This window comes from Paraburkholderia sp. SEWSISQ10-3 4, assembly GCF_030464785.1.
GTDB classification, from domain to species: Bacteria; Pseudomonadota; Gammaproteobacteria; order Burkholderiales; family Burkholderiaceae; genus Paraburkholderia; species Paraburkholderia aspalathi.
The window spans coordinates 1-57671 of record NZ_JALPRI010000033.1 but is presented as its reverse complement, the minus strand read 5'-3'; the positions used below and the strand labels follow the sequence as shown (position 1 = coordinate 57671).

50 protein-coding genes and 1 tRNA gene (1 of these 51 running past the window's edge) are annotated in these 57671 nt (G+C 62.0%); 17 read left to right on the top strand and 34 right to left on the bottom strand.

All coding sequences use genetic code 11. The features are described from left to right. Positions 1 to 106 carry the 3' portion of a hypothetical protein gene (locus M0D68_RS34670; RefSeq protein ID WP_143131828.1) on the top strand. Its footprint begins 98 nt before the window's first position, so only the last 106 of its 204 coding nucleotides appear in the window; its start codon lies off the left edge, out of view; its stop codon occupies positions 104 to 106. Between the two features lie 88 nt (positions 107 to 194). On the opposite strand, the gene M0D68_RS34665 is transcribed toward M0D68_RS34670, so the two are convergent. From M0D68_RS34665 to M0D68_RS34650, 4 genes are all read right to left on the bottom strand, one after another. Further along, positions 195 to 3200, bottom strand: coding sequence for a ribonucleoside-diphosphate reductase subunit alpha (locus tag M0D68_RS34665; protein WP_200620040.1), 3006 nt, complete (start codon positions 3198 to 3200; stop codon positions 195 to 197). Between the two features lie 529 nt (positions 3201 to 3729). Next, entirely contained in the window at positions 3730 to 4326 is a 597-nt protein-coding gene (ampD, locus tag M0D68_RS34660; protein ID WP_200620039.1) for a 1,6-anhydro-N-acetylmuramyl-L-alanine amidase AmpD, read from the bottom strand. Beyond that, a complete protein-coding gene (locus M0D68_RS34655; protein WP_200620038.1) occupies positions 4323 to 4664 on the bottom strand; it encodes a PP0621 family protein in 342 nt (113 codons plus the stop codon). The genes ampD and M0D68_RS34655 overlap by 4 nt, the downstream gene beginning before the upstream one ends. A gap of 10 nt (positions 4665 to 4674) precedes the next feature. Continuing rightward, on the bottom strand, positions 4675 to 5601 hold the full coding sequence (locus M0D68_RS34650; protein ID WP_200620037.1) for an inner membrane protein YpjD: 927 nt from the start codon (positions 5599 to 5601) through the stop codon (positions 4675 to 4677). 81 nt (positions 5602 to 5682) lie between these two features. Between M0D68_RS34650 and ffh the strand changes: the two genes are divergently transcribed. Then, positions 5683 to 7050 (top strand): signal recognition particle protein, encoded by a 1368-nt coding sequence (ffh, locus tag M0D68_RS34645; protein WP_200620036.1) that lies wholly within the window; start codon positions 5683 to 5685, stop codon positions 7048 to 7050. Between the two features lie 143 nt (positions 7051 to 7193). Beyond that, positions 7194 to 7745 (top strand): hypoxanthine-guanine phosphoribosyltransferase, encoded by a 552-nt coding sequence (locus tag M0D68_RS34640; protein WP_200620035.1) that lies wholly within the window; start codon positions 7194 to 7196, stop codon positions 7743 to 7745. Between the two features lie 138 nt (positions 7746 to 7883). Here the strand turns inward: M0D68_RS34640 and M0D68_RS34635 are convergent, their stop codons facing one another. Both M0D68_RS34635 and M0D68_RS34630 read right to left on the bottom strand, forming a co-directional pair. Beyond that, positions 7884 to 8483 (bottom strand): MarC family protein, encoded by a 600-nt coding sequence (locus tag M0D68_RS34635; protein WP_054040747.1) that lies wholly within the window; start codon positions 8481 to 8483, stop codon positions 7884 to 7886. 12 nt (positions 8484 to 8495) lie between these two features. Beyond that, on the bottom strand, positions 8496 to 10232 hold the full coding sequence (locus M0D68_RS34630; protein ID WP_200620034.1) for a proline--tRNA ligase: 1737 nt from the start codon (positions 10230 to 10232) through the stop codon (positions 8496 to 8498). Positions 10233 to 10604: 372 nt separating this feature from the next. On the opposite strand from M0D68_RS34630, the gene M0D68_RS34625 reads away from it, so the two are divergent. Both M0D68_RS34625 and M0D68_RS34620 read left to right on the top strand, forming a co-directional pair. Continuing rightward, positions 10605 to 11348 (top strand): RNA pyrophosphohydrolase, encoded by a 744-nt coding sequence (locus M0D68_RS34625; RefSeq protein WP_093645229.1) that lies wholly within the window; start codon positions 10605 to 10607, stop codon positions 11346 to 11348. A 76-nt stretch (positions 11349 to 11424) separates the two neighbouring features. After that, positions 11425 to 11976 (top strand): CNP1-like family protein, encoded by a 552-nt coding sequence (locus M0D68_RS34620; RefSeq protein WP_093645231.1) that lies wholly within the window; start codon positions 11425 to 11427, stop codon positions 11974 to 11976. 114 nt (positions 11977 to 12090) lie between these two features. Here the strand turns inward: M0D68_RS34620 and proB are convergent, their stop codons facing one another. The 4 genes from proB to rplU all read right to left on the bottom strand — a co-directional run bounded on the left by proB (position 12091) and on the right by rplU (position 15235). Then, entirely contained in the window at positions 12091 to 13209 is a 1119-nt protein-coding gene (gene proB / locus M0D68_RS34615) for a glutamate 5-kinase (RefSeq protein ID WP_093645233.1), read from the bottom strand. A 73-nt stretch (positions 13210 to 13282) separates the two neighbouring features. After that, a complete protein-coding gene (cgtA, locus tag M0D68_RS34610) occupies positions 13283 to 14404 on the bottom strand; it encodes an Obg family GTPase CgtA (protein WP_054040755.1) in 1122 nt (373 codons plus the stop codon). A 230-nt stretch (positions 14405 to 14634) separates the two neighbouring features. Continuing rightward, complete coding sequence (rpmA, locus tag M0D68_RS34605; RefSeq protein WP_007180330.1) at positions 14635 to 14898, bottom strand: 50S ribosomal protein L27; 264 nt, start codon at positions 14896 to 14898, stop codon at positions 14635 to 14637. A 25-nt stretch (positions 14899 to 14923) separates the two neighbouring features. Continuing rightward, positions 14924 to 15235, bottom strand: coding sequence for a 50S ribosomal protein L21 (rplU, locus tag M0D68_RS34600; RefSeq protein WP_007180329.1), 312 nt, complete (start codon positions 15233 to 15235; stop codon positions 14924 to 14926). Positions 15236 to 15474: 239 nt separating this feature from the next. On the opposite strand from rplU, the gene M0D68_RS34595 reads away from it, so the two are divergent. From M0D68_RS34595 to M0D68_RS34555, 9 genes are all read left to right on the top strand, one after another. Then, positions 15475 to 16467, top strand: coding sequence for a polyprenyl synthetase family protein (locus M0D68_RS34595; protein WP_200620033.1), 993 nt, complete (start codon positions 15475 to 15477; stop codon positions 16465 to 16467). Positions 16468 to 16505: 38 nt separating this feature from the next. After that, a tRNA-Pro gene (locus M0D68_RS34590) sits at positions 16506 to 16582 on the top strand. Between the two features lie 202 nt (positions 16583 to 16784). Further along, complete coding sequence (locus M0D68_RS34585; RefSeq protein ID WP_200620032.1) at positions 16785 to 18089, top strand: HlyC/CorC family transporter; 1305 nt, start codon at positions 16785 to 16787, stop codon at positions 18087 to 18089. A 132-nt stretch (positions 18090 to 18221) separates the two neighbouring features. Continuing rightward, entirely contained in the window at positions 18222 to 19535 is a 1314-nt protein-coding gene (locus M0D68_RS34580; RefSeq protein WP_200620031.1) for a GspE/PulE family protein, read from the top strand. After that, positions 19532 to 20761: a type II secretion system F family protein gene (locus tag M0D68_RS34575; protein WP_200620030.1), complete on the top strand. Its 1230-nt coding sequence runs from the start codon at positions 19532 to 19534 to the stop codon at positions 20759 to 20761. Before M0D68_RS34580 ends, M0D68_RS34575 begins: the two co-directional genes overlap by 4 nt. A gap of 26 nt (positions 20762 to 20787) precedes the next feature. Beyond that, entirely contained in the window at positions 20788 to 21729 is a 942-nt protein-coding gene (locus M0D68_RS34570) for an A24 family peptidase (protein WP_200620029.1), read from the top strand. Positions 21730 to 21732: 3 nt separating this feature from the next. Beyond that, a complete protein-coding gene (coaE, locus tag M0D68_RS34565; protein WP_200620028.1) occupies positions 21733 to 22335 on the top strand; it encodes a dephospho-CoA kinase in 603 nt (200 codons plus the stop codon). Positions 22336 to 22536: 201 nt separating this feature from the next. Then, complete coding sequence (zapD, locus tag M0D68_RS34560; protein WP_054040764.1) at positions 22537 to 23292, top strand: cell division protein ZapD; 756 nt, start codon at positions 22537 to 22539, stop codon at positions 23290 to 23292. Between the two features lie 102 nt (positions 23293 to 23394). Then, positions 23395 to 23592, top strand: a complete 198-nt coding sequence (locus M0D68_RS34555) for a DNA gyrase inhibitor YacG (protein WP_093645243.1) — start codon at positions 23395 to 23397, stop codon at positions 23590 to 23592. A gap of 98 nt (positions 23593 to 23690) precedes the next feature. On the opposite strand, the gene M0D68_RS34550 is transcribed toward M0D68_RS34555, so the two are convergent. From M0D68_RS34550 to secA, 4 genes are all read right to left on the bottom strand, one after another. Beyond that, the gene (locus tag M0D68_RS34550; protein ID WP_054040765.1) at positions 23691 to 24113 is read right to left on the bottom strand and encodes an NUDIX domain-containing protein; all 423 of its coding nucleotides are present in this window, start codon (positions 24111 to 24113) and stop codon (positions 23691 to 23693) included. Beyond that, complete coding sequence (locus M0D68_RS34545; RefSeq protein ID WP_093645245.1) at positions 24110 to 24979, bottom strand: ATP-binding protein; 870 nt, start codon at positions 24977 to 24979, stop codon at positions 24110 to 24112. The genes M0D68_RS34550 and M0D68_RS34545 overlap by 4 nt, the downstream gene beginning before the upstream one ends. A 43-nt stretch (positions 24980 to 25022) precedes the next feature. Continuing rightward, entirely contained in the window at positions 25023 to 26264 is a 1242-nt protein-coding gene (gene argJ, locus M0D68_RS34540) for a bifunctional glutamate N-acetyltransferase/amino-acid acetyltransferase ArgJ (RefSeq protein ID WP_266226721.1), read from the bottom strand. Between the two features lie 151 nt (positions 26265 to 26415). Next, a complete protein-coding gene (secA, locus tag M0D68_RS34535; protein WP_093645249.1) occupies positions 26416 to 29226 on the bottom strand; it encodes a preprotein translocase subunit SecA in 2811 nt (936 codons plus the stop codon). A gap of 291 nt (positions 29227 to 29517) precedes the next feature. Here secA and M0D68_RS34530 point away from each other — a divergent pair, with 291 nt between their 5' ends. Then, positions 29518 to 30003: a DciA family protein gene (locus M0D68_RS34530; RefSeq protein WP_054040773.1), complete on the top strand. Its 486-nt coding sequence runs from the start codon at positions 29518 to 29520 to the stop codon at positions 30001 to 30003. Positions 30004 to 30083: 80 nt separating this feature from the next. Here the strand turns inward: M0D68_RS34530 and lpxC are convergent, their stop codons facing one another. The 18 genes from lpxC to coq7 form a co-directional block, all read right to left on the bottom strand. After that, a complete protein-coding gene (gene lpxC / locus M0D68_RS34525; protein WP_093645251.1) occupies positions 30084 to 31001 on the bottom strand; it encodes a UDP-3-O-acyl-N-acetylglucosamine deacetylase in 918 nt (305 codons plus the stop codon). 289 nt (positions 31002 to 31290) lie between these two features. After that, a complete protein-coding gene (locus tag M0D68_RS34520) occupies positions 31291 to 31794 on the bottom strand; it encodes a peroxiredoxin (protein WP_093645253.1) in 504 nt (167 codons plus the stop codon). A gap of 261 nt (positions 31795 to 32055) precedes the next feature. Next, complete coding sequence (gene ftsZ, locus M0D68_RS34515; RefSeq protein ID WP_093645255.1) at positions 32056 to 33252, bottom strand: cell division protein FtsZ; 1197 nt, start codon at positions 33250 to 33252, stop codon at positions 32056 to 32058. A gap of 132 nt (positions 33253 to 33384) precedes the next feature. Beyond that, positions 33385 to 34617: a cell division protein FtsA gene (gene ftsA / locus M0D68_RS34510; protein WP_007180311.1), complete on the bottom strand. Its 1233-nt coding sequence runs from the start codon at positions 34615 to 34617 to the stop codon at positions 33385 to 33387. 27 nt (positions 34618 to 34644) lie between these two features. Next, positions 34645 to 35397, bottom strand: coding sequence for a cell division protein FtsQ/DivIB (locus M0D68_RS34505; protein ID WP_200620025.1), 753 nt, complete (start codon positions 35395 to 35397; stop codon positions 34645 to 34647). 35 nt (positions 35398 to 35432) lie between these two features. Continuing rightward, the gene (locus M0D68_RS34500) at positions 35433 to 36374 is read right to left on the bottom strand and encodes a D-alanine--D-alanine ligase (RefSeq protein ID WP_200620024.1); all 942 of its coding nucleotides are present in this window, start codon (positions 36372 to 36374) and stop codon (positions 35433 to 35435) included. Between the two features lie 5 nt (positions 36375 to 36379). Further along, positions 36380 to 37783 carry a UDP-N-acetylmuramate--L-alanine ligase gene (murC, locus tag M0D68_RS34495; protein ID WP_200620023.1) on the bottom strand — a complete coding sequence of 468 codons (1404 nt, stop codon included), beginning with the start codon at positions 37781 to 37783 and terminating at the stop codon, positions 36380 to 36382. Then, positions 37780 to 38898, bottom strand: a complete 1119-nt coding sequence (gene murG, locus M0D68_RS34490) for an undecaprenyldiphospho-muramoylpentapeptide beta-N-acetylglucosaminyltransferase (protein ID WP_054040787.1) — start codon at positions 38896 to 38898, stop codon at positions 37780 to 37782. Before murG ends, murC begins: the two co-directional genes overlap by 4 nt. Further along, positions 38895 to 40175, bottom strand: coding sequence for a putative lipid II flippase FtsW (gene ftsW / locus M0D68_RS34485; RefSeq protein ID WP_200620022.1), 1281 nt, complete (start codon positions 40173 to 40175; stop codon positions 38895 to 38897). The genes murG and ftsW overlap by 4 nt, the downstream gene beginning before the upstream one ends. Then, positions 40172 to 41686 carry a UDP-N-acetylmuramoyl-L-alanine--D-glutamate ligase gene (gene murD, locus M0D68_RS34480; protein ID WP_200620021.1) on the bottom strand — a complete coding sequence of 505 codons (1515 nt, stop codon included), beginning with the start codon at positions 41684 to 41686 and terminating at the stop codon, positions 40172 to 40174. Before murD ends, ftsW begins: the two co-directional genes overlap by 4 nt. Before the next feature lie 23 nt (positions 41687 to 41709). Then, positions 41710 to 42879: a phospho-N-acetylmuramoyl-pentapeptide-transferase gene (gene mraY, locus M0D68_RS34475; RefSeq protein ID WP_093645262.1), complete on the bottom strand. Its 1170-nt coding sequence runs from the start codon at positions 42877 to 42879 to the stop codon at positions 41710 to 41712. 17 nt (positions 42880 to 42896) lie between these two features. Beyond that, positions 42897 to 44309 carry a UDP-N-acetylmuramoyl-tripeptide--D-alanyl-D-alanine ligase gene (gene murF / locus M0D68_RS34470; RefSeq protein WP_266226720.1) on the bottom strand — a complete coding sequence of 471 codons (1413 nt, stop codon included), beginning with the start codon at positions 44307 to 44309 and terminating at the stop codon, positions 42897 to 42899. Beyond that, positions 44306 to 45853 (bottom strand): UDP-N-acetylmuramoyl-L-alanyl-D-glutamate--2,6-diaminopimelate ligase, encoded by a 1548-nt coding sequence (locus M0D68_RS34465; RefSeq protein WP_200620019.1) that lies wholly within the window; start codon positions 45851 to 45853, stop codon positions 44306 to 44308. The genes murF and M0D68_RS34465 overlap by 4 nt, the downstream gene beginning before the upstream one ends. Next, the gene (locus M0D68_RS34460) at positions 45850 to 47715 is read right to left on the bottom strand and encodes a penicillin-binding protein 2 (protein ID WP_200620018.1); all 1866 of its coding nucleotides are present in this window, start codon (positions 47713 to 47715) and stop codon (positions 45850 to 45852) included. The genes M0D68_RS34465 and M0D68_RS34460 overlap by 4 nt, the downstream gene beginning before the upstream one ends. Then, entirely contained in the window at positions 47712 to 48062 is a 351-nt protein-coding gene (gene ftsL, locus M0D68_RS34455; RefSeq protein ID WP_200620017.1) for a cell division protein FtsL, read from the bottom strand. The genes M0D68_RS34460 and ftsL overlap by 4 nt, the downstream gene beginning before the upstream one ends. Beyond that, a complete protein-coding gene (gene rsmH, locus M0D68_RS34450) occupies positions 48059 to 49012 on the bottom strand; it encodes a 16S rRNA (cytosine(1402)-N(4))-methyltransferase RsmH (protein ID WP_200620016.1) in 954 nt (317 codons plus the stop codon). The genes ftsL and rsmH overlap by 4 nt, the downstream gene beginning before the upstream one ends. A gap of 15 nt (positions 49013 to 49027) precedes the next feature. Continuing rightward, positions 49028 to 49456, bottom strand: coding sequence for a division/cell wall cluster transcriptional repressor MraZ (mraZ, locus tag M0D68_RS34445; RefSeq protein WP_025647927.1), 429 nt, complete (start codon positions 49454 to 49456; stop codon positions 49028 to 49030). A gap of 409 nt (positions 49457 to 49865) precedes the next feature. Next, entirely contained in the window at positions 49866 to 50498 is a 633-nt protein-coding gene (gene coq7, locus M0D68_RS34440) for a 2-polyprenyl-3-methyl-6-methoxy-1,4-benzoquinone monooxygenase (RefSeq protein ID WP_093645274.1), read from the bottom strand. 302 nt (positions 50499 to 50800) lie between these two features. Between coq7 and M0D68_RS34435 the strand changes: the two genes are divergently transcribed. Then, positions 50801 to 51970 (top strand): porin, encoded by a 1170-nt coding sequence (locus tag M0D68_RS34435; protein ID WP_093645276.1) that lies wholly within the window; start codon positions 50801 to 50803, stop codon positions 51968 to 51970. 223 nt (positions 51971 to 52193) lie between these two features. Here the strand turns inward: M0D68_RS34435 and M0D68_RS34430 are convergent, their stop codons facing one another. Then, positions 52194 to 53867 carry a long-chain fatty acid--CoA ligase gene (locus M0D68_RS34430; protein ID WP_093645278.1) on the bottom strand — a complete coding sequence of 558 codons (1674 nt, stop codon included), beginning with the start codon at positions 53865 to 53867 and terminating at the stop codon, positions 52194 to 52196. Positions 53868 to 54014: 147 nt separating this feature from the next. Then, positions 54015 to 56093, bottom strand: coding sequence for a molybdopterin-dependent oxidoreductase (locus M0D68_RS34425; RefSeq protein WP_200622849.1), 2079 nt, complete (start codon positions 56091 to 56093; stop codon positions 54015 to 54017). A 178-nt stretch (positions 56094 to 56271) separates the two neighbouring features. On the opposite strand from M0D68_RS34425, the gene M0D68_RS34420 reads away from it, so the two are divergent. After that, positions 56272 to 57468 (top strand): M20 aminoacylase family protein, encoded by a 1197-nt coding sequence (locus tag M0D68_RS34420; protein WP_200622850.1) that lies wholly within the window; start codon positions 56272 to 56274, stop codon positions 57466 to 57468. Positions 57469 to 57671 lie beyond the last annotated feature (203 nt).

Below are 57671 nucleotides of genomic sequence, written 5' to 3'. Positions count from 1 at the left end.
TGCTTGCCGTGCTTCGCTGCTTTTCGACGAGCGGCGCAACGTCGATTTCGTTTCGCTGCGCCGCTCGTCTACTTCGCTTATGCATCACTTCTATCAAGCTTGCTGATCGCTGCATTCGGGTCTTTACCTACAACCCGCTTAGCAAGCGGCGATCCTGCCGCCTGCTTCGTGCTTAGTCGCGATCGCCAGACTTCTTACTGGCAAGCTTCGCACTCGTCGAAACCAGGATCGCCCGGACGCATCATGCACACCGGACCATCTGCTTCCGGGGCTGCTTCGACTGCAACTGCCGGCGCTGCCGCCGCGACCTGGATGCCGCCCGAAGCTGCACCACCGCTCACGCCGAAGCCGCCTGCCGCGCCGCCGCCGACACCACCCGAACCGCCCGATCCTTCGCCGCCACCCGAGCTCACCGCGTTCAGTGCGCCGTGCGCCACCGTCGACTTCTCGACGTGCGTCGCCGCCATCGTGCGGAGGTAGTAGGTCGTCTTCAGACCGCGCACCCAAGCAAGCTTGTAGATCTCGTCGAGCTTCTTACCCGACGCGCCGCCCATGTAAATGTTCAGCGACTGCGCCTGGTCAATCCACTTCTGACGACGCGAAGCCGCCTCGACCAGCCACACCGGATCGAGTTCGAACGCGGTCGCGTAGATCGCGCGCAGGTCGGCCGGGATGCGGTCGATGCGCGAGAGCGTGCCGTCGAAGTACTTCAGGTCGGCGACCATGACTTCGTCCCACAGACCGCGTTCCTTCAGGTCGCGCACCAGGTAGTCGTTGACCACCGTGAATTCGCCCGACAGATTCGACTTCACATACAGGTTCTGGTACGTCGGTTCGATACAGGCCGACACGCCGATGATGTTCGAGATGGTCGCCGTCGGTGCGATAGCGACGCAGTTCGAGTTGCGCATGCCGTAGGTGGCGATACGCGAACGCAGTTCGGTCCAGTCCATCGATTCGCTCGAATCGACTTCAACGTAACCGCCACGCGCTTCGGCCAGCAGCTTCACCGAGTCTTGCGGGAGAATGCCGCGATCCCACAGCGAGCCGCGGTAGCTGGAGTAACGGCCGCGCTCCTGCGCCAGCTCCGTCGACGCGTAGTAGGCGTAGTAGCAGACCGCTTCCATCGACGTATCGGCGAACGCAACCGCCTCTTGCGACGCATACGGCGTGCGCAGCAGGTGCAGGCAGTCCTGGAAGCCCATGATGCCCATGCCGACCGGACGGTGCTTCAGGTTCGAGTTACGTGCCTTGGCGACTGCGTAGTAATTAATGTCGATCACGTTGTCGAGCATGCGCATCGCGACGCTGACGGTGCGCTTGAGCTTGTCGTGGTCGAGCGCCAGAGTGCCGTCCGCCTGTTCCTTCAAGTGAGCGACGAGGTTCACGGAGCCCAGGTTACAGACGGCGATTTCGGCGTCACTGGTGTTCAGCGTGATTTCCGTGCACAGGTTCGACGAGTGGACGACACCGACGTGCTGTTGCGGCGAACGCACATTGCACGGATCCTTGAACGTGATCCACGGGTGGCCGGTTTCGAACAGCATGCCCAGCATCTTGCGCCACAGTTGCGCCGCCGGAATCTTCTTGAACAGCTTGATCTCGCCGCGCGCGACCTTGTCTTCGTAAGCCGTGTAAGCCGTTTCGAATTCCGCGCCGAACTTGTCGTGCAGATCCGGGCAGGTGGACGGCGAGAACAGCGTCCAGTCGCCGCCTTCGTGCACGCGCTTCATGAACAGGTCGGGAATCCAGTTCGCCGTGTTCATGTCGTGGGTGCGGCGACGGTCGTCGCCGGTGTTCTTACGCAGCTCGAGGAATTCTTCGATGTCCAGGTGCCACGTTTCCAGGTACGCGCAGACCGCGCCCTTGCGCTTGCCGCCCTGGTTCACGGCGACAGCCGTGTCGTTGACGACCTTCAGGAACGGCACGACGCCTTGCGACTTGCCATTGGTGCCCTTGATGTGCGAACCCAGAGCACGCACACGCGTCCAGTCGTTGCCCAAACCGCCGGCGAATTTCGACAGCAGCGCGTTTTCCTTCAGCGCTTCGTAGATACCGTCGAGGTCGTCGTCGACCGTGGTCAGGTAGCACGACGACAGTTGCGAGCGGCGGGTACCCGAGTTGAACAGCGTCGGCGTGGACGACATGAAGTCGAAGCTCGACAGCACGTTGTAAAACTCGATCGCGCGCGCTTCGCGGTCGATCTCGTTCAGCGACAGACCCATCGCGACACGCATAAAGAATGCCTGGGGCATTTCGATGCGCACGCCGTCGTGATGCAGGAAGTAGCGGTCGTACAGCGTTTGCAGGCCGAGGTAGCCGAACTGCAGGTCGCGGTTGTTGTCGAGTGCGGCGCCGAGGCGCTTCAGGTCGAACTGCAGGAGTTTGTCGTCGAGCAGTTCGGCTTGCACGCCGCGCTTGATGAATTGCGGGAAGTACTCGGCGTAGCGCTCGCCCATTTCCGTTTGCGTGACTTCCTCTTCGAGGATTTCGCGGCGGATCGTGTGCAGCAGGATGCGGGCCGTGACCTGGCTATAAGCCGGGTCTTTTTCGATCATCGTGCGGGCAGCCAGGATCGCCGAATCATAGACCTGGCTCATCGGCACGCCGTCGTACAGATTCTTGACCGTTTCCGCGATGATCGGATCGGCGCTCACGGCGTCGCCCAGGTTCGAGCACGCCAGTTCGATGATGCCGCGCAGCGCAGCCATGTCGAGCGGACGCGTCACGCCGTTGTCGGTGACGTTCAGACCCGGCGTGCTGGCGACGATCTGGTCGTCATGACCGCGCGCCTGGGTGCGCTTCTCGCGATACAGCACGTATGCACGCGCGACGTTATGTTCGCCGCCGCGCATCAGCGCGAGCTCGACCTGATCCTGGATGTCTTCAATATGGAACGTGCCGCCGTTCGGACGGCTGCGCACAAGTGCGCGCACCACGTTCTGCGTAAGTTGCTCGACCAGTTCGCGCACGCGAGCCGACGCCGCGCCTTGACCACCGTTGACGGCCAGAAATGCCTTCGTCACGGCGATGGCGATTTTCGACGGCTCGAACGACACCACGCTGCCGTTACGACGGATCACCTTGTAGTCGGCGTAGGTCACTTGCGGCGCGAGCGCCTGGGCGCCTTGTGTCTGGCCAAAGGCCTGGCCAGCCGGTGAACCCTCGTACCGGGTCGTCGCGTTGTCGGTGGTTTGCATGTGCAAAGCTCCTGGTCTTGGAAATGTTGCGGAGATAACCGCGGATTAAAACGAACGCTGCGCCGCCGCGTGCGCAAGCGATGGGGTGCAGAAAAAAGGCCGGCTGAGCCGGGTGGCGGGATGCGACAGCGATGAAGCCTGGTTCGAATTGAAAACGGTCTTCATCATGTGTGTCGCGATCACTTGCTATGCCCTTTTCCTGAATGTTTCTGGACGCTGCCGCTTCTCTCGACCGGCCACGCCGCAGGAATATTTATCGCTGCCCGGAATGCTTGCGGCGCCGTGCTCGGGAAGCGGGGCGCCGCAAACTTATGCACTCAGTTATGCACAGAGTTATACACACCGGACACAAGATATAGTGCGAAACTGAATTTCTGGCACCAAGTATAGTGTAGTTTCAAGACAGGTCAAATCGTTTTATTTGCTTTCAAAGGCTTGACTTTTGCATAGCGCGACGCGAAGCCGACTCCCCGGAGAACAAGGCTGTGCCTTGCTCTCCTCGCATCACGCGAGGTTGCGCGAAGGGTCGTTACAGCGTTTTGGAAAACTTGAGATAGGGGAAGTACCGATCCGCCAACGCGGTATCGCGCTGCAGACGCTGCCACTCGAAATGCGGCCCTGGATCGGTCTTGCGATCGGGGGCGATGTCCGAGTGACCGGCGAGGCCCTCGACCGGATAGCGGGCCTTGAGCGCCGTCACAAGTGCGCCGAGCGTGCGGTATTGCGCCGCTTCGAAAGCAGTCGTATCACTGCCCTCCAGCTCGATGCCGATCGAGAAATCGTTGCAGCGCTCGCGGCCGAAAAAATTCGACGGCCCGGCGTGCCATGCCCGCTCGTTGCAGGACACGAATTGCTCGAGCGCGCCGTCGCGATGAATCACGAAATGCGCCGACACCCGCACGCCGCGCAGATGCGTGTCGTAGTACGGGTGCGCGTCGCAGTCGAGGGTATTCAGGAACAGTTCGGCGATCGCGGTGCCGCCGAACTCATTGGGCGGCAAGCTGATGTTGTGGACGACGATCAGCGTCGGCACGGCCCCTTCGGGTCGCGCTTCAAAATTCGGCGATGGCAGCTTGCGTGCGGCGGCGACCCAACCGTCGGCGTCGACGGTGAACTCGACACTCATCGAGCGTCGCGGCCCGAGGGACGCGCGCCATGACGCTGCGCGTGCGCGGCGCTGCAGAAAGGCTGCCCCGCCACCACCACGGAGTCGCTCTTCGGCGCGTGCACGCCGCACTCGGCGCAACGGATCATCGGCTCGGCGAGCTGGGGTCGCGCTTGCGGCGCATTAGGCCCACGCGCGCCGCCATTCGGAGCGCTCTGGCCTCGTGCACCGCCGGCGCCCGCGGCGCCATTCGCATCGGCGCCGGTGCGTTGCGACGCTTGCGCGTCGTGACGACGCAGCGCCTTGACCAGCCACTGGCCAACGATGAACAACAGGATCAGCAGAAAAATTTGTCGCATAGCAGGACACTCACACTACAGCACGGTGCAACAGCACCTCGAATACGAAACGGCTGCCGACGTACGCCAGCAACAGCGCGACGAACGACGCCAGCACCCAGCGCAATGCCGCACGGCCGCGCCAGCCGGAAACCTTGCGCGCAGTCAGCAGCGCGCCGAACATCACCCAGGAAAGAATCGCGAACACGGTCTTGTGATCGAGCCGCAAGGCGCGGTCCACCAGTTGCTCGCTAAACAGGATGCCCGAGACCAGGGTCAGCGTGAGCAGCACGAAGCCGGCGCCGATCAAACGGAACAGCAGCTTTTCAAGTGTCAGCAGCGGCGGCAAGGTGTCGAGCCAGCTCGACAGCCAGCCGTTGCCCGCCGCAGCCGCATTGCGTTGCGACATGCCCCCGCGCATGGCATGCAGACGCCGCTCGACCAGCAGCATCAGAACCGCGTGCAGCGCCGCGATCGCGAACAGACCGTACGCGATATTGGCGATCAGGAAATGCAGCTTGAACATCGGCGCGGCTGAATACGGCAGCACGCGCACGCCATTGAACGCCAGCGGCAACAAAGAAGCGACGCAGGCGAGCGGCAACACCAGCAGGCGCAAGCCGTCGAGCGGAAAGAAAAAGCTCTCGATCCAGTAGATGCCGGCGCCGAGCCAGAACATCGCCGACAGCGCGAACGCGAAACCGAACACCATCGCGTTCTGGGGAAAGATGGTGGTGTGCAGCAGCACGCCGTGGGCCAGCAGCGCGACAAACAGCAGCGCGCGGCCCGAGCTGCTCATGCCCGAAGCGGCCGATGAGGCCGGGATGCCCGCGGAACCGGGCACCGGCGGCACGCTCTCGAGCATGGGGCGCAAGGCGGCGTGCCGGTGCGAGCGCCAGCCGGCCACGGCGAGACCGCCGTAGAGGAGCGCAGTGAGGGCATACAGTACAATATCCATATTCGAAGTTTACACTAGGCCCCTGCTCCGCGACGTCTCCCGCTTCGCGCCCCGCTCCGGCCGCACAGTTCATCGCTCCCCATGCTCGACAATCTGACTCAACGGATGGCGCGCGTCGTCAAGACGCTGCGCGGCGAAGCCCGGCTCACCGAGGCGAACACCCAGGAAATGCTGCGCGAAGTGCGCCTCGCGCTTCTCGAGGCGGACGTGGCGCTGCCCGTCGTGCGCGAGTTCATCGCCAAGGTGAAGGAAAAAGCGCTAGGCGAGGAAGTGCTCAGCAGCCTGTCGCCGGGTCAGGCGCTGGTCGGCGTGGTGCAGCGCGAGCTGACCGCGATCATCGGCGGCGACTATGAAGGCAAGGCCGTCGAGCTGAATCTCGCCGTCACACCGCCGGCTGTCATCCTGATGGCGGGTCTGCAAGGCGCCGGTAAGACGACCACGGTCGGCAAGCTCGCCAAGCTCCTGCGCGAGAAGTACAAGAAGAAGGTCCTCACGGTTTCGTGCGACGTCTACCGCCCGGCTGCTATTGCGCAGTTGAAGACGGTGACCGAGCAGGTCGGCGCGGATTTCTTCCCGTCGGAACCGGATCAGAAGCCGGTGGATATCGCGATCGCCGCCGTGGATTGGGCCAAGCGCCACTACCACGACGTGCTGCTGGTCGACACGGCCGGCCGTCTGGGTATCGACGATGCGATGATGGCCGAAATCGCCGCGCTGCACAGCACGCTGAAACCGGCGGAAACGCTGTTCGTCGTGGACGCGATGCTCGGCCAGGATGCGGTCAACACCGCGAAGGCCTTTAGCGACGCATTGCCGCTCACCGGCGTGGTCCTCACCAAGCTCGACGGCGATTCACGTGGTGGCGCGGCGCTCTCCGTGCGTCACGTGACGGGCAAGCCGATCAAGTTCGTCGGCGTCGCCGAAAAGCTCGATGGCCTCGAAATTTTCTACCCGGATCGCATGGCGAACCGGATTCTCGGCATGGGCGACATTCTCGCCCTCGTCGAAGAAGCGCAGCGCGGCGTAGACGTTCAGGCCGCGCAGAAGCTCGCCGACAAGGTCAAGAAAGGCGGCGACTTCGACCTCAACGATTTCCGCGCGCAATTGACCCAGATGAAGGGCATGGGCGGCCTATCGTCGCTGATGGACAAACTGCCGGCCCAGTTCCAGCAAGCCGCCGCCGGCGCCGACATGGGCCAGGCCGAAAAGCAGATGCGCCGCATGGAAGGCATCATCAACTCGATGACACCGCTCGAGCGCGCCAAGCCCGATCTGATCAAGGCCACCCGCAAGCGCCGCATTGCCGCCGGCGCAGGCGTGCAGGTGCAGGAAGTCAATCGCATGCTGAATCAGTACGACCAGATGCGCACGATGATGAAAAAGCTGAAGGGCGGCAATCTGCAAAAGATGATGCGCGGCATGAAGGGCATGATGCCCGGCATGCGCTAAGCTTTAGCAAGACGGCGGCGCGCGTGCTTCCGTGCATAAACAACGGCACGCGCGGCTGACTCGGAATTTGTGCGGGTTTATTCTGTACCGCACGCCGTCGTTCTCACCCACACTATGTATACAGTTACCGCCCGTCAGACGTCATGAACCGCGAAGAAGCTCTCCATATTTTTAGCCACTCCGAAGAAATCGTTTCGGCCAACGACGTCAACGCGTCGATCAGCGGCATGGCTGCCGCCATCCGCAACGAGATGAGCGAGGACTTTCCGCTCGTGCTGTCGGTGATGGGCGGCGCGGCGGTGTTCACCGGCATGCTGCTGCCGCACCTCGATTTCCCGCTCGAATTCGACTACATCCACCTGACCCGTTATCGCAACACCACCAAAGGTGGTAATGAGATGCAGTGGCGCGTGGCGCCGGCTGAGTCGGTGAAGGATCGCGTCGTGCTGGTGCTCGACGACATCCTCGACGAAGGCGAGACGATGGCGGCGATCCGCGACCGCATCCTCGCGATGGGCGCGAAGCGCTTCCTGAGCGCGGTACTGTGCGAGAAGATCATTCCGAAGGCCAAGCCGCTGCGCCCGGATTACTGTGGTTTCGAAGTGCCGGACCGCTACGTGTTCGGTTGCGGGATGGACGCCAAAGGCTACTGGCGCAACCTGCCGACTATTCGGGCGTTGACCGAAGGGGCTTAATTTAAAGCCTGGTTGTTCCGGCGGCCCCGCGTACGGCGCGCACCGGCGTAAAAAAAGCGGCCCGCGGGCCGCTTTTTGTTTGTCAGGCTGGCGATAGCACTGCTGCGCTACCGTGCGGAACCCCGCACCGGATCTCGCTCAAAGTTGATGCACAAAAGAGCGAATACCGCCGAGCATCATTTCGACTGAGATCGCCACCAGCACCAATCCCATCAACCGTTCAAAGGCCATCATGGCGCGCTCACCGAGCCACGCCTGAATGCGCTCCGCCAGCATCAGCACGATCGCGCAGACGATCATCGTGACGGTCAGCGCGCCGATCCACTCGAACATCTTGCCGGGCGCCTGCGACGTCAGCAGCATCACCGTCGCGAGAGCCGACGGACCCGCCAGCGCCGGAATGGCGAGCGGCACAATGAGTGGCTCGCCGCCGCGCGTATCGCCGCCGAACGGGCCGTCAGGATGCGGAAACACCATCCTGAGCGCAATCAGAAACAGCACAATCCCGCCACCGATGCGCAATGACTGGTCGGTCAGACTCATCATGCGCAGGAAGCGGTCGCCGACCACCATGAACACCAGCAGGATCGCGAAGGCGATCGCCACCTCACGGAGGATGACGATCGTGCGCCGCTTCGGCGAAACGCTGCGCAGGCAACTGATAAAGAGCGGAATATTGCCTAACGGATCAGTGATCAGAATCAGCAGGACGGTCGCAGATACGAAGGTGTACTCCACCGTCCGCTCCGCTTATTGCGCCAATGCTGCGCGAACCTTGCCGATCACCGTTTGAGCGGCGTCTTCGACCGGCAGCAGCGTCGCTTCAGCGTCGCGGCGGCCTTGATACTCGAGCTTGCCGTCCTTGAGACCACGATCGCCGATCACCAGGCGATGCGGCACGCCGATCAGTTCCCAGTCGGCGAACATCACGCCCGGACGTTCGCCGCGATCGTCGAGGATCACGTCGACACCGGCTTCGACCAGTTCCGCGTACAGCTTGTCGGCCTGCTCACGCACGGCTTCGCTGCGGTCGTAACCCATCGGGCACAGCACGACCTCGAACGGTGCGATCGACTCCGGCCAGATGATGCCCTTGTCGTCGAAATTCTGTTCGATCGCCGCGCCCAGAATACGCGTGATGCCGATGCCGTAGCAGCCCATTTCCATCGGCTGCGGCTTGCCGTTCTCGTCGAGACAGGTGGCGTTCATCGCTTCCGAGTATTTCTTGCCGAGCTGGAACACGTGACCGACTTCGATGCCACGGCAGATGTCGATCACGCCCTTGCCGTCCGGCGACGGATCGCCCTTCTTCACATTGCGGATATCAGCGACGACCGGCTCCGGCAGATCGCGGCCCCAGTTGACACCGGTGGTGTGGTAATCCACTTCGTTCGTACCCACCACGAAGTCGCTCATGTTGGCGACCGTGCGATCCGCGATAACCTTGATCGGCTTCTTCGTGTTGATCGGGCCGAGGTAACCCGGCGGCGTGCCGAAGGTCTCGATGATCTCGGCCTCGGTCGCCATGCGGAAGTCCGCCAGACCCGGAAGCTTGCTTGCCTTGATCTCGTTCAGTTCGTGATCGCCGCGCAGCATCAGCAACCAGATGGTCGGTTCGGCGCCTTCGTTTTCCGTGGCGAGGATGATCGACTTGATGGTGCGCTCGAGCGGGATGTTCAGCAGCTCGGCCACGGCCTCGCACTTTGCTTTGCCCGGCGTTGCCGTCTTCTTCATCTCTTCGGTCGGCGCTGCGCGTTCAGCGTACAACGGCAACGCTTCGGCCGCCTCAACGTTCGCAGCGAACTCCGAGGTCGGGCAATACGCGATCGCGTCTTCACCGGTGTCGGCGATCACGTGGAATTCATGCGAACCACTGCCGCCGATCGAACCGTTGTCCGCTGCCACTGCGCGGAAATCCAGACCGAGGCGCGTAAAGATGCGCACGTACGCGTCGTACATCTTGCGATACGACTCGCGCAGGCCTTCCGCGTCTTTGTCGAACGAGTACGCGTCTTTCATGATGAACTCGCGACCACGCATCACGCCGAAACGCGGACGGATCTCGTCGCGAAACTTCGTCTGGACCTGATAGAAGTTCACCGGCAACTGGCGGTAGCTCTTGATCTGGCCGCGCGCGATATCCGTGACCACTTCTTCGTGGGTCGGTCCGAGCACGAAATCGGATTGCTTGCGATCCTTGAAGCGCAGCAGCTCGGGGCCGTATTTTTCCCAACGGCCCGATTCCTGCCACAGCTCAGCCGGCTGCACCGAAGGCATCAACAGTTCGATCGCGCCTGCCCGGTTCATTTCTTCGCGCACGATGGCTTCCACCTTGCGGATCGAGCGCAGGCCGACCGGCAGGTAGTTATAGATGCCACCGGCAACGCGGCGGATCATGCCGGCGCGCACCATGAGCTTGTGGCTGACGATCTCGGCGTCGGCGGGCGCTTCTTTCAGTGTGCCGATAAAGAAACGGGAAGCTTTCATTCAGATTTTCCAAAAGCGGCGGCTCCGGAGGGACCGCCCGAAAGGTGAAAACGGTGGGGAAACCGACACAGACCCGGCCTTGCGCCGGCACGGACGCGCCGCATATCCGGCCAAACTCTGACCAGGAATTCGGCTCAGACCCGGCAAACGGCCTGCGCATACCAGGCAAAACCCCGGCAAAACCGGCCCGATCGCGGCGCCGAAGCCGCCGCGCAAAGCCTTTGCAGCAAGGGATAAGGCACGGAAAGACTGACAGGCTACCGCAAACGCGGGCCTTTTGCGGCGAATCGTTCCAATCTGGTGCGAATCGGTGCGTCGGGTCCGTTATCTGTTTATAATCAAAGCAATTTTAAAGGATTCGAAGGTGGTTGTATGCTGGATCGTGAAGGCTTTCGCCCGAACGTCGGCATCATCCTCTTGAACGCGCACAACGAGGTGTTTTGGGGCAAACGGCTCCGTGAACATTCCTGGCAGTTTCCGCAAGGGGGCATCAAGTACGGAGAGACCCCCGTGCAAGCGATGTATCGGGAGTTACACGAAGAAACCGGGCTGCTTCCTGAGCACGTCAAGGTGATCGGTCGCACGCGCGACTGGTTGCGTTACGAGGTGCCTGACAAGTTCATCAAGCGCGAAGTACGCGGTCATTACCGCGGCCAGAAACAAATCTGGTTTTTGCTCCGGATGGTTGGACGCGATTGCGACATTTGCTTGCGCGCCACCGACCACCCTGAGTTCGATGCGTGGCGTTGGAACGAGTACTGGGTGCCGCTCGACTGTGTGATCGAGTTCAAGCGGGATGTGTATCAGTTGGCGCTGACGGAGCTATCCCGTTTCATGCGCCGGGCTGCGCCGCGTGCGGAAAAACCTGGCGGGCACCATGGGCCGCGTTATCCCCGGATAGCGTCGTCAATGGAAAGTCCGCCGGATTCGACGATGATGACGGTCACCGCCTCGGTGACCACACTCACCATCGAAACGTCGATTCACACGACGATCGCGTCTGATTGCGGTCCGGGCTCCGGGTCGGTTGCCGAAGTTGGCTCCGCGCCGGAACACGAAGACGAATCGGAGCGCGAAACCGCTGGCTCGCTGTTCCGCCCTGGCGTGCGCAATTAACAATTCTGTGCGGCTGTCCACGCCGCCTCTACTGGTGCGGCTCGATGAGCCGCACCAGTGTTTCGAGGAAACCATATTGAAAGCACTTGCTCTCGTCGTGGCGTGCGTCGCCACTGGCGCCCTGCTGGCTGGTTGCGCCAGCAAACCCTCAAATAAAGACGACAGCGCGTTTGCCTATCTGCTGGACCGGCCGAGCAACTGGGTTGAAAACAAGGTGGACGCCTTGCCGCCGCTGCCGCAAGACTCGAATCTGCTGCCCTTCGAGGTTTCGGGCAATACGCCGCTGCAATTCGCGATCGATAGAAATTCGCTTACCGTCGGCACCGACGGCGTAGTGCGCTACACCGTCGTCGTAACGAGCCAGAGCGGCGCACGCAATGTGAACTACGAAGGGATCCGCTGCGATACGTATGAATGGCGCCAATACGCGGGGCTGAACGCCGATCACGACGGCTGGGACCAGACCGTCGCCAACGACTTCAGGCGCATTGAGAATGGCGCGCTGAACGCCTATCAGGCGGTGCTGTATCAGGATTATTTCTGCGCGAACAAGATGCCCACGGGCAACGCCAAGCAGATTGTCGAGAACATCCGCTACAAGCGCACGCAGACCTCACTGGTTCACTAAAGCAGTTTTCGCGAGCGGACTTCTTCGAAAGTGGAAGCCGCCGCGAACGTGAAAAAGCCGTTCCAGCTCACGCTGGAACGGCTTTTTTTCTGTCGTGCGAACCGTGCTCGGGAGTCAGACCAGCACAAGATTGTCGCGGTGAATCACCTCAGGCTCCAGCATATAGCCGAGCACCGATTCAATGTCGCCGCTCGGACGCCGCTGGATCAGCTTGGTTTCCGCGCTGCTGTAGTTCGTCAGGCCACGCGCGACTTCGCGCCCTGCCGCGCTCAGGCAAGCGATCACTTCGCCGCGCGCAAACGCGCCCTGCACGCCAACGATGCCGATCGGCAGCAAGCTCTTGCCGCCTTCAGTCAGCTTTTCGACTGCACCGTCGTCGATCACCACGTGGCCTCGCACCTGCAGGTGATCGGCCATCCATTGCTTGCGCGCTGCCATGCGTGCCGTGCGCGCGATCAACTGCGTGCCGATCGCCTCACCCGAGGCCAGCCGTGACAACACGTCTGCTTCACGCCCGCTCGCGATCACCGTATTGGCGCCGCTATGCGCCGCGCGTTTAGCGGCAAGAATCTTGGTCAGCATGCCGCCGCGGCCCAGGCTCGAACCCGCGCCGCCCGCCATTGCCTCGAGCTCCGGCGCACCGGCATCGGCCTGCTGAACGAGCGTTGCGTTTGGATCCTTGCGCGGGTCGGCGGTAAAAAGCCCCTGCTGATCGGTGAGGATGATGAGCGCATCGCCTTCGATCAGATTGGCGACCAGGGCGCCTAGCGTGTCGTTGTCGCCGAACTTGATTTCGTCGGTGACGACCGTGTCGTTCTCGTTAATGATCGGCACGACGCCCAGACGCAGCAGCGTCAGCAACGTGGAACGCGCGTTCAGATAGCGTTCGCGATCGGCCAGATCGGCGTGGGTCAGCAGAATCTGCGCGGTCTGGATCGAATGCTCGGCAAAGCGGCTTTCGTAGACTTGCGCGAGCCCCATCTGACCGACAGCCGCGGCCGCCTGCAATTCGTCGATTTCTCGTGGCCGCTTGGTCCAGCCGAGCCGCTGCATCCCTTCGGCAATGGCGCCCGAACTGACCAGCACCACTTCCTTGCCCTGCGCGCGCAGTGCGGCAATCTGCGCGGCCCAGCGGCCGATCGCAGCATGATCGAGGCCGCGCCCGTCATTCGTAACGAGGCTCGAGCCGACTTTCACTACCAATCGCCGTGAATCTGCGATGACGGAACGCATTGTGCGCGGTCTCCCAAGATGACGCGTGATGCATGCCGGCGGCCCGTGCAGGCGCCGGCGCTCAGGCTTGTTATTACTGAGGGTCGACGCTCGAGTCGTCCGACGCAGCGGCCGGTGCTTCCGGCTTTGCGCGGAAACGCACGTCGGCAGCGAGATCTTCGGCTTCCGCCGCGCGCTGCGCGTCCGAATGCGCGGCGATGTGGTCATACACCGCGTAGCAAAGACTTTCGCAGCCCTGGCCGGTCAGCGCCGAGATTTCGAACACCGGGCCTTCCCAACCGTAGCCTTCAAGGAAGGCCGATACGCGCGCTTCGCGCTCGTCTTCGGGCACCATGTCGAGCTTGTTGAGCACCAGCCAGCGGGGCTTCTCATAGAGTAGCTCGTCGTACTTGCGCAGCTCGTTGACGATCGCCTTGGCTTCCGCGACGGGATCGACGGCTTCGTCGAACGGTGCGAGGTCGACGATATGCAACAGCAAGCCGGTGCGCTGCAGGTGGCGCAAGAACTGGTGACCGAGGCCTGCGCCTTCCGCCGCGCCTTCGATCAGGCCAGGAATGTCTGCAATCACGAAGCTGCGACTCGGCCCGACACGCACCACGCCGAGATTCGGCGCGAGCGTCGTGAACGGGTAATCGGCAATCTTCGGCCGCGCGTTTGACACCGATGAGATGAAGGTCGACTTGCCGGCGTTCGGCATGCCGAGCAGACCGACGTCGGCCAGCACCTTCAACTCGAGGCGCACCATGCGACGCTCGCCGGGCTTGCCGTCGGTTTTCTGACGCGGCGCGCGGTTCGTACTGGATTTGAAATGCAGGTTACCGAGACCGCCCGCACCGCCCTGCGCGATCTGCACGCTCTGGTTGTGCTCGGTCAAGTCGGCGATCAGCTCGCCGGTTTCCATATCGGTAATAGTCGTGCCGACCGGCATGCGCAGCGTGATGTCGTCGCCGCCCTTGCCGTAGCAGTCCGCGCCGCGGCCGTTTTCGCCGTTGCGCGCCAAATGTTTTTTCGCGTAGCGGTAGTCGATCAGCGTGTTGATGTTGCGGTCCGCGACCGCAATCACGCTGCCGCCCCGGCCGCCGTCGCCGCCATCCGGGCCGCCGAACGGAACGAATTTCTCGCGGCGCATCGACGCGCTGCCATCCCCTCCGTCGCCGGCGATGACTTCAATCCTCGCTTCGTCAATGAACTTCATGCGTAACTCCGTCCCGTGGTGTGCTGCTAGATGGTGCTGCTGGGTTGATGCTTTCAGATGCTGCTATTTTGCCGCGCTCGCCGTACGGTGGGCAATCAGCCGATCGGCTAACCGCGCCGATTTGGCGATGCAATCCGCCAATTCTTCGGACAAAAAGCGCTGCAATAAAAAAAAGCCCCGCGAACTTCGCGGGGCCTTTTTCCGGTCCTGAAGCCCGTGCCTGATTAAACTCAGACTGCTGCCGGGACGACGTTGACCATGTGCTTCTTCGCTGCGCCCTTCGTCGAGAAATTGACGTGGCCGTCCGTCAGCGCGAACAAGGTGTGATCCTTGCCGATACCGACGTTTTCGCCCGGGTGCATACGCGTGCCACGTTGGCGAACGATGATGCCGCCAGCGTTGATGGCCTGACCGCCGTAGACCTTGACGCCGAGACGCTTCGATTCAGAGTCGCGGCCGTTGCGGGATGATCCGCCTGCCTTTTTGTGTGCCATTTGATTTGCTCCTTAACCGTTGCGCTTACGCGTTGATCGCGTCGATGCGCAGTTCGGTATAGTTCTGGCGGTGGCCGCCATGCTTCTGGTAGTGCTTCCGGCGACGCATCTTGAAGATGGTCACTTTTGCGTGACGACCTTGCGACACGACGGTAGCCTTGACGGAAGCCCCACTGACCAGCGGCGTACCGAACTTAATCGATTCGCCTTCGCCCACTGCGAGAACCTGGTCGAGCGTGATTTCAGCGTCAATGTCTGCCGGTATCTGTTCTACTTTAAGTTTTTCGCCGACGGCAACTTTATACTGCTTGCCACCGGTTTTTATGACCGCGTACATTGAGAACCTCACTCTGTGTTCATTTTTCCCACGCACCGCGCGCGGAAACCCGTGATTATACATAGAGTTAGCTGCTCGGTCAAAACTCATTGAGAGTCGCCGCGCGCACCGCCCGGCGCTTTGCCGTCCAGCCCCGGCACACGGCCTCGCCGTTGCCTCCGTCGCGCCGTGCCGCAGCCTGCGACCCGGAACTGTCGCGATTCGCCTTATAATTCGCGGCACTACCCAATTCAGCCATCATGTCGTCGACTGCCACCCCCTCCTCCAACGCCGCCAGCCTGCTCGCTCCGATCGCCGAAGACATGCAGCAGGTCAATCGCGTCATACGGCACCGTCTGGCGTCCGACGTGATGCTGATCAATCAGATCTCTGAGTACATCATCAGTGCCGGGGGCAAGCGGCTGCGGCCCGCGCTCCTGCTGCTGGTGGCGGGCGCGCTGGGTGAAACCACCGGTCATCGGCACGAGCTCGCCGCGGTGGTGGAATTCATCCACACGGCGACGCTGCTGCACGACGACGTGGTCGACGAATCCGACCTGCGGCGCGGCCGCCAGACCGCCAATGCGCTGTTCGGCAACGCTGCGAGCGTGCTGGTCGGCGATTTTCTCTACTCCCGCTCGTTCCAGATGATGGTCGGCGTGGGCAAGATGCGCGTGATGGAAATCCTGTCGGAGGCGACCAACATCATCTCCGAAGGCGAAGTGCTGCAGTTGCTGAACATGCACGACGCCGACGTGGACGAAGCGCGCTACATGCAGGTGATTCGTTACAAAACGGCCAAACTGTTCGAAGCCGCGGCCCAACTCGGCGCCGTGCTGGCCGGGTCGGACGCGAAGACGGAAGCCGCTGCCGCGGAATTCGGCCGCCGCATCGGCACCGCGTTCCAGATCATGGACGACTGGCTCGACTACACCGGCACGGCTGAATCGATGGGCAAGAACGCCGGCGACGATCTGCGCGAAGGCAAACCCACGCTTCCGCTGATTTATCTGATCGAACGCGGCACGCCCGAGCAGTCGGCACTCGCGCGGGAAGCCATCGAGCAAGGCGGCACCGATCGTTTCGACACCATTTTTGAGGCGATCACGCGTTCCGGCGCATTGGATCACACGCTCGAGTGCGCGAAGCAGGAAGCGATGGCCGCAGCTACAGCAATTTCTTCATTTCCGGATTCCATTTTCAAAGATAGCCTGCTAGAATTATGTTCTTACTCGACGGCAAGACAGTCTTGAACGAGACTGAAACACCGTAAGAGTCCAGCAGTACAGATCGGGGTGTAGCTTAGCCTGGTAGAGCGCTACGTTCGGGACGTAGAGGCCGGAGGTTCGAATCCTCTCACCCCGACCAGATTTGCCTTGTTAGTTCAAGGCTTGAAAAACCGCCCAGCTTGCTTGGCGGTTTTTTGTTTTGGGCCGCGATTTTCTGTGTCCCGCCGACGCCTCGCCACTACGTACGATTTGTCCAAAGCGTCATAGACCCTCCGCGGAGGCGGCTCGCCCAGCCCCCTCTGCTATATTCTCTCCATCCCGTCCCCTATCCTTCACTACGCGTGGAACAACTTCCCTTATGGGCGCAGATCGGCGCCGTCTTTCTGCTGCTTATCTGCTCCAGCTTCTTTTCGATTTCCGAAACGGCGATGATGGCGATCAACCGCCATCGCCTGAAACACCTTGCCAACCAGAATGCGCTCGGCGCAAAGACCACTCAAGGCCTGCTCGCGCACACCGATCAGCTGTTGAGCGTGGTCTTGATCGGCAACAATCTGTTCAACACGATCATCCCGGTGCTCACCACCTCGATCGCGCTGCACACCTTCGGCCGTAACAACGTAGTGCTGTCGATCGCGACCGGCATCGTCGCGTTTCTGATTATCGTGTTCGCGGAAATTACGCCGAAGATCGTCGGCGCAACCTTCCCCGAGAAGATCGCCCTGCCGGCCAGCCTGCTGATCGCACCGATGATGCGCATCGGCAGGCCGCTCGTCTGGTTCGTCAATCTGTTCGCGAACACGATCTTGCGCGTGCTGCATATCAATACCAAAGGCGCGCACGATCAGCGGCTTTCCACCGAAGAGCTGCGCACCATCGTGCTCGAATCAGGCAGCTTCATGCCGACCAAGCACCGCAGCATTCTGTTGAACCTGTTCGACCTCGAGAACATCTCCGTCGACGACGTGATGATCCCGCGCCGCCGCATCGAAGCGCTCGACTTCGACGCGCCGTTCGAACAGATCCTGCATCAGCTGGAAACCTGTTATCACAACAAGCTGATCGTCTATCAAGGCGACATCGACCGGGTGCTCGGCGTGCTCCACGTGCGCAAGACACTGGCTGCGCTGCACAACCAGGAACTCGAGCGCGAGACACTGCGCGAGTTGCTGGCCGAGCCGTATTTCGTGCCGAGCGGCACGCCGGTATTCCAGCAACTACAGTACTTCCAGGAAAGCCGTCACCGCACGGCGCTGGTCGTGAACGAATACGGCGAGTTGCAAGGGCTGGTCACGCCGGAAGACATCATCGAAGAGTTGATCGGCGAATTCACTACCTCGATTCCGCGTAGTGCCAATTCACGCGGCGGCTGGAACGAGAACGGCGAATGTATCGTGGCGGGCAGTATGCCGCTGCGCGAACTGAACCGCTGGCTGCATCTCACGCTGCCGACCGACGGACCGAAAACGCTCAACGGCCTGATCCTCGAGATCCTCGAAGAGATTCCGGACGGCGACGTCTGCGTGCAGATCGGCGAGGTGAAACTCGAAGTGATGCGCAGCGACGACCAGGCGATCCGCACCGTCAAGCTGTTCAAACCGCCCGTTCGCGCGGGCGCGAAAGCCATCAAGGCGGCGCGCGGCTAAGGCCTGCACACCGCACAGCGTCGCACATCGGCTCGAAACGCGCCATTAGCCGATCGGCTGAATGGTGGTGCCTGCGGCCTTACCGGATGATGAAGTCGTCGTGTTCTACAGGCGGCTCATCACCGGTCTCTCATGCAAGATTCTCTTCAACGCACGGCGTCGTTGCGGGCTGCCGTCTTAGATGGCGAAAGTCCAGCCCAACCCAGACATAACGCCTTTGCAGCAAACGCCAATGCCAGTGTCAATAGCAACCAAAGCGCGAATCTCGCCGACTCTGACAACGCGCCCGCCGTACGCCTGCTAACCGACACCTTGCAGGAGGCAACCCGCCGCAATGCGTCGGACCTGCACATCGAACCGGCGGAGCATGGCTGGCGCGTGCGCTTACGTATCGACGGCGTACTGCATGAAATCCCTCAGCCTCCCGCGCATCTGCGCGACGCGTTCATCACGCGCGTGAAAGTGCTAGCGCGCATGGATATCGCCGAACGGCGCGTACCGCAAGACGGACGGCTGCGGATTGCCACGTCGCCCGGCCGCGTCGAAGACTATCGTGTCAACTCGCTGCCTACGTTGTTCGGTGAAAAGCTGGTGTTGCGCAGGCTCGACGCACTACCCACCGATCTGTCGCTCGACTCGCTCGGCCTCGATCCACAGCAACGTGAAGCCGTCGATGCCGCGATTCGCGCTCCGCACGGCCTCGTGCTCGTCACTGGCCCCACCGGTAGCGGCAAGACGCTGTCGCTGTATTGCTTCTTGCACATGCTCAACGATGAGGCGCGCAATCTGTGCTCAGTAGAGGATCCGGCGGAGATTCAACTGGCGGGTATCAATCAGGTGAGCGTGCGCGAAAAGGCCGGCCTGACGTTCGCGGTGGCGCTACGTGCGTTTCTCCGTCAGGACCCCGATGTGATCATGGTCGGCGAAATTCGCGACGACGAAACCGCCGATGTTGCCGTGAAGGCAGCGCAAACCGGTCACCTGGTGCTGTCCACCTTGCATACGAACGACGCACCTGCGGCGGTCGCGCGCCTCATAGACATCGGCGTCGAACCGTACAATCTCGCCGCCGCGCTACGGATGGTGACGGCACAGCGGCTGGTGCGGCGGCTCTGCGTGGCATGCCGCGCACCGGCGCAGCAATCGGCAGCGGCGCTGCGAGCAGCAGGCTTCACTGACGATCACCTCGACAGCTGGCAACCATTCGCCGCCATCGGATGCGAAGCCTGCCACGGCATCGGCTACCGTGGCCGCGTTGGGGTTCACCAGGTGATGCCCGTCTCCGAGGCGATGCGCGAGTTGATCGTGGCACGCGCAGGTACCCATGAACTGGCCCGGCTCGCGCAAACCGAACAGGTGGTCACCTTGCGCGATGCCGCCCTGGCGCGTGTACGCGACGGCACGACGAGCCTAACCGAGGCGCTGGGCGCCACCGAGGTCGCATGAGCACAGCGACGACTCACCCACCGCCAGCGGCCGAGCTGCGCTTCAAATGGCGCGGCGTCGATGCCGACGGCGTACAGAAAACCGGCGCGCTCATTGCGCCGGACGTCAGCACAGCACGCGCCATACTCAAACGCGAAAAGCTGTTCATCGTCGAACTCGCGGCACGCGGGCCAGCGCCGCGCCCCCAAACCCGCACCAACGACGTCACGGTGTTCACCAGGCAGCTCGCCAGTCTGCTGCGTGCCGGCTTACCACTCGCGCCCTCGCTGGAACTGCTGGCGCAAGCGGATGGTTCGCGCCGGCAAGGCATGCCGCGGATCGTCGGCGCGCTGGCACGCGGCATCACCGGTGGCCTGCGCTTTTCGGCAGCGTTGCAGCGGCATCCGGCGCAGTTCAACGCGCTGTACTGTCAACTTGTCGAAGTCGGCGAAGCAGCCGGCGCGCTGCCTGCCGTCCTCGCCCGGATCGCCGACGACCGCGAACGCGCCGCCGCGCAGCGTGCCAAGGTGCGCGCGGCGCTCACCTATCCGGTCGCGATCCTGTTGCTTGCCATCGCAATTACCGCCGCGTTGCTGGTGTGGGTCGTGCCGACTTTCAAGCAGATCTTCGACGGCTTCGGCGCGAAACTGCCCGCGCCCACGCAGTTCGTGCTGGCCTTGTCTGCGGGTGCCGCGCGCTGGAGCATTCCTCTGCTCATCATGGTTTTCGCCGTGGGCTCGGCTATGACGTTTCTGCTACGACGTTCCGAAGCAGCGCGCATCCGTTTCGCGCGCATATCGCTGACAATGCCGGTCGCCGGTCCGTTGCTGCGCACCTTGTGCGCGGCGCGCTGGAGCCGAGCACTCGGCACCTTGCTGTCGGCGGGCACACCGCTCGCGGACGCATTCGATTCACTGACTCACGCTACCGGCAACGCTTTCTTCGATCGTGCCACCGTGGAGATTGCTGCGCGGCTGCGGCGCGGCGAACGGCTCGCCGCCGCAATGCGCGCGGCGCACTGCTTTCCACCGGAGGTCGTGCAGCCGGTTGCGGTTGCCGAGGAGTCAGGGGCGTTCGATACGATGCTGATCGATGTGGCGTCGCTCGCCGATCGTCAGGTAGACGAAAAGATCGGCACGCTCTCGAGCCTGTGCGAACCACTTGTCATCATCGTGCTGGGCACGCTGGTCGGCGGCCTGGTGATCGCGATGTATCTTCCCATTATTCAACTCGGCAACGTGGTGTAGCATCGCAGCCGAATCCCACCCTTTATATGCAGGCTACCCCTCCGCTCGTGTCAGATACTTCTTCCAGCCTGTTTTCGGGCCTGCTGTCCGGCCACGTCACAACCGGTCTCGGCCTCGCGTTCGGCAGCTTGCCCAGCGGCCTGCAGATTGCATTCGCGATCGTGTTCGGGCTGGTGATCGGCAGTTTCCTGAACGTGGTCGTGCATCGGGTGCCAATCATGCTGGAGCGTGCGTGGCGCGAGGAAGTCAGCGAGGCCACCGAACAAGTGCCCGAAGACGACGGCCTGCCCGCCCGCTACAACCTGTGGGTGCCGCGTAGCGCGTGCCCTCATTGCGGCCACGTGCTCAGCGCGTGGGAGAACCTGCCGGTGCTGAGCTATCTGCTGTTGCGCGGACGCTGCTCCGCATGCAAGACACACGTAAGCCTGCGCTACCCGCTGCTCGAAATCGCCAGCGCCGCCTTCGCGGCCGGGGCGCTCGCGCTGTATGGGCCGACGGGCATGGCACTCGCCGCCTTCGGACTATGCGCCGCCTTGCTCGCAATGAGCGCGATCGATATCGACACCCATCTGCTCCCTGACTCCATGACGCTGCCGCTCCTGTGGGCCGGCTTGATCGTCAACTTCAACGGCATGTTCGCGAGCCTGCACGATGCCGTGCTGGGCGCGATCTTCGGCTATCTGGTGCTGTGGGTCGTACATTGGCTGTTCCGGCTGGTACGCGGCGTCGAAGGGATGGGTTATGGCGATTTCAAACTGCTGGCTGCGCTTGGTGCGTGGCTCGGCTGGGCCGCGCTACCGCAAATCGTGCTGATCGCGGCGGTCGCCGGCGCGGTGGTCGGCCTCGCGGCGACGTGGCGCGGCCGTATGCGTTTCGAAGAACCGCTGCCGTTCGGGCCGTTTCTCGCAGCAGGCGGTGCTGTTACGCTATTTCTCGGCACACCGCTTTATCTGGCGTTGGGAGGCTGAAGCATGTTTGCTGTGGGACTGACCGGCGGCATCGGCAGCGGCAAATCGACCGTGGCTGACCTGTTCGCCGCGCACGGCGTGCCGCTTGTCGACACAGACCTGATTGCGCACCGCATCACGGCGCCGCACGGCATCGCAATGCCGCAGATCGCCGCGAAGTTCGGCGATTCGTTCGTCGCGGCAGACGGCTCGCTCGACCGCGCCCGCATGCGCAAGCTGGTATTCAGCGACGACGGCGCGCGCAAACACCTCGAAGGCATCACGCATCCATTGATTCGTGCGGAGACCGAACGCGAGCAGCGCGAGGCGCAAGGGCCGTACGTAATCGTGGTGGTACCGCTGCTGGTGGAGTCGGGTAGCTGGAAGACTCGCGTGAATCGTGTGCTGACCGTCGATTGCAGCGTCGAGACGCAAATTTCGCGCGTGATGAGCCGCAACGGCTTTAGCCGTGAACAGGTGCTGGCGATCATCGCCCGCCAGGCAACGCGCGAAGCACGCCTCGTCGCAGCGGACGACATCATCGACAACGACAATGCGCCGCTCAAGTCACTCAAGGCGCAGGTCGACGCACAACATCGCGTCTATCTGTCCCTGGCGGGCGCATGACAATACGCTGACTTGGCCTGCTGCGTGAACGGTCTGCACAGCCATGCAGTGACAGGCACACGCAAAGCACGCGCCAAACCGCCTGAAACATGTGAAAAAAGTTGCGAAAGCGCGCTGAAAAAGTGCGTGATTGCTAGGGTAGTCTCACGGCATTAGAATGTTCTGCATTCCCGTCACCGACCACGCCCGAGGCGAGCCCGCTTGATCCTTTACGAGTATCCCTTCAACGAGCGAATCCGGACGCTGTTGCGCCTCGAAGATCTGTTCGAGCGCTTCACGTTCTTTCTGACTCAGGAAGACGCCAGGGAACATCACGTCGCACTGACAACGTTGTTCGAAATCTCAGAGGTTGCGGGTCGCGCGGATCTGAAGTCGGATCTGATGAAAGAGCTCGAGCGCCAACGGCAAACCTTGGCGCCGTTCCGCGGCAATCCGGGGATCGAGCAGAACGCGCTGGAATCCGTGCTGGGGGAGATCGAGCAGACCTTGTCGGGGCTTTCACAGATGCAGGGCAAGACCGGCCAGCATCTGGCGGACAACGAATGGCTCGCCAGCATCCGCAGCCGCGCGATCATCCCTGGCGGCACCTGCAAGTTCGATTTGCCTTCGTACTACGCATGGCAGCAGATCCATCCTGATCAGCGTCGGCAGGACATCGCCAAATGGGTCACGCCGCTGCTGCCGTTGCGCGATGCGGCAACAATCGTGCTGCGCCTCGCGCGCGAATCGGGTCAGGCGTCCAAGGTCATGGCGATGCAGGGCAGCTATCAGCAGATGCTGTCAGGCCGTTCATACCAGTTGATGCAGGTACGGGTGGCACCGGAATTGCGGGTGATCCCGGAGGCCAGCGCTAACAAGTACATGCTCTGGGTGCGATTCACAGTGCAGGACGGCGATTTGCGTCCGCGCGCGGTGGATGTCGACGTGCCGTTCCAGCTCACACTTTGCAGCCTGTAACGCCGGCCCTGCAGACCTGAATCGAGGGGCCGCGCCTTTAAAGCGGCGAAAAATGCCCCTATATTCGTAACTTGTTCCGTTTCCGATTGACTGCCTGACCGTATGCCTACCGTCGTCAAATGCCCCACTTGCGGCAAGGATGTCCGCTGGACTCCAGAAAGCCGCTTCCGCCCGTTCTGCTCTGACCGCTGCAAGCAGACCGACCTCGGCGCCTGGGCCGCTGAGAAGTACAAGATAGGCGGCACAGAGGAAGAAACGCCGTCGGATGAATCGCCCGGCGGGGACTACAACCCGCATTAAGCGCTGCAGGCTGCAGAAGCTCACCGCTTGCGCGCGTGCTGCGACCAAGCAAAACGGCGCTGCTCACGCAGCGCCGTTTAAAACCGCCGACCATTTCTCTAGTTTTTCTCAGCCGCGAGCCATTCCAGCACGGGAATCGTCGCCGGCAGCAGTGGCGAAACATCCGCCGGCAGCGCCTGCCACACAAATGCCTGACCTTCGCGGCCATGCGGTTCGCCGGACCACTGCGTCACCTTGCAGAAGAATAGCCGCACATAGGCGTGCGGGTAATCGTGTTCGAGCGTGTGCCAAAGATGGCTCGCCTTGACGTCGATACCCAGTTCCTCGTGCAGCTCGCGGGCTAGCGCGGCCTCGACCGACTCGCCCGCTTCCAGCTTGCCACCCGGAAACTCCCAGTACCCCTCGTACGGCTTGCCTGCCGGGCGCTGTGCCAGCAGATAGCGTCCGTCCGGCTGAATCAGCACGCCGACCGCGACTTCAGTCACCGGGCGGCCAGCCACGTTCTTTTGCGCATCGCTCATGCCGGGGTCTTCCGTCCGGACCAGTCGCGAGCGAATTGCCACGCGACGCGCCCCGAGCGCGACCCGCGCTCCAGCGCCCACACCAGCGCATCGCCGCGAGCCGCTTCGACTTCCGCGTCGTCGCAGCCGAAATGGCGCAGCCAGTGGCCGATGATCGACAGGTAGTCGTCCTGCTTGAACGGATAGAAGCTGACCCACAGCCCGAAGCGCTCGGACAGCGAGATCTTCTCTTCGACCAGCTCGCCTGGATGAATCTCGCCGTCGGACGTGTGCTTGTACGTCTCGTTGTCGCTCATATACTCGGGCAACAGATGGCGGCGATTGGACGTTGCGTAGATCAACACGTTGTCCGACTGCGCAGCGATCGAGCCATCGAGCGCGACCTTCAGCGCCTTGTAGCCTGACTCGCCGTCTTCGAACGAAAGGTCGTCACAGAACACCACGAAACGCTCCGGCCGCTGCGCGATCAGATCGACGATGTCGCCGAGATCGTGCAGATCGTCTTTATCCACTTCGATCAGGCGCAGGCCATCTTTCGCATAGGCGTTCAGGCAAGCCTTGATCAACGACGACTTGCCGGTGCCGCGCGCACCCGTCAGCAACACGTTGTTGGCCGGCTGCTTGCGCACGAACTGACGTGTGTTCTGCTCGATCAACCCTTTCTGTCGATCGATGTTTTGCAGGTCGTCGAGCGTGATCGACGAAATGGCGGGCACCGGCTGCAGATAGCCGCGCCCCTGGCGCTTGCGCCAGCGAAAGGCGACCGCCGCCGACCAGTCGATCTCCGGTGCAGCGGGCGGAAGCATAGCTTCGAGGCGGACGAGCACGGCTTCGGCCCGGGTCAGAAACTGTTCGAGTTTGTCCATGGCTGTGAGATAAGCGGCCTTAAGCGCCGCGTAATAAACCTGGTTACGAACGATAGTCGGCGTTGATGCTCACGTAATCGTGCGACAGATCGCAAGTCCAGATCGTGGCTTGCGCATTACCGCGGCCGAGTACGACACGAATGCCGATCTCGCTCTTTTTCATGACGCGCTGGCCATCTTCCTCACGGTAGGCCGGGTTGCGGCCACCGGCGGTAGCAACCAGCACGTCGTCCAGATACAGATCGATCTTGCCGACGTCGAGATCGTCCACGCCGGCATAGCCGATGGCCGCAAGAATGCGGCCGAGATTCGGATCCGATGCATAGAAGGCTGTCTTCACGAGCGGCGAGTGGCCGATCGCGTACGCGATCTGGCGGCATTCTCCGACGCTCGAACCGCCTTCGACATGCACAGTCATGAATTTGGTCGCGCCTTCGCCGTCGCGCACGATCAGTTGGGCGAGGGTCTGGGCGACTTCGGTCACCGCGTCGCGCAGCGCTGCATAAGCGGGCGAATCGGTGGACGTGATCGCCGGCAGGCTCGATTTGCCCGAGGCGATCAGGATGAACGAATCGTTGGTCGACGTATCGCCGTCGATCGTGATGCAGTTGAACGAGCGGTCCGCCACGTGCTTGACCAGTGCGTCGAGCACCGGCTGCGCGACGCTAGCGTCGAACGCGAGGAAGCCTAGCATGGTCGCCATGTTCGGCTTGATCATGCCGGCGCCCTTGCTGATGCCGGTGAGCGTGACCGTGTGACCGTCGATCGTGACCTGGCGCGAGGTGGCTTTCGGCAAGGTATCCGTGGTCATGATCGCCTGAGCGGCGTCGTACCAGTTGGCTTCCTTGCGGTTCGCCAGCGCCGCGGGCAGACCCGCCTTCAGACGATCGACCGGCAGCGGTTCAAGAATCACACCCGTCGAAAACGGCAGCACCTGTTCCGGCGCGATATCAACGAGACGCGCGAGTTCGACGCAGGTTTCGCGCGCGGCCACGAGGCCGGGCTCACCCGTGCCTGCATTTGCGTTACCGGTGTTGATCACCAGCGCGCGAATCGGCTTGCCGCCCGCGCGCACGCGCTCCAGATTCTCTCGGCACATAGTGACGGGTGCGGCGCAAAAACGGTTCTGCGTGAACACGCCGCCTACTGTCGCGCCTTCGCCGACAGAAATGACCAGCACGTCCTTGCGGTTCGGCTTGCGGATATTCGCCTCCGCCCAGCCCAGCGTGACGCCGGCGACAGGGTGAAGTTGAGTGGGATCGATCGAGGGGAAATTGACAGCCATGGTCGCGACCTGTCGAAGAAAATGCCGGCAGGCGCCGGCATCGAGGGATCGGTAACTGATGGCTCAAGCCTGTAGCCGAACCACCGCGAAATCATCAGCAAAACATTGTGTAAAACGAAGCGGCGCGCTTAAAGCGCGCCGCTTTTCGGCATTATGCGATCTTGCCGTGACACTGCTTGTACTTCTTGCCGCTGCCGCACGGACACGGGTCGTTACGGCCGACCTTCGGCACGTTGTCCACGCTCACGTCCGACCCAATGGCATGCGAGGCGCCGTGGCTCATCGCGTCGCCGATCATGGCGGCGGTAGCCGCTTCCGCAGCGGCAGGCGCTGCTGCTGCCGCTTCGGCGAATTCGGCGTGACGGAACTCGACGTTTTCGAGGTGGCCGCCTTGCTCTTCGAGTTGCTCGGCGGCCTGTTCCAGCTGTTCCGGCGACTGGATCTGCACGTTCATCACCACCCGGGTGACTTCGAGCTTCACGGCGTCGAGCATCGCGGCGAATAGTTCGAACGCCTCGCGCTTGTATTCCTGCTTCGGATTCTTCTGTGCGTACCCGCGCAGATGGATACCCTGGCGCAGGTGATCGAGCGCGGCCAGATGCTCGCGCCAGCTACGGTCCAGCGTTTGCAGCATGATCGAACGTTCGAACGCGCTGAACGATTCGCGGCCGACCTGTTCGACCTTCGACTCATACGCTTCGTCTGCGGCGGCTTCGACAGCTTCGAGAATCTCGTCCGCGCTGATCGAGTTCGACTCGTTGATCATTTCCTGGATCGCGAGGTCGAGCTGCCATTCGTTACGCAGAACTTCCTCCAGCTCGGGCACGTCCCACTGCTCTTCGATGCTGCCGGCCGGCACGAACTGGTGAACGATATCGGCGATCACGCCGCCGCGCATCGCGCCGATCGTTTCGGTGATGTCGTTCGCTTCGAGCAATTCATTGCGCTGCTGATAGATCACCTTGCGCTGATCGTTCGACACATCGTCGTATTCGAGCAATTGCTTGCGAACGTCGAAGTTGCGCGCTTCAACCTTGCGCTGCGCCGATTCGATCGAACGCGACACGATGCCCGCCTCGATCGCCTCGCCTTCCGGCATCTTCAGACGGTCCATGATCGCGCGCACGCGGTCGCCCGCGAAAATGCGCAGCAGCGGATCTTCCAGCGACAGATAGAAGCGCGACGAACCCGGGTCGCCCTGACGGCCGGCTCGGCCGCGCAACTGGTTGTCGATCCGGCGCGATTCGTGACGTTCGGTGCCGATGATGTGCAGACCGCCCGCGGCCTTCACCTGATCGTGCAGCGCCTGCCATTCGTCGTGCAGCTTCTGGATACGGCGTTGCTTCTCTTCTTCCGAAAGCGTTTCGTCCTTCTCGATGAAGGACGCCTGCTTTTCCGCGTTGCCGCCGAGCACGATGTCCGTACCGCGACCGGCCATGTTCGTGGCGATCGTGACACGCTTCGGACGGCCCGCTTCAGCGACGATCTCAGCTTCACGCGCGTGCTGTTTGGCGTTCAGCACTTCGTGCGGCAACCCGGCCTGCTTCAGCAGATGCGACAGCAGTTCCGAGTTTTCGATCGAGGTCGTGCCGACCAGCACCGGCTGACCGCGCTCATGGCAATCGCGGATGTCGCGAATCACCGCGTCATAGCGCTCCTTGGCGGTCTTGTAGATCTGATCCTGCTTGTCGATCCGCTTCGGCGGACGGTTGGTCGGGATCACGACCGTTTCGAGACCATAGATCTCGTTGAATTCGTACGCTTCGGTATCCGCCGTGCCGGTCATGCCGGACAGCTTCGCGTACATACGGAAGTAGTTCTGGAACGTGATCGACGCGAGCGTCTGGTTCTCGCTCTGAATCTTGACGTGTTCCTTCGCCTCGACAGCCTGGTGCAAGCCATCCGACCAGCGGCGGCCCGACATCAGACGGCCGGTGAATTCGTCGACGATCACGACTTCGCCGTTCTGCACGACGTAGTGCTGATCCTTGAAGAACAGCGTGTGCGCACGCAGTGCGGCGTACACGTGGTGCATCAGCGTGATGTTCTGCGGCGCGTACAGGCTTTCGCCCTCGCCAATCAGGCCCCATTCGGCGAGCAGACGCTCGGCCTTTTCGTGGCCCGATTCCGTCAGGAAGACCTGGCGGCCTTTTTCGTCCAGCGTGTAGTCGCCCGGCTTTTCGACGCCGGTGCCGTCCGCTTTTTCTTCGCCGATCTGGCGTTCGAGCAGCGGCGGCAGCGCATTCATGCGCACATAGAGTTCGGTGTGATCTTCGGCCTGGCCGGAGATGATCAGCGGCGTACGGGCTTCGTCGATCAGGATCGAGTCGACCTCGTCGACCACCGCGAAATTGAGGGCTCGCTGCACGCGCGCATCGGTCTCGTAGACCATGTTGTCGCGCAGGTAGTCGAAGCCGAATTCGTTGTTGGTGCCGTAGGTGATGTCTGCCGCGTACGCTTCCTGCTTCGCGCCATGATCCATCTGCGACAGATTGATGCCGACCGAAAGACCCAGGAAGTTGTACAGACGCGCCATCCATTCGGCGTCGCGTTGTGCCAGGTAGTCGTTGACCGTAACAACGTGCACGCCACGGCCGGACAGCGCATTCAGGTACACCGGCAGCGTAGCGACGAGCGTCTTGCCTTCGCCGGTGCGCATTTCGCCGATCTTGCCGTAATGCAGGACCATACCGCCGATCAGCTGCACGTCGAAGTGGCGCATTTTCAGCGTCCGCTTGCTGGCCTCGCGGCACACCGCGAAGGCCTCCGGCAGGAGCTTGTCGAGCGACTCGCCACTCGCGACGCGCTGGCGGAATTCACCCGTTTTGGCGCGCAGTTGGTCGTCCGTCAATTGCTCGATCTGCGGCTCGAGCGCATTGATCGCCGTGACGGTCTTTTGATATTGCTTGACTAGCCGCTGGTTGCGGCTGCCAAAAATCTTCTGTAGAAAACCGGTGGTCATCGGATCGGTGTCTGCGTCGCGGCTTCGGCTGGTTCGCGGCGTGCAAGTTCATGCACGTGCGCTCCGGGGTCGGAAGGGCCTCGGCGGCTTAGTCCAAGAGTGAATTCGAATCGGGCATTTTAGCACGCGCCCCCGGCCGCGCCTGTGTCAGCCGTGCGACGTTGGCAGGGCACAGAAAGCCCGCCGCAGCGACGTCCGACGGTACGCATTGAGGCGGGTCCGCATGCATCCCGCGCGGTACAATCGCGGCGTGAACGCACATAGGGTGCGAACGCGCCGTTACTATTGAACATGAGCCGTATTCCGTCCTTTTCAAGGCCGCCGCCCAAGCAGTTCAAAGCGCGCCGCCCGCAGCCCGTCGCCGAAGTGCTGAATCGCACCGACGCGTTTGTGGCCCTGCGCGCGGGCGTCGAGCAGATTGCGGCGCTGGAAAAGGATCTGCGTGAACTGCTGCCGGATTATCTGGCCACGAGCGTGGAGCCCAGCTTCATCAAGGAAGGCGTGCTGGCCCTCTTTGCCGCGCACAATGCGCTGGCCGCCCGTCTGCGCCAGATCGAACCGAGGTTGCTGTCGGATCTGCAGCAGCGCGGCTGGCCGGTCAATGCGCTGAGAATTCGCGTGCGGCCGCAGCCTCTGAAGGAGCCGCCGCCGGTCAAACAGGCGCGTATGACGCCGGTCGGCGCGGACGCGCTGCACGCGCTCTCCCAATCGCTCGCGCCCTCGCCGCTGCAGGAAGCTTTGGCGAAAATGGCAGCGCGGCATCGGAGAAATCGCTGAACAAAAAATAAGCGGCCCAGAAGGGCCGCTTATTTTTCATCCATTCGCTTCGGACATTTCATCCGAAGGCGCTACACGAATTACGCAAACGCCGTCTGCGTTTCGTACGCGAAGCCGCGGGGCGCCTTCTGCGTGTCGTCGAACGTGACGACTTCGTACGCATCTTCATGCGCCAGCAACTCGCGCAGCAGCGCGTTGTTCAGGCCGTGGCCCGACTTGTATGCCGTGTACGAAGCCAGCAACGGATGGCCGACCACGTACAGATCGCCGATCGCGTCGAGCATCTTGTGCTTCACGAATTCGTCGTCGTAACGCAGGCCGTCGTTGTTCAGAATGCGGTATTCGTCCAGCACGATGGCGTTATCCATGCTGCCACCGCGTGCCAAACCGAGTTCGCGCATCATTTCCACTTCATGCGCAAAGCCGAACGTACGCGCACGGGCAATTTCCCGCACATACGACGTATTGGCAAAATCCACTTCCAGCGCCTGGCCGGTTTTATCCACAGCCGGGTGACGGAAATCGATGGTGAATTTGAGTTTGAAACCGAAATACGGATCGAGACGCGCGAATTTATCGCCGTCGCGAATTTCAACCGGCTTGGTGACCTTGATGAATTTCTTCGGCGCGTTCTGTTCTTCAATACCGGCCGACTGAATCAGAAACACGAACGAACCCGCACTGCCGTCCATGATCGGAATTTCTTCAGCGGTGACGTCGATATAAAGATTGTCGATGCCGAGGCCTGCGCATGCGGACATCAAATGCTCGATGGTCGACACGCGCGCGCCGTCTTTCTGCAGTACGGAAGCCAGACGCGTATCGCCAATCGCCATTGCCGACGCAGGGATATCCACCGGCGTAGGCAAATCCACCCGCGAAAACACAATGCCGGTGTTCGCCGCCGCCGGGCGGAGCGTCAATTCGACTTTGCGGCCGGAGTGCAGGCCGATGCCGACTGTCTTGACGATTGATTTGATAGTGCGCTGCTTCAACATGGTGATCTTCTATTCGATTGAAAATCCCAATCGGGACTTTTTATTCCATAGCGCGAAGTATACTCCAATACCCTAAGGAGCGTCGTTACACGGAACGTATCAATCTGTTTCGCTGCATTACCCAAAGCGCGCCCGTCAGGGAAAGCGTGACGGGCCGATGTCCGGAACGGAGGCGTTTCCGGTCATCGGCCCGAGTAACGGCCCGTCACAAAAGCGTCTTATGCGCCGTTGCCCTGATACAACGCGGTAACCGCGCAGATCGAGGCAAAGGCATCGAACGCCATCGTAACTAGCTCAACGTAGCGAGAATACTCCCTGCATCGCTGACTTCGAATTTGCCGGCAGCCTCGACGTTCAACGTCTTGACCACGCCGTCGTCGACAACCATTGCGTAGCGCTGGGAACGGATTCCCATGCCGCGCGCCGACAAATCCTGCTCAAGACCGAGCGCCCGCGTGAAAGCCGCACTGCCATCCGCCATCATGCGCACCTTGCCCGAGGCGTGCTGATCGCGTCCCCACGCGCCCATTACGAACGCGTCGTTGACGGACACGCACCAGATCTCGTCGATGCCAAGCGCGCGCAACTGCTCGGCGTGCTCGACGTAACCCGGTACATGTTTGGCTGAACAGGTCGGCGTGAACGCACCGGGCAATCCGAAGATCACCACGCGCTTACCCGCCGTCTGCTCGTGCACGTCGAAGCTGTTAGGCCCCAGCGTGCAGCCCGCCCGCGCGTCTTCGACGAACTCGAAGAGCGTCGCGTCGGGCAGCTTTTCACCTACTTGAATCATGCTCAGTCCTTTGCATCGATGCGAAGCACACTCGCACGCCATCGTGTCGCAGTGAATTTCAGCGTCTGCCTAACTGCAGGCTCCGCCATCCGGCGACAGTTGCCCCATCCGCTTCGCGAATCCGAAGAGGGCACTTGTCCTTGCCGCGAATCAGACGATACGCGGCTTGTTCGCCGTTCACCCGCCACGCTCATGCATTCGTCCGCCAGTGCTACGCTGCTGTACAACCCGCAGCACCGCAACGAAAGCCTGCTCGTGCGCTCAGTCCGCCTGCTTGCGCAGGAATGCCGGAATGTCGTACGTGTCGACGCCCTTTTCCTGCAGCGCCTGCACGTGCGAAGCCGCCGTATCGCGGGACGTACGCCACACAGCCGGCGTATCCAGCGCGCCGTAATCGGCCGTGCTTGCGTGCGACTGCGACGTTGCGTAAGCAGCGTGCGCGCTGACCGGCTGATTGTCCGTGCCGGTGCGCAGCAGCGTCATCGGGGCCGATTGCTGCTTCTTCGCCGCACGGCCCAGACCCGTTGCCACGACCGTCACGCGCAGCGCGTCGCCCATTGCATCGTCGTACACCGCGCCGAAAATCACGGTTGCGTCTTCAGCAGCATAGCTCTTGATGGTGTTCATCACTTCGCGCGTTTCCGACAGACGCAGCGAACGGCTCGACGTGATGTTGACCAGCACGCCACGCGCGCCTGACAGATCCACCCCTTCCAGCAGCGGGCTGGCCACAGCCTGCTCGGCAGCCAAACGTGCGCGATCGACGCCGGCAACCGTCGCCGTGCCCATCATCGCCTTGCCCTGCTCGCCCATCACCGTCTTCACGTCTTCGAAGTCGACGTTCACCAGACCGTCGACGTTGATGATTTCCGCGATACCGGCAACTGCGTTGTTGAGAACGTCGTCTGCGCACTGGAAGCACTTGTCCATCTCGGCGTCATCGCCCATCACCTCGAACAGCTTGTCGTTCAGAACGACGATCAGCGAGTCGACGTGATCCTCCAGTTGCTGCGAACCAGCTTCTGCTACACGCATGCGCTTGCCGCCTTCGAATTCGAACGGCTTGCTGACCACGCCAACAGTCAAGATACCCATTTCTTTGGCGATCTGCGCGACCACCGGCGCTGCGCCCGTGCCCGTGCCGCCGCCCATACCGGCAGTGATGAACACCATGTGCGCGCCGCGCAGTGCGTCGGCGATGCGCTCACGTGCTTCTTCTGCTGCCGCGCGGCCCATTTCCGGCTTGGCGCCAGCGCCCAGACCCGTGTTACCGAGCTGGATCACCGCGGATGCACGCGAACGCGACAGAGCCTGCGCGTCCGTGTTCATCACGATGAAGTCGACGCCTTGCACGCCTTTGTTGATCATGTGCTGAACGGCATTGCCGCCAGCGCCACCTACTCCGATCACCTTGATGATGGTGCCGTTCGTTTCGGTTTCCAGCATCTGGAATTCCATGTTGCCTCCGTCAAGATAAAAAATTGCAGCCACTTCGGCCGTTATTCGGCAGGAGATCGGGCAACCTCCTGTCGCGCGCCAGCCGCCGGCACCAGCGCGTGTTTACGTAAAACCGTTCAAACCCAGAATTCGTTAGAAGTTGCCGAGGAACCAGTCTTTCATTCGCGTGAAGACCTGGCCCATCGACCCCGACTGCACCGCGACCTTGCGGCCGCGCATCCGTTGCGAGCGTCCTTCGACGAGCAGGCCCATCGCCGTCGAATAACGCGGGTTACGCACGACGTCCGCAAGACCGCCCGCGTATTCCGGCACGCCGATGCGCACCGGCTTCAGGAAGATGTCCTCGCCGAGTTCGACCATGCCGAGCATCATCGACGCGCCGCCGGTCAGCACCACGCCGGAGCTCAGCAGTTCCTCGTAACCCGACTCGCGCACCACCTGCTGCACGAGCGAAAACAGTTCTTCGACACGCGGCTCGACCACCGCCGCCAATGCCTGACGCGACAGCGTGCGCGGACCGCGCTCGCCGAGACCCGGCACTTCGATCATTTCGTCCGGATCGGCCAAGGCCTGCTTTGCAATGCCGTAGTCGACCTTGATGTCTTCTGCGTCCGGCGTCGGCGTGCGCAGCGCCATCGCGATGTCGCTCGTGATCTGGTCGCCGGCGATCGGAATCACCGCCGTGTGACGAATCGCGCCTTCGCTGAAAATCGCAATATCCGTCGTGCCGCCGCCGATATCGACCAGCACCACGCCGAGTTCTTTTTCGTCTTCTGTCAGCACCGCCAGCGACGAAGCCAGCGGCTGCAGAATCAGATCGTTCACTTCGAGCCCGCAACGGCGCACGCACTTCACAATGTTCTGCGCCGCGCTCACCGCGCCGGTGACGATATGCACCTTCACTTCCAGGCGGATACCGCTCATGCCGATCGGCTCGCGCACATCTTCCTGACCGTCGATGATGAATTCCTGCGTCAGGATGTGCAGCACCTGCTGATCGGTCGGGATATTGATCGCTTTCGCCGTCTCGATCACGCGCGCGACGTCCGTCTGCGTGACTTCCTTTTCCTTGATCGCCACCATGCCGCTCGAATTGAAGCTGCGGATATGGCTGCCGGCGATCCCGGTGAATACGTTCGTGATCTTGCAGTCGGCCATCAGCTCGGCTTCCTCGAGCGCGCGCTGAATGGACTGCACGGTGGCTTCGATGTTCACCACCACGCCCTTCTTGAGCCCCTTCGATTCGCTCTGGCCGAGGCCGATCACCTCGTAGTGGCCCTCGCCCTTCAACTCGGCGACGATAGCCACTACCTTCGACGTCCCAATGTCGAGGGCGACCAGCAGATCTTTATAGTCTTTACTCATAGCGTGCTCATTGCGTGTGATGTCCGTTTACTTCTTGCCCTTGTCGGGTTCGCTGATAAAGCGCATGCCAGCGGCACGAATCGCGAAACCGTTCGGATAGCGCAAGTCCGCATACTCGATGTCCTTTCCCCAACGTTGCGTCACCGCGTTCCACGCCGCGGTCAGGCGCTTGCTCCGATCGAGCAATGTGTCCTGATTGCGTTCGCGCCCAAGTTCCACCTGCATGCCGTTCGACAGCTTCACCGTCCACGCGTAACGCGGCGACAGCGTGACTTCTTCGGGCGTCGCGCCCAAGGGCGCAAACCACTTCTTGAAATCGCCATAACGCGCGACGACTTCTTTGGCCGTTCCGTCCGGACCGTCGAACGCCGGCAGCTCCTCTTCGAGCTCGCCCTGGTTCGCGGTGAACAGTTCGCCGTCCACGCTCACCAGTTGATCGCTGCCCCACGTTCCAAGCGGTTTGTACTCTTCAAGCGTGACAGCCAATGCATTCGGCCAAACCCGCCGCACACTCGCGTGACGCACCCACGGCATCTGCTCGAACGCCTGGCGTGCGACGTCGAGATCCACCGTAAAAAAGTTGCCTTTCAGGCGCCCTACTACACCCGCGCGCACCGTCGGCGAATTGATGTGCTCGGTGTCGCCGTCGATCTGGATTTCGCGCAACGCGAAATTCGGACGCTGGATGAGCCAGTAACCGCCTGCCGCCAGCAGCACGAGCACCAGCAACGCATGCAATGCGTTGGCGGCGAGATTGAGCTGGCGAACGTTGTTCCACATGGAGTTGCTTTCGGGTTGCCCCGCTTAGTCCTTTGTTAATCCTTGAGCGTCAGCGCCAACACGCCGACCACCAGTTCCTGATAGCTGATACCCACCGCACGCGCCGCTTTCGGCGGCAACGAGTGATCGGTCATCCCAGGCGCCGTGTTCACTTCCAGGAAGTACGGGTTGCCGTCGGCGTCGAGCATGAAATCGGCGCGGCCCCAATCGGTGCAGCCGAGTACGTCGAACGCACGGCGCGCCAGCACTTTCAGGCGTGACTCTTCGTCAACCGCCAGACCGCACGGAATCAGATACTGCGTGTCGTTCGCGATGTACTTCGCGTGGTAGTCGTAAAACTCGCCGGCCGGAATGATGCGGATCACCGGCAGATCCAGATCGCCGGCGATACAGGCCGTAAATTCGCCGCCGCCCTCGATGCTCTTTTCCACCACGACGATCTTGTCGTACTTGACCGCTTCGAGCAGCGCTGCCGGCAATGCGTCGGCGCTTTTCACCTTGATCACCGCGACGCTCGAGCCTTCGCTGGCCGGCTTGACGAATAGCGGCAAGCCGAGCTTCGCGACGATGTCTTTTGCGCGTGCTTCGTAGTCGTCGCCGCGCAGCACAGCCTCGAACGGCGGCGTCGGAATGCCGAGTTGCTGCCACACGAGCTTGGTGCGGAACTTGTCCAGACCCAGCGCCGAGCCGAGCACGCCGCTGCCCGTGTAACGGATGCCGTAAAAATCCAGCGCACCCTGAATCTGGCCGTTCTCGCCGTAACCGCCGTGCAGCGCGTTGAACGCGCGCACAAAACCTTCGTCCTTCAATGCGGCGAGCGGACGCTCAGCCGGGTCGAACGGATGGGCGTCGATACCGGCGTCGCGCAGACCTTGCAGCACGAGGCGGCCGGAATTGAGCGACACCTCGCGCTCGGCGGAATCCCCACCGAGCAGCACTGCTACCTTGCCGAATTGTTTAGGGTCGATGCTGCTCATTTCACTCACACCTTCGTTTCTTGCGCCAGGCGACCCGGCACACCGCCGATCGAACCCGCGCCCATCGTGATCACCACATCGCCGTCGCGCACTACCGCTGAGAGCGCGTCCGGCACTTCATCCACCGTATCGACAAACACCGGCTCGACCTTGCCCGCCACGCGCAGTGCCCGCGCAAGAGCGCGGCCATCCGCGGCGACGATCGGCGCTTCGCCGGCCGAATACACTTCGGTCAGCACGAGCGCGTCGACGGTCGACAACACCTTCACAAAATCTTCGAAGCAATCGCGCGTGCGCGTGAAGCGGTGCGGCTGGAAGGCCAGCACCAGACGCCGCCCCGGAAATGCGCCACGCGCCGCCGCCACCGTTGCCGCCATTTCAACCGGGTGATGACCGTAATCGTCGACCAGCGTGTACGCGCCGGCCGGTTTGCCTTCCGACATGACCGGCACTTCGCCATAGCGCTGGAAGCGCCGGCCCACGCCGTTGAAATCCGCCAGCGCTCGCTGGATATCGGCATCTTTCACTTCAAGTTCAGTCGCAATTGCAATTGCGGCCAAAGCGTTCTGCACGTTGTGCTCGCCCGGCAGGTTCAAGACGATGTCGATCGGCGCCGCGTCTTCACGCAGTGCCGTGAAATGCATCTTGCCGCCGCGCGCTTCGACATTGACTGCACGCACCTGCGCGTCCGGCGCAAAACCGTAGCGGATGATCGGCTTCGACACGAACGGCAGGATCTCCTTCACGTTCGGATCGTCGACGCACAGCACCGCTATCCCATAGAACGGCAGACGGTGCGTGAATTCAATGAACGCCTGCTTGAGTCGCGCGAAGTCGTGCCCATAGGTGTCCATGTGATCAGCGTCGATGTTCGTGATGACTTCGATCACCGGGAACAGATTCAGGAACGACGCATCCGACTCATCCGCTTCAGCGACGATGAAATCACCCGTACCCAGACGCGCATTCGCGCCCGCGCTGATCAGGCGCCCGCCGATCACGAAGGTCGGATCGAGCCCGCCCGCCGCCAGCACGCTCGCCACCAGCGAGGTGGTCGTAGTCTTACCGTGCGTGCCGGCAATCGCAATGCCCTGCTTCAGGCGCATCAGTTCCGCGAGCATCACCGCGCGCGGCACGATCGGAATGCGGCGATGACGCGCGGCCAGCACTTCCGGGTTGTCGCTGCGCACTGCTGTGGAAACGACCACGGCGTTCGCACCTTCGATGTTCTCCGCCGCGTGACCGATCGCGATGCGCGCGCCGAGTGCAGCGAGGCGATCGGTGATCGCGTTGCTCGAGAGATCCGAGCCGCTCACCTGATAGCCGAGGTTGACCAGCACCTCCGCGATGCCGCTCATGCCGACACCGCCGATGCCGACAAAGTGAATATGTTTGACGATGTGTTTCATTGCTTTCCTTCTGGGCTCGCGCCCGAAATCGAACCCGCCACAGTCGCGCAAATCTGCGCGACCTGTTCCGTGGCGTCGGGTTTCGCGAGCGAGCGCGAACGCTCTGCCATCTCTGCGAGGGTCTCTCGCGTCTGGCTGCGCAACCAGTCAGCGAGCATTTCCGCCGACAGATCGCGTTGCTGCACGACCAGCGCCGCGCCGTTATCGGCGAGGAACGCTGCATTTGTGGTTTGGTGATCGTCTACTGCAAACGGGAACGGCACGAAGAATGCCGCCACGCCTACTGCTGAAATCTCCGACACGGTCATCGCGCCCGAACGGCAGATCACCAGATCCGCGTTCGCGTACGCGCTCGTCATGTCGTCGATGAACGGCACGAGTTCTACATCGGCGCCGGCCTGCAGGCCCGCTGCCGCATAATTCTCACGCAGTGCTTCAATATGCTTCGCGCCCGCCTGATGCACGATGCGCGGACGTTCATTCGGCGCCAGCAGCGCAACCGCGCGCGGCACCACTTCGTTCAATGCGGCTGCACCCAGACTGCCGCCCACCACCAGCACATTCAGCGGACCGCTGCGCGCTGCGTAGCGTGCTTTGGGTGCAATTGCGCCCGCAAGTTCCGCACGAATCGGGTTTCCAGTCCATTCGCCGTGCGGCAGCGCATTCGGGAATGCAACCAGCACGCGTTTCGCGACTTTCGCGAGCACCTTGTTGGCGAGACCCGCAATCGAATTCTGTTCATGCAGCACCAGCGGACGGCCGCTCAATGCGGTCATCAAACCCGCCGGGAACGTGATGTAACCGCCCATGCCGAGCACGACGTCCGGCTTCACGCGACGCAACACGCTCAAACTCTGCGAGCAGGCGCGCAGCAAATTCAGCGGCAACATCAGCTTGGTCTTCAGGCCCTTGCCGCGCAGTCCGCCGAAGCGCACGTATTCCATCGGGATGCCGTGCTTCGGCACCAGCGTGGCTTCCATGCCCGCGGGATTACCGAGCCATACGACCTTCCAGCCCCACGCCTGCATCAGGTGCGCGACCGCGAGCCCCGGGAACACGTGTCCCCCGGTGCCACCGGCCATCACCATCAGCGTGCGTTGCGGGAGAGCCGTCATACTTTGCCCCCACGCATCAACACCCGGTTCTCATAGTCCACACGCATCAATACAGCCACCGCCACGCAGTTCAGCACGATGCCCGAACCGCCGTAGCTAACGAGCGGCAACGTAAGACCTTTAGTCGGCAGCAGGCCGAGGTTCACGCCCATGTTGATAAAAGTCTGCGCACCGAACCAGATGCCGATACCCTTCGCGACCAGCCCGGCAAAAGTGCGGTCAAGTGCGAGCGCCTGACGGCCGATCTCGAACGAACGGCGTACGATCCAGTAAAACATCAGGATCACGACGAGCACACCGACAAAACCTAGCTCCTCGCCGATCACCGCGAGGATGAAGTCGGTATGCGCTTCCGGCAGATAGTTGAGCTTCTCGACACTGCCGCCCAAACCCACGCCAAACCATTCGCCGCGCCCGAAAGCGATCAGCGAGTGCGTCAATTGATAAGCCTTGCCTTGCGCGTAACGGTCGTCCCACGGATCGAGGTAAGCGAAGATCCGCTCGCGACGCCATGGCGAAGCCCACACGAGCAAGCTGAACGTGCCGACCGCAGTCGCCACCAGACCGCCGAACAGCTTGCCGTTCACGCCGCCGAGGAACAGCACGCCCATCGCGATCGCGGCGATCACCATGAACGCGCCCATGTCCGGTTCGAGCAGCAGCAATGCGCCGACAAGACCCACTGCAACCGCCATCGGCAGAAAGCCCTTGGCGAAGCTGTGCATGTATTCCTGTTTGCGTACCGTGTAGTTCGCCGCGTAAATCGTCACGGCGAGCTTCATGATTTCCGACGGCTGCATGTTCGTGATGCCGAGCGGAATCCAGCGACGCGCACCGTTCACGCCCTTGCCGACGTGCGGGATCAGCACGATCACCAGCGCGGCGAGCGAAATCAGGAACAGCTTCGGCGCGTACTTATCCCACGTCGAAATCGGAATGCGGAACGACACGACGCCGATCACCGAGCCCATCACCACGAAAATGATCTGGCGCACGAGGAAGGCATAGTCGCGGTACGACGCGTACTTCGGCGAATCGGGCATCGCGATCGACGCCGAATACACCATCACGACGCCGAGCCCCAGCAAGGCGACGACCACCCACAGCAGCGAGTGATCGTAGTCGAGCATCCGCGAGCGCAGCGGACGCACGCCGTTCACGGCGCTCGCAAGACCACTGCCGCCCGGGCGGCCAGAGGCGCGGCTCGTGCTACCCGTATCGCCATTGCCGGCACGGGAGCCGGCCAGGCGCGAACCGAAACGTTCCGACCAGCTCATATCATCGTCCCCCGTTCAGCCGCGATGTCTTCCACCGTGCTGCGGAACACCGCGGCGCGATGGGCGTAACCTTTGAACATGTCAAAGCTCGCGCACGCCGGCGACAGCAATACGGCGTCGCCAGGTTGCGCCAATGCGGTGGCGGCCCGCGTCGCTTCTTCGAGCGTCGCGTGGTCGGTCATCGCGATGCCGGTGTCTTCCAGCGCGGCGCGAATCTGCGGCGCATCGCGACCGATCAGCATCACGGCGCGGCACCACCGCATCACCGGCTCGGCGAGCGGCTCGAAATCCTGGCCCTTGCCGTCGCCACCGGCGATCAGGACCGCGCGCTGCGCGAGGCCGTCGAGCGCGGCAACTGTCGCGCCGACATTGGTGCCCTTGCTGTCGTCGACGTAATCGACGCCTTCGATCGACGCGATCAATTCCACCCGATGCGGCTCGCCACGGTATTCGCGCAGGCCGTGCAAAAGCGGCGCGCCAGGCAGACCGATCGCGCGCGCCAAGGCATACGCGGCCAATGCGTTGGCGGCGTTATGCAGGCCGCGGATACGCAATGCGTCCGCCGGCATCAGGCGTTTGAGCGCGATGTTCTTCGGCGCCGCCACTTCGTTCTTGCGACGGCGCGTCGGTGCGGGTTCGTCGCTGACGTCGCGATCGTGCGCCTCGACCAGCCAGATCATGCCGTTGTCGCGCAGCAGACCGTAGTCGCCGTCGTTCTTCGGCTCGGTCACGCCGAACGTGACCATCGCGGCATCGCTATCGGCCGAAGGCGCGAGCGCCATCACGCGGGCGTCGTCACGATTCAGCACGCGCACGGTTTGTGTACCGAAGATGCGGCCCTTCGCGGCAGCGTATGCGTCGAGCCCACCATGCCAATCCAGGTGATCCTGCGTGATGTTCAGAACGACCGCTGCATCGGGCGTAAACGTATGCGCTGTTTCCAGCTGGAAGCTCGACAGCTCCAACACCCACACGTCGGGCAACGCGGTGTTGTCGATCGCTTCGCTGAGCTTGTCCAGCGCGGCCGGGCTGATGTTGCCCGCCACCGCGACCTTCTTGCCGGCGCGTTCGCACAGCAAGCCAGTAAGACTCGTCGTCGTGGTCTTGCCGTTGGTGCCGGTGATCGCGATCACCTTCGGCACGTAACCGCTTTCGCCAAGCGTCTTCAACGCTTGCGCGAAGAATTCGAGTTCGCCCCAGACAGGGATGTCCCGCTCACGCGCCGCGGTGATGAGCGGCAGCAAATCAGCGGCGAGCGGCGACAAGCCCGGGCTGATCGCCACGAGTTCGACACCTTCGAGCAACGAGAGCGAGAACGGGCCGCCAACGAATTCGGCGTCGACGCTGTGCGCTTCCAGCGCGGACAGGTTCGGCGGCACCTCGCGCGTATCGGCCACACGCAGCCGACAGCCGTGCCGCGCGCACCAGCGCGCCATCGCGAGACCGGATTCACCGAGTCCCAGCACGAGCACCATCGGCTTTTGCCGATCCCGAAACTTCTCGCCGAACATCGCCTGCTTCCCCTAAATACGACTTAACGCAACTTGAGCGTGGACAAACCGAACAGACACAACATCAGGGTGATGATCCAGAAGCGCACGACCACCTGCGTTTCCTTCCAACCCGACAATTCAAAATGATGATGCAGCGGCGCCATCTTGAAGAGACGCCGGCCTTCGCCGTAACGGCGTTTGGTAAATTTGAACCACGTCACCTGCAACATCACGGAAAGTGTCTCCGCAACGAAAATGCCGCCCATGATGAAGAGCACGATTTCCTGACGCACGATCACGGCAACCGTGCCAAGCGCGCCGCCGAGCGCGAGCGCCCCCACGTCGCCCATGAACATCTGCGCCGGGTGCGTGTTGAACCAGAGGAACGCGAGCCCTGCCCCGCCCATCGCCGAACAGAAGATCAGCAACTCACCGGCACCGGCGATATGCGGAAACAGCAGGTACTTCGAATAGACCGAGCTACCCATCACATAAGCGAACACGCCGAGCGATGCGCCGACCAGCACGACCGGCATGATCACGAGGCCGTCGAGACCGTCGGTAAGGTTCACCGCATTGCTCGCGCCGACAATCACCAGATACGTCAGTACGATGAAGCCCCACACGCCGAGCGGATAGCTGATCGATTTGACGAACGGCAGCATCAGGTCGGCGCGCGCCGGCAAGCCCATCGACAAACCGCTGCGCACCCACGCCATGAACAGGTCGAACACGCGCACGTTGCTCGCTTCGGACACGCTGAACGCGAGATACACCGCCGCGAACAGGCCGATCACCGACTGCCAGAAATACTTTTCGCGCGACGACATCCCGCGCGGGTCCTTGTAGACCACCTTGCGGTAATCGTCGACCCAGCCGATCACACCGAAACCAAACGTGACGAGAATCACGATCCAGATGAAACGGTTGGTCAGATCGGCCCACAGCAACGTTGCCACGGCAATGCCGAGCAGAATCAACACGCCGCCCATCGTCGGCGTACCGGATTTGACGAGGTGCGTTTGCGGACCGTCTTTACGAACGGCCTGACCGACCTTCATCGCGGTCAGCTTGCGGATCACCGCCGGGCCACAGACGAGCCCGATCAGCAGTGCGGTGATGGTGGCCATCACCGCACGGAAAGTCAGATAACTGAACACGCGCAAGAAGCTTGCGTCATTCTGCAGCCATTGCGCCAGCGCCAGTAGCATGCTTCGGTCCTTCTATTTCAATGTGCAGCGGGCGTATTGCCCGCTGCGTTGGGTTGTGGACTCGTTACGGCGTCCACCACGCGTTCCATTTGCATGAAACGCGAGCCTTTCACGAGAAGCGTTGCAGCGGCGCCAAAACCCGCCTGCTGCAATTGCGCGACCAGCGTGCCGACATCGGCGACGTGATGCGCGTCCGCGCCATACGCAGTGCAAGCGTCGCGCGAGGCGTCGCCCATGGCGTACAGCACGTCGATACCGCGTTCTTTGGCGTAGGCGCCGATTTCACGGTGAAACGCCGGGCCGTTGTCGCCGACTTCGCCCATGTCGCCCATCACCAGCACACGCGGTGATGCGCGCGATGCGAGGACGTCGATCGCCGCGCGCATTGAATCGGGGTTGGCGTTGTAGGTGTCGTCGATCACCGTTGCGCCGGCGAGTGTGCCGAGCGCGGCGCGCTTCGCCTGCAAACGGCCCTTGACGGCGCCGAACGATTCGAGGCCGCGCTTGATTGCGTCGAGCGACACGCCTGCGGCGAGCGCAGCCGATGTCGCGGCCAACGCGTTGTGCGCGTTGTGATCGCCGAGCACTTGCAGCGTGACGTCGACGTGGCCTTCCGGTGTGTCAATGCTCAGAACGTTGCCGGTGAACGTGCCGGTTACGGCGGCTTCGGTCACGCGCTCGGCGGTGTTCAAGGCGAAGTCGATGATGCGGTTGCCGGTTGCGGCGACGCGCCAGATGCTTGCGTAGGCATCATCGGCCGGGAACACGGCGACGCCTTCCGGCGTGAGCGCGTGAATCACGCTGGCGTGTTCGAGCGCAACGGCTTCGACCGTCGCCATGAACTCCTGATGCTCGCGCTGTGCGTTATTCACCACCGAGACCGTCGGCTCGGCGATCTTCGCAAGCAGCGAGGTCTCGCCCGGATGGTTCATGCCGAGTTCGACCACCGCCAGTTGATGCGCGGCGTGCAGACGGAACAGCGTGAGCGGCAAGCCGATATCGTTGTTGAAGTTGCCAGCAGTTGCGAGGCGTGCGTCCGCGCCGACAGCAGCAGCGAAGATCGACGCGATCATTTCCTTGACCGTCGTCTTGCCGTTGCTGCCCGTCACGGCGACGAGCGGCATGCTGAACGTGCGCCGCCAGCCGCGCGCAAGTGCACCGAGCGCGACACGCGTATCGGCTACCCGCAAAGCGGGCACGTGCCAGTCTTGCGGCGTGCGCGTCACCAGCGCCGCCGTGACGTTGCGCGACGCGATTTCCGGCAGGAAATCGTGCGCGTCGAAACGCTCACCCTTGATGGCGACGAACAAATCGCCTGGACCGGCACTGCGGCTGTCGGTCGAAACGCGTTCGAACGTGACGCTGTCATCACCGAGCACGGTGGCGCCGGGAATCAGCGCGGCGGCTTCACGCAGCGAGAACATGCTCATTCGCCACCTCCGCGTACGTGCGTCGCCCGTGCGGCAAGCGCAAGGCGAGCGTGGTCCTGATCGGAGAAAGCGCGCTTCTTACCCATGATTTCCTGTGTTGCTTCATGCCCCTTGCCGGCCAGCACGATGACGTCTTCGCGCGCGGCGCCGCGGATCGCTTGCAGGATCGCGCTCGCGCGGTCCTCGATACGGCGCGCCTTCGACGCGTCTTTCATACCCACGGCGATCTGCTCGATGATCGACTGCGGATCTTCGCTGCGCGGGTTGTCGCTGGTTACGACCACGCCGTCGGCGAGCTTCTCGGCGATCGCGCCCATCAGCGGACGCTTGGTCGCGTCGCGGTCGCCGCCGCAGCCGAACATGCAGATCAGTTCGCCACCACGTGCGGCCGCCATCGGGCGCAGTGCTTCCAGGGTCTTTTCCAGCGCGTCCGGCGTGTGCGCGTAATCGATCACGACGAGCGGCTCGTCGTTCTGCAAGCGGCCGCCGAGACGTTGCATGCGGCCATTTACCGGTTCGAGCTTCGCCAGTTCGGCAAGCGCTGCGTCGAACGGCACGTCGGCTGCAAGCAATGCACCGAGTACGCCGAACAGATTGCTGACGTTGAAAGCGCCGAGCGTTTGCACTTCGACGTCGGCGTTGCCCCAGTCGGATGTGGTCAGATGAAATGCGGTGCCGGTGGCGGTTGCACGCACATTCGAGGCGAGCAGCAACGCGTCGGCTTGCGGCGCGTCTTTCAGCGTTTCGTCGAGACCGTAGGCGATCGTACGAGCATGGCCCTTCGTGCTCGCGAGCAGACGGCGACCTGCGGCATCGTCGCGGTTGATCACTGCGGCGCGCAGTTCCGGCCATGCGAACAGACGCGCCTTGGCGGTCTCGTAGGCTTCGAACGTGCCGTGATAGTCGAGGTGGTCCTGCGTGAGATTCGTGAACACGGCGATGTCGAACGCCGTGCCGTTCACACGGCCTTGATGCAGCGCGTGCGACGACACTTCCATCGCCACCGCTTGCGCGCCGGCGTCGCGCAACTGAGCGAGACTGCGTTGCAGTTGCGGCGCGTCGGGCGTCGTGAAACCGGTGTGCACGAGTTGACCCGGCAGACCGGTGCCGAGCGTGCCGATGATCGCGCAACGCTTGCCGAGCGCGGTCAAGGCCGCCGAGATCCATTGGCTGCAGGAGGTCTTGCCGTTCGTGCCGGTGATGCCGACCGTCAGCATGCCGTCGCTCGGATCGTTATACCAGGCGCTCGCAATCGAACCGGCGAGTTCGTTCAGCGCCGGCACGGCCAGCGTGGTGGACGAGTCGATCGCACCGCTAAAGCCTTCGGGCTGGACCAGCACGGCTGCCGCGCCACGCTCGATCGCGCCGTCGATAAACGGGCGGTTGTCCGCGCCGTCGACCGCATAGGCGAAAAATGCGTCGCCCGCCGCAAGCGAACGCGTGTCGGCGTGCAGATGCGCGCCTGGCTGCACGCGAGCGTGCAGCCAGTTGAGTGCGTCGGCAATTTGCCGGTGCGCTGGGTGCTTCTTACGCAGCGCGCTCATCGCACAACTCCGGGATGGCTTTTCGCGTTGGCGGCAATCGTCATTCTCTTCGCGCCGGCGCTGGTGGAAAGTTTCTTGACCGTTGCGGGCGAGGGCGGTGCGCTTGGCGCAGCAGGCGCCGAATCGTCCGACACGACCATCTGTTTGACCGGCATATCCGGCGGCACATTCAGCGAACGCAGCGTGTCGCCGACAATCGACGAGAACACCGGACCGGACACCTGACCGCCGAAGTGGCTGCCCGCCGTCGGTTCGTCGACCGACACGGCAACGACGATGCGCGGATTCGGCATCGGCGCCATGCCGACGAACGATGCGCGGTACTTGGAGTGGTCGTAGCCGTGCGCGCCGTGCTTGTACGCGGTACCGCTCTTGCCGCCGACGCGATAGCCCGGCACGGCCGCATCCGGCGACGTGCCACCCGGCGCCGTGACGGTTTCGAGCATCGCGCGCACTTCGCGAGCGGTGGTAGGCGCGAAAATTTGCGGGCCTGTGGCCGGCTGATCGCCAGGCGTGCGGAAAATCGACACTGGCATGATCTCGCCGTCATGCGCGATCGCGGTGTACGCACGGCCCAACTGGAACAGCGACACCGACAAGCCGTAGCCGTACGACATGGTCGCCTGTTCGATGCGGCGCCAGCTCTTCCACGGACGCAGACGGCCCGCCGCCGCGCCCGGGAAGCCGACCTTCGGCGCCTGGCCGAGACCGATGCTGGTGTACATGTTCCACATCTCTTCGGGCTTGAGCTGCATGGCGATCTTCGTCGCGCCAATGTTGCTCGACTTCTGGATCACGCCACCCACTGTCAGCACGCCGAACGCGCTGTCGTCGGTAATCGGCGCACCGTCGAGCACAAAGCGGCCCGGCCCCGTATCTACCAGTGTAGTCGGCGTCACACGGTGCAGGTCGAGCGCGAGCGACACCGTGAACGGCTTCATGATCGAGCCCGGTTCGAAGGTGTCCGTGAGAATGCGGTTGCGCAGCTGGTCGCCCGTGAGGTGCGAACGGTCGTTCGGGTTATACGTCGGGTAGTTAACCAGTGCGAGCACTTCGCCGGTCCGCACGTCGATCACCATCGCCGCGCCGGCCTTCGCCTTGAATTTCTCGACGGCCGCTTTCAGGTTCGTATACGCGATGTACTGAATCTTGCTGTCGATCGAGAGATCGACGTCCTGGCCGTTGTGCGGCACGACCTGCTCGTCCACGTCCTCGATGATGTGGCCCATGCGGTCTTTAATGACGCGGCGGCTGCCCGACATGCCAGCCAGCAACTTCTGGTCGCCGAGTTCGACGCCTTCCTGGCCTTCGTCTTCCACATTGGTGAAGCCGATCAGGTGAGCCGTGATCTCGCCTTCCGGATAGAAGCGCTTGTATTCGTCGCGCGCGTAAATGCCGGGAATGTCCAGCGTGGTGACTTTCTCGGCGACGTCGACCGGCACCTGCCGCTTCACATAGACGAAGTTCTTGTCCTCGGACAGCTTGGCGCGCAACTCCTTGTTCGTCATGCCGAGCAGCTTGCCGAGCTGGTTCAGCTTGTCGGCGCCGAGGTCGTCCGGCACCGAGTCGGGAATTGCCCAGATCGCGCGCACCGGCAGACTCGTGGCGAGCACGAGGCCGTTGCGGTCGAGAATCTTGCCGCGCGTGGCCGGCAGTTCGAGCCGGCGCTGATAGCGGATTTCGCCCTGCTTCTGATAGAAGGCGTTGCCCGGCCCCTGAATCCAGAAGGCGCGCGCGGTCAGCGCGACAAACGCCATGAACAGCATGAACACGACGAGTTTCGAGCGCCACATGGGCAGGCGCACCGACAGGATCGGGTTCGCCGAAAAGGCGACGCTTTTGCGTGTCGACGATTTTTTCATCGCACGCCTCCGCGACGGGTCGCAAGCGGCGCCGACGCCGGACCGGAAGTCGGGATCGGTGCGTCCTCCGCCTTGGCGGCGCCCGGGTCGAGCGTCAGGTATTGGGTACGCCCGGTCGTGACCGATTGCATCCTCAGGGAATCAGTGGCGATCTGCTCGATGCGCGACGTCTTCGACAACGCGCTCTGCTGATATTGAAGCTGTGAATAATCCTGCTGCAACTGGCGCTCCTGCGATTGCGCGCGTTGCAACTGGATAAAGATCTGACGCTGCTGATTGGTGGCGTTAACGACAGACAAAGCGCAGCCCATCACGATCATCAGCAGGAAGATATTGAGGCGGCTCATGGCGCGATTCGCTCCGCCACACGCATCACGGCAGAACGGGCGCGCGGGTTCGCGGCGACTTCAGCGTCGCTGGCGAACATGCGGCCAATGATTTTGAGCGGAGGGCTCGGCAGATCGACTGCACGAATCGGCAGACGGCGATCCACCGCAGGCGAACTGGCGTGCGCCTGCATGAATCGCTTGACGATCCGGTCCTCGAGCGAATGAAAGCTGATGACCACCAGCCGCCCCCCTTGCTCCAACAGCGACAACGCTGCTTCTAAAACGACTTGCAGCTCCGCAAGCTCTTGATTGATGTGAATCCGTATAGCTTGAAAGGTGCGGGTTGCCGGATCCTTGCCCTTCTCACGGGTTTTGACGACGTTAGCCACGATTTGGGCAAGCTCGCCCGTGCTGACGAGAGGCCCAAGACGGTCGGACTCTGCCCGGCGAGCAACAAGCGCCTTTGCAATCTGAAAAGCAAACCGTTCTTCCCCATAATCTCGTATCACCTCCGTCAGTTCCTGCACCGTGGCCCGCGCCAGCCAGTCAGCCGCTGACTCGCCGCGCGTCGGGTCCATCCGCATGTCGAGCGGGCCGTCGGCGCGGAAACTGAAACCCCGCTCCGGATCGTCGACTTGCGGCGACGACACGCCCAGATCCAGCAAAACACCCGACACCCGCCCTACCCCGCGCTCCGCAATCGCGTCACGCAGTGAAGCAAAACTCTCGTGCACGATGCCAAAGCGCGGATCCGCAATCTGCTGAGCCGTGGCGATGGCGAGCGGATCTTTGTCGAACGCGATCAGGCGCCCGGCTTCACCCAGCTTCTCCAGCACCAGGCGGCTATGACCACCGCGCCCAAACGTACCGTCCACATAAATGCCGTCCGCGCGTGTGACCAGCGCTTCGACCGCCTCTTCCAGCAGCACCGTGCGATGCTGCAATTCGTTTCCCATCGCAGGTGCCATATATGTAGTCCGCGATCAGAACGTGAAATTCTTTAACGCTTCGGGCATGCCCTCGGCGATCGCTGCCTGTTCCTTTGCTGCGTAAATTTGTGCGTCCCACAACTCAAAGTGACGACCCATGCCGAGCAGGTTCACTTCCTTTTCCAGCGAGCCGGCCGCGCGCAATTCCGGAGACACGAGCACGCGACCCGCACCGTCCATATCGACGTCCATGGCGTTGCCGAGAAAAATGCGTTTCCACCAGGCTGCGTTCATAGGCAGCTTGTCGACCTTGTCGCGGAAGATCTCCCACTCCGGGCGCGGAAAGAGCAACAGGCAGCCGTCCGGGTGCTTGGTGATCGTCACCCGGCCCTCTGCCTGTGTTTGCAGCGCATCCCGATAGCGAGAGGGAATCGACATCCGCCCTTTCGCATCGAGCGTCAGCGCCGACGCCCCTTGGAACACTTCGCTCTCCCATACCGGCGCTTTTTCGCCAGCTATCCGATTCGTGAAAATCTACCCGAAACCACCCGTGAGATCACACAAAAATACACTTTCTCACACTGTCTCCCACTTTAGAGTAACGCTAAACAGGGGTCAAGGGAGATACACGCTTTTCGAGCGAATTTTGTTTGTTAGAACAAGGACTTAGCGCGACTCCTTCACGTCAGACATAAAACGGAAAACCGTTATAAATGAATGAGCTAGTGAATCTTGTGAAGGTGATACGTGAAAAGTGCGAGGGAAAGGCGCGGAATGTAAGAGATCGTGAAGCGCGATCGGGAGGTGTTTGCTGGCGTTCCGGGTATTTCGTGTGGACGACGCGCGAGGCGTCGTCCCACTTTCAGGCGGTGCGTGAGCAGAAGTCTCGAACTTATAGGTAATAGGCAGTGCGGGTCATGACTTTCGATACTGCGCGCATCAGTGCGCGTGCGGGGAATGGCAACTCGACGCCGCCTGCATCCATAGCGGATTTACCGTGCTCCGCTTCATCTACGCGCATCTGTTCGACGATCGCGCGCGACTCGCGGTCGGCTGCGGGCAACTGATCCAGATGGCTATCCAGATGCTGTTCAACCTGGCGCTCGGTTTCGGCCATGAAGCCTAGACTCACGCGATCACCCATGCGGCCCGCTGCGAGGCCGATTGCCAGCGCGCCTGTATACCAGAGCGGGTTCAACAGACTTGGGCGCGAATCGAGCGCCTCGAGGCGTTTGGCGGTCCACGCCAGATGATCCTCTTCTTCTATGGCAGCGTGATTAAACACAGCTCGCAAAGACGGCGACCTGGTCGCGAGTTTCTGAGCTTGGTAAAGCGCCTGGGCGCACACCTCACCGACGTGGTTCACCCGCATCAAACCAGCCGCGTGGGCGCGCTCCTCCGGGGACAGCTCAGCGGGCTCCGCCGCCGATTCTTGCGGAACCGGCAATGGACGACTCATCCGCGACACGCCGGTCATTGAGCGTAAACCCCGATCAAACTCGCTAATCAACTCGTCCAGAAACATTCAGCACTCCCTGATTCGACAACCGTCCCGCCGCGCTGACCGGCCCACGCGACAAGACTTTGCTGGGTAAACCCGGCTTCGCGAAGACCTTGAATTCAAACGAATCCGACGGCCAATTTGAGATTTTAGACCATGTTGCGTAAACGAAACAGGACCGGCCCTGGCCGTCTCCTTTTTCTTTGTGCCATGTATGCCTTTTGTTACATTACGTGCAACTTCTCGCGAAGTTGGACAAGCAAGGCCTCAACGCTAGACAAATATTCGCCTTGTACAAAAGATTCGTAATCCTTGGAGATCATTCGATGAAAAAGTCGCTTCTCGCTCTCGCAGCACTGGGCGCATTCGCAGGCGTCGCACATGCTCAGAGCAGCGTGACCCTGTACGGCATTATTGATGAAGGCTTCAACATCAACACCAACTCGGGTGGCAAGCACCTGTACAACCTGTCCAGCGGCGTCATGCAAGGCTCGCGTTTCGGCCTGCGCGGCACGGAAGATCTGGGCGGCGGTCTGAAGGCAATCTTCGTGTTGGAAAACGGCTTTGACGTGAACAACGGCAAGCTGGGTCAAGGCGGCCTGATGTTCGGTCGTCAAGCTTACGTCGGCCTGTCGAGCCAGTTCGGTACGGTCACGCTGGGTCGTCAATACGACTCCGTCGTCGACTACGTTGGTCCGCTGGAAGCCGGTGACCAGTGGGGCGGCTACATCGCTGCTCACCCGGGTGACATCGACAACTTCAACAACGCGTACCGCACCAACAACACGGTCAAGTACACGAGCGCAAACTACGGCGGTCTGACGTTCGGCGGCACGTACAGCTTCGGCGGTGTTGCTGGCAACGTTACGTCGAACCAGATCTGGTCGTTGGGCGCTGGCTACAACAACGGTCCGTTGGTCTTGGGCGTTGGCTATTTGAACGCGCGTACCCCGGCAGCTTCGGGCGGCCTGTTCAACAACGGCGGCACGACTACGGCAGCGAACGCAGCTGTGACGTCGCCGGTCTACGCAGGCTTCGCTTCGGCTAACACCTACCAGGTGATCGGTGCAGGCGGCGCATACACGTTCGGCGCAGCAACGATCGGTGCTACGTACTCGAACATCCGCTTCGGCAACCTGGGCGCGTCGTTCACGTCGCCGTTCAAGGGCCAATCGGCTACGTTCAACAACGCGGAACTCAACTTCAAGTATCAGTTGACCCCGGCGTTGCTGGTCGGCGCAGCGTATGACTACACGCGCGGCGCGGAAATCAACGGCGCATCGCGCGCTCAGTACCACCAAGGTTCGGTTGGCGTGGACTACTTCCTGTCCAAGCGTACCGACGTGTACGTGATTGGTGTGTACCAACACGCTCTGGGCGAAACGCTGAACGCAGCGGGCGCTACGGTCAACGCAACGGCTGGCATCAACGGCCTGTCGGGTTCGTCGAACCAGAACCAACTCGCAGCTCGCGTTGGTATCCGCCACAAGTTCTAATAAGTCGTAATAAAGCAGTTTGCCTCAAAGGCGCCTTCGGGCGCCTTTTTTTATGGTTGCGCGCCGCATCGCGCGGCCCGCTGTTTTGCGTGAATACGACGGCTCAAAGAGAAAGGCCCGGCAGACTTTCGTCTGCCGGGCCTTTCTCTCTTTCTTTCACTCAGTGCGTTACTTCGTGTCGGCTTCGGCCAGGCTGCCGATGAGCCTGATGCGCGTGACGCGCTTACGCCCGGCCGTCGCGCAATTCGCGACGCAGAATTTTGCCGACATTGCTCTTGGGCAGTTCGGTCCGGAATTCGACGATCTTCGGCCGCTTGTAGCCGGTCAATTGCTGTTTGCAATACGCGAAGATGTCCGCATCGGTAAGCGCCTGGTCCTTCTTCACGACAAACAGCTTCACCGCTTCGCCTGAATGCTGATCCGGCACGCCAACCGCCGCGACTTCGAACACACCCGGCAGCTTGGCAACCACGTCTTCGATCTCGTTCGGATAGACGTTGAAACCCGAGACCAGAATCATGTCCTTCTTCCGATCGACGATCTTGACGAAGCCATTTTCGTTCATCAAGCCGACATCTCCCGATTTAAAGAAGCCATCCGACGTCATGACCTTGGCGGTTTCGTCCGGGCGGTTCCAGTAACCCGCCATCACCTGCGGCCCGCGGATGCAGATTTCTCCCGGCTGGCCGAGCGGCACCTCGTTGCCTTCGTCGTCGCGAATCGAGATTTCCGTCGACGGCAGCGGCAAACCGATCGTGCCGCTATATTCCGTGACGGTGACCGGATTGCAGGTGACGCACGGCGAGGTCTCCGACAGACCGTAGCCTTCGATGATCGGCGTATGCGTGTGCTCGAACCAGCGCTTGGCGACCGCTTCCTGTACCGCCATACCGCCGCCATTTGCTGCGATCAGCTTCGAAAAATCGAGTTTGTGGAAGTCCGGGCTGTTCAACATCGCGTTGTACAGCGTATTGACGGCGGGAATCGTCGTGATCGGATAGCCTTCCAGCGCCTTGATCATGCCGGGGATATCGCGCGGATTCGGAATCAGCACGCCAAGGCCGCCGGTACGGATCGTTAGCAGCCCGCAGACCGTCAGCGCAAAGACGTGATAAAGCGGCAACGCAACAACCGTGACGAACTGATCGATGTCCTTGCGGTTAGCGCGAACCGGATCGAGCCAGATTTCCGACTGCAGCACGTTGGCGATCAGGTTCCGATGCAGGAGCGTCGCGCCCTTGGCCACGCCGGTCGTGCCGCCCGTGTACTGGAGAAACGCGACGTCGTCCGGACCTTGCTGGACCGGCTTGAAACTCTGACGGCCACCCTCGGCGATCGCGGTATTAAATTTGACGTGGCCCGGGAGACTCCACGCCGGCACCATCTTCTTCACTCGCCGCACGACAAAGTTCACCAGCGTACCCTTCACGCCCATCAGATCGCCCATTGCTGCGACGACGATGTGCTTGACCGACGTATTGCCCACGATCGCCTGCAGCGTGACAGCGAAGTTCTCGAGCAGGATGATCGCTTCCGCGCCGCTGTCCTTGAGCTGATGCTCGAGTTCCCGCGGGGTGTAGAGCGGGTTCACATTCACCACCACGTAACCCGCGCGCAAGATCGCCGCAATCGCGACAGGATATTGCAGCACGTTCGGCATCATGATCGCGATGCGCGCGCCACGGGCAAGACCCCTCGACTGAAACCACGCGGCCAGCTTGCGCGAGAGTTCGTCGAGCTCGCCGTAGCTGATCTCCTTGCCCATGCAGACGAACGCCGGTTTGGCGCGGTGGTCGCGGAAGGCTTCTTCGAGCAGTTCGGCGACGGACGAATAGCGAGTCGGATCAATCTCTGCGGGAACGCCGGGTGGATAAGATTTCAGCCAGATTTTGTCCATGCAGCGTCTCCTCCTTTATTTTCGAATGGTCGTGCTAAAAACGCATCGTAGCATGGGCATCCCTGTGCTATTCGTGAAAAGCGGCCAGGTTAGACTGCAACCTCGAACCCGCTGCGAGCCGTTGCCGCGAGATTTTTGAACGTGTTTTCAGGCGCGTTCGACTTCGACGAGGCAGTCGTAAAACGTAGCCGATCCGCCCAGATCGGTGAGCGCCTGGCTGGTGACCTGATTGGCGTTACAGCCGTCGGGCGCGAGCTTCTTCCACCATATCGACAGCCCGACCACGAGCCCTTTACGTGTCTTGTCGGTGACACGGGCACGCGCCTGCATCGCGCCGCGATCGTTGAATATGCGCACCAGGTCACCGTCAGCGATGTTTCGCTGCTGTGCGTCGGACGGGTGGATGTCCAGGTGCGGCTCGCCCTCTGTGGAACGCAGGCTTTCGATATTCACGAAAGTGCTGTTCAGGAAGTTACGAGCAGGCGGCGAGATCATCGCAAGCGGGTAACGAGCGGCGAGCTCGGGCGCGCCGTCTTCGGATTCGTAAGGCGGCAGGTAGTCGGGCAACGGATCGAGCCCTTGCTGCGCGAGGCGCTCGCTGAAGAACTCGCATTTACCGGACGGCGTGCGAAAGCCGCCCTCGGCGAATGGTGCGTCAGGCAGGTTCAACGCGGCCCAGCCGGTTTTCTTTAGCGAGTCCCAATTCACGCCTTCCAGCGTTTTGTCGTTCCAGCGGAAAGCCGACTGCGCGATAGCGTCGTCGCTCTCGTAAAGTGCCGGCTCCTGCAGGCCCATGTGGCGCGCGAGGCCGCGAAAAATCTCCGTGTTCGGGCGTGCATCGCAGACCGGCGCGATCGCCGGCAAGTTGACCATCACATGTGTGTGTCCGTACGACTTGTGCACGTCGAGGTGCTCCAACTGGGTCGTGGCAGGCAGAAGTAGATCGGCGTAGTCCGCGGTGTCGGTCTGAAAGTGCTCGAGGACGATCGTGAACAGGTCTTCGCGTGCAAAACCTGCGGCAACCCGTTCCGAGTCCGGCGCGACCGCGACCGGATTCGAGTTATAGACGATGATCGCTTCGACTTTCGGGCCGAACGTGGCATCACCCGGATGCAGCAGCGCATCGCCGATTGCGTTCATATTGATGACGCGCGAAGTCCTGGCGGCCCAGCCCGCCATCAGGTCCGGGCGCTGCAACGCGTGCGAATCCACCGGCGCCCATCCGCCCGAAGACAGCAACACACCACCCGCCCGCTCGCGCCATGCGCCTGTCAGCGAAGGCAAGCAGGCGATTGCGCGCACCGCGTTACCGCCGCCACGCACCCGTTGCAGGCCATAGTTCATCCGGATCGCGGCCTTTTTCGTGCTACCGTAAAGGCGTGCAAGATCGACGATCACCTGCTCGTCGACACCGCAGATTTGAGCTGCACGTGACGGCGGATAACTGAGTGCGCGATCCTTCAGTTCTGCAAAGCCCAAGGTATGAGCCGCGATGTAGGCGTGATCGAGCAGATTTTCCGCGATCAACACGTTGATCATGCCGAGCGCCAAAGCGCCGTCAGTTCCCGGCTTCAGTGCAATGTGCTGGTGGCATTTTTCCGCCGTCAGCGACCGGTACGGATCGATCGCGATCAGCCTTGCACCGCGACGCTTGGCTTCCTGGGCGCGTGTCCAGAAGTGCAGGTTCGAAGCGATGGGGTTCGAGCCCCAGATCAGGATAACCTCGCTTTCGCCGAAAAACTCGGTGAGCATGCCAATGCCCGCGCCGTAGGTGTATTTCAACCCCGCCGCACCGGCGGCTGCACAAATCGTGCGGTCTAACTGCGATGCGCCGAGTTTGTGAAAGAACCGTTGCGCAATGCTGTCGCCTTGAACCAGGCCCATCGTACCGGCATAGCTGTAGGGCATGATGGCTTCGGGCGCACGGCGCGCGATTTCCGACAGGCGTGCTGCGGCGAACTCAAGCGCCTCGTCCCAACTAATCGGCTCAAAACGGCCTTCGCCTTTGCGGCCGACGCGCTTCATCGGAGTCGTCAACCGATCCGGATGGTGCACCCGCTCGGCATAGCGGCTGACCTTGGTACACAGCGCGCCTTGCGTCGGCGGGTGATCGGGGTCGCCGACGACCTTGATCGCCCGTCCGCCTTCGACGGTTACGCGCATCGCGCAGGTATCAGGGCAATCGTGCGGACACACTGCGCGAGCGAATTCAGTCGGGGCATTCATCGGCGGTCCGTCCAGGAGAGCAGTAAGCGGCAGGGCAATCCCGAATTTTATTACTTCCGCGGCCCGTTGACCTGCGTGGTGCCGCCAAAAACGCCTTCGGCGTAGAATCGGTTATCAACGTGCCCGGGCAATATGGCCCCGAGCGATTCCACGCAAAGCAAAGCACAAGCGCACCATCATGAAACTGATCCCAGAAATCCAGGCCGCTCACGGCGAAATTCAAACCCTTCGACGAACGATTCATGCTCACCCCGAGTTGCGTTATGAAGAAACAGCAACAGCGGATCTGGTTGCCAGGACACTTGAGTCCTGGGGCATCGAGACTCATCGCGGATTGGGCAAAACAGGCGTAGTCGGCGTACTGAAGCGCGGCAACGGATCGCGCTCGATCGGACTGCGCGCCGACATGGATGCATTGCCGATTCAGGAGCTAAATAGCTTCGATCATCGTTCGCAGAACGACGGCAAAATGCACGCTTGCGGCCATGACGGACATACCGCGATGCTGCTCGGCGCGGCGCGGCATCTGGTCAAACATGGCGAGTTCGACGGCACGATCGTGTTCATCTTTCAACCGGCAGAAGAAGGCGGCGCCGGCGCGCAGGCAATGATCGACGATGGGCTGTTCACGAAGTTTCCGGTCGATGCGGTCTTCGGCATTCACAACTGGCCGGGCATGCCGTCAGGCCACTTCGGTGTGACCGAAGGGCCGATCATGGCGTCCAGCAACGAATTTCGCATTGAAATCAAAGGCGTGGGGTCACACGCGGCGCTGCCGCACAACGGCCGCGACCCGGTGTTCACCGCGGTTCAGATTGCGAGCGGGCTGCAGAGCATCATCACGCGAAACAAGAAACCGCTCGATACCGCCGTGTTGTCGATCACCCAGATTCACGCCGGCGACGCGCTCAATGTCGTCCCGGACGATGCGTGGATCGCAGGGACGGTGCGGACGTTTACCACCGAAACGCTCGATCTGATCGAAACACGCATGCGCAAGATCGCCCAGAGCACGGCCGAGGCTTACGATTGCTCGGTCGACATTCACTTCCATCGAAACTACCCGCCGACGATCAACAGCAGCGAAGAGACCCGCTTCGCGGCGTCGGTCATGAAGGAAGTTGTCGGTGCGGAAAATGTTGATGACTCAGTCGAACCGACGATGGGCGCTGAGGATTTTTCGTTCATGCTGCTGGCGAAGCCGGGCTGCTACGCATTTCTCGGTAACGGCGACGGTGGTCATCGGGAATCAGGACATGGTGCCGGGCCTTGCATGCTGCACAACGCGAGCTATGACTTCAACGACGAGCTATTGCCAATCGGCTCGACGTATTGGGTTCGGCTGGCGCAGCGATTTCTGGCACAGGAGAAATAAGGCGGCTGAATGGATCTGGGAGAGGGCTTGTGATTCAGCCGTCGACTGTAGCTGCGCGTATGTCGACGCGCGGCGCTACTGACGTCGGACGCGCTTGTATGGAGTTGACGGGGTACGCGAACGCGCTGCGGATCGGGAAGGAGTGAGCGGCGTTGCTGACGGAATTTTCAGGGCCGTAAACGCAGAAACCCCACCTTTGCGGG

Coding starts and splice junctions, on each gene's coding strand:
- M0D68_RS34665 (WP_200620040.1), bottom strand. CDS start 3,200: ATGCAAACCACCGACAACGCGACGACCCGGTACGAGGGTTCACCGGCT.
- ampD (WP_200620039.1), bottom strand. CDS start 4,326: ATGAGTGTCGAGTTCACCGTCGACGCCGACGGTTGGGTCGCCGCCGCA.
- M0D68_RS34655 (WP_200620038.1), bottom strand. CDS start 4,664: ATGCGACAAATTTTTCTGCTGATCCTGTTGTTCATCGTTGGCCAGTGG.
- M0D68_RS34650 (WP_200620037.1), bottom strand. CDS start 5,601: ATGGATATTGTACTGTATGCCCTCACTGCGCTCCTCTACGGCGGTCTC.
- ffh (WP_200620036.1), top strand. CDS start 5,683: ATGCTCGACAATCTGACTCAACGGATGGCGCGCGTCGTCAAGACGCTG.
- M0D68_RS34640 (WP_200620035.1), top strand. CDS start 7,194: ATGAACCGCGAAGAAGCTCTCCATATTTTTAGCCACTCCGAAGAAATC.
- M0D68_RS34630 (WP_200620034.1), bottom strand. CDS start 10,232: ATGAAAGCTTCCCGTTTCTTTATCGGCACACTGAAAGAAGCGCCCGCC.
- M0D68_RS34625 (WP_093645229.1), top strand. CDS start 10,605: ATGCTGGATCGTGAAGGCTTTCGCCCGAACGTCGGCATCATCCTCTTG.
- proB (WP_093645233.1), bottom strand. CDS start 13,209: ATGCGTTCCGTCATCGCAGATTCACGGCGATTGGTAGTGAAAGTCGGC.
- cgtA (WP_054040755.1), bottom strand. CDS start 14,404: ATGAAGTTCATTGACGAAGCGAGGATTGAAGTCATCGCCGGCGACGGA.
- rpmA (WP_007180330.1), bottom strand. CDS start 14,898: ATGGCACACAAAAAGGCAGGCGGATCATCCCGCAACGGCCGCGACTCT.
- rplU (WP_007180329.1), bottom strand. CDS start 15,235: ATGTACGCGGTCATAAAAACCGGTGGCAAGCAGTATAAAGTTGCCGTC.
- M0D68_RS34595 (WP_200620033.1), top strand. CDS start 15,475: ATGTCGTCGACTGCCACCCCCTCCTCCAACGCCGCCAGCCTGCTCGCT.
- M0D68_RS34580 (WP_200620031.1), top strand. CDS start 18,222: ATGCAAGATTCTCTTCAACGCACGGCGTCGTTGCGGGCTGCCGTCTTA.
- M0D68_RS34575 (WP_200620030.1), top strand. CDS start 19,532: ATGAGCACAGCGACGACTCACCCACCGCCAGCGGCCGAGCTGCGCTTC.
- M0D68_RS34570 (WP_200620029.1), top strand. CDS start 20,788: ATGCAGGCTACCCCTCCGCTCGTGTCAGATACTTCTTCCAGCCTGTTT.
- coaE (WP_200620028.1), top strand. CDS start 21,733: ATGTTTGCTGTGGGACTGACCGGCGGCATCGGCAGCGGCAAATCGACC.
- M0D68_RS34555 (WP_093645243.1), top strand. CDS start 23,395: ATGCCTACCGTCGTCAAATGCCCCACTTGCGGCAAGGATGTCCGCTGG.
- M0D68_RS34550 (WP_054040765.1), bottom strand. CDS start 24,113: ATGAGCGATGCGCAAAAGAACGTGGCTGGCCGCCCGGTGACTGAAGTC.
- M0D68_RS34545 (WP_093645245.1), bottom strand. CDS start 24,979: ATGGACAAACTCGAACAGTTTCTGACCCGGGCCGAAGCCGTGCTCGTC.
- argJ (WP_266226721.1), bottom strand. CDS start 26,264: ATGGCTGTCAATTTCCCCTCGATCGATCCCACTCAACTTCACCCTGTC.
- secA (WP_093645249.1), bottom strand. CDS start 29,226: ATGACCACCGGTTTTCTACAGAAGATTTTTGGCAGCCGCAACCAGCGG.
- M0D68_RS34530 (WP_054040773.1), top strand. CDS start 29,518: ATGAGCCGTATTCCGTCCTTTTCAAGGCCGCCGCCCAAGCAGTTCAAA.
- lpxC (WP_093645251.1), bottom strand. CDS start 31,001: ATGTTGAAGCAGCGCACTATCAAATCAATCGTCAAGACAGTCGGCATC.
- M0D68_RS34520 (WP_093645253.1), bottom strand. CDS start 31,794: ATGATTCAAGTAGGTGAAAAGCTGCCCGACGCGACGCTCTTCGAGTTC.
- ftsZ (WP_093645255.1), bottom strand. CDS start 33,252: ATGGAATTCCAGATGCTGGAAACCGAAACGAACGGCACCATCATCAAG.
- ftsA (WP_007180311.1), bottom strand. CDS start 34,617: ATGAGTAAAGACTATAAAGATCTGCTGGTCGCCCTCGACATTGGGACG.
- M0D68_RS34505 (WP_200620025.1), bottom strand. CDS start 35,397: ATGTGGAACAACGTTCGCCAGCTCAATCTCGCCGCCAACGCATTGCAT.
- M0D68_RS34500 (WP_200620024.1), bottom strand. CDS start 36,374: ATGAGCAGCATCGACCCTAAACAATTCGGCAAGGTAGCAGTGCTGCTC.
- murC (WP_200620023.1), bottom strand. CDS start 37,783: ATGAAACACATCGTCAAACATATTCACTTTGTCGGCATCGGCGGTGTC.
- murG (WP_054040787.1), bottom strand. CDS start 38,898: ATGACGGCTCTCCCGCAACGCACGCTGATGGTGATGGCCGGTGGCACC.
- ftsW (WP_200620022.1), bottom strand. CDS start 40,175: ATGAGCTGGTCGGAACGTTTCGGTTCGCGCCTGGCCGGCTCCCGTGCC.
- murD (WP_200620021.1), bottom strand. CDS start 41,686: ATGTTCGGCGAGAAGTTTCGGGATCGGCAAAAGCCGATGGTGCTCGTG.
- mraY (WP_093645262.1), bottom strand. CDS start 42,879: ATGCTACTGGCGCTGGCGCAATGGCTGCAGAATGACGCAAGCTTCTTG.
- murF (WP_266226720.1), bottom strand. CDS start 44,309: ATGAGCATGTTCTCGCTGCGTGAAGCCGCCGCGCTGATTCCCGGCGCC.
- M0D68_RS34465 (WP_200620019.1), bottom strand. CDS start 45,853: ATGAGCGCGCTGCGTAAGAAGCACCCAGCGCACCGGCAAATTGCCGAC.
- M0D68_RS34460 (WP_200620018.1), bottom strand. CDS start 47,715: ATGAAAAAATCGTCGACACGCAAAAGCGTCGCCTTTTCGGCGAACCCG.
- ftsL (WP_200620017.1), bottom strand. CDS start 48,062: ATGAGCCGCCTCAATATCTTCCTGCTGATGATCGTGATGGGCTGCGCT.
- rsmH (WP_200620016.1), bottom strand. CDS start 49,012: ATGGCACCTGCGATGGGAAACGAATTGCAGCATCGCACGGTGCTGCTG.
- coq7 (WP_093645274.1), bottom strand. CDS start 50,498: ATGTTTCTGGACGAGTTGATTAGCGAGTTTGATCGGGGTTTACGCTCA.
- M0D68_RS34435 (WP_093645276.1), top strand. CDS start 50,801: ATGAAAAAGTCGCTTCTCGCTCTCGCAGCACTGGGCGCATTCGCAGGC.
- M0D68_RS34430 (WP_093645278.1), bottom strand. CDS start 53,867: ATGGACAAAATCTGGCTGAAATCTTATCCACCCGGCGTTCCCGCAGAG.
- M0D68_RS34425 (WP_200622849.1), bottom strand. CDS start 56,093: ATGAATGCCCCGACTGAATTCGCTCGCGCAGTGTGTCCGCACGATTGC.
- M0D68_RS34420 (WP_200622850.1), top strand. CDS start 56,272: ATGAAACTGATCCCAGAAATCCAGGCCGCTCACGGCGAAATTCAAACC.